57 protein-coding genes and 1 other RNA gene (2 of these 58 only partly in view) are annotated in these 54,914 nt (G+C 69.6%); 25 read left to right on the top strand and 33 right to left on the bottom strand.

The window, feature by feature from the left end; all coding sequences use genetic code 11:
- A protein-coding gene (locus AB0I12_RS22330) for a TetR/AcrR family transcriptional regulator (RefSeq protein ID WP_359932827.1) crosses the window boundary here: on the top strand, positions 1-585 show its 3' portion. It extends 9 nt beyond the left edge of the window; only the last 585 of its 594 coding nucleotides appear in the window; its start codon lies off the left edge, out of view; it ends in the stop codon at positions 583-585.
- On the opposite strand, the gene AB0I12_RS22325 is transcribed toward AB0I12_RS22330, so the two are convergent.
- From AB0I12_RS22325 to AB0I12_RS22290, 8 genes are read right to left on the bottom strand one after another with little or no spacing between them, the layout of a single operon-like run.
- Positions 573-1,259 (bottom strand): GntR family transcriptional regulator, encoded by a 687-nt coding sequence (locus AB0I12_RS22325; protein ID WP_355484395.1) that lies wholly within the window; start codon positions 1,257-1,259, stop codon positions 573-575. The two genes, AB0I12_RS22330 and AB0I12_RS22325, sit on opposite strands and share 13 nt — an antisense overlap.
- A gap of 54 nt (positions 1,260-1,313) precedes the next feature.
- Positions 1,314-2,591, bottom strand: a complete 1,278-nt coding sequence (locus AB0I12_RS22320) for an alpha/beta fold hydrolase (RefSeq protein ID WP_359932823.1) — start codon at positions 2,589-2,591, stop codon at positions 1,314-1,316.
- Entirely contained in the window at positions 2,588-3,412 is an 825-nt protein-coding gene (locus AB0I12_RS22315) for an ATP-binding cassette domain-containing protein (RefSeq protein WP_359932820.1), read from the bottom strand. Before AB0I12_RS22315 ends, AB0I12_RS22320 begins: the two co-directional genes overlap by 4 nt.
- Positions 3,409-4,212, bottom strand: coding sequence for an ABC transporter ATP-binding protein (locus tag AB0I12_RS22310; protein ID WP_359932818.1), 804 nt, complete (start codon positions 4,210-4,212; stop codon positions 3,409-3,411). The genes AB0I12_RS22315 and AB0I12_RS22310 overlap by 4 nt, the downstream gene beginning before the upstream one ends.
- The gene (locus AB0I12_RS22305) at positions 4,209-5,192 is read right to left on the bottom strand and encodes an ABC transporter permease (protein WP_359932815.1); all 984 of its coding nucleotides are present in this window, start codon (positions 5,190-5,192) and stop codon (positions 4,209-4,211) included. Before AB0I12_RS22305 ends, AB0I12_RS22310 begins: the two co-directional genes overlap by 4 nt.
- The gene (locus AB0I12_RS22300; RefSeq protein ID WP_359932812.1) at positions 5,189-6,151 is read right to left on the bottom strand and encodes an ABC transporter permease; all 963 of its coding nucleotides are present in this window, start codon (positions 6,149-6,151) and stop codon (positions 5,189-5,191) included. Before AB0I12_RS22300 ends, AB0I12_RS22305 begins: the two co-directional genes overlap by 4 nt.
- Positions 6,148-7,842 (bottom strand): ABC transporter substrate-binding protein, encoded by a 1,695-nt coding sequence (locus AB0I12_RS22295; protein WP_359932810.1) that lies wholly within the window; start codon positions 7,840-7,842, stop codon positions 6,148-6,150. Before AB0I12_RS22295 ends, AB0I12_RS22300 begins: the two co-directional genes overlap by 4 nt.
- Positions 7,842-9,713: a beta-L-arabinofuranosidase domain-containing protein gene (locus AB0I12_RS22290; protein WP_359932807.1), complete on the bottom strand. Its 1,872-nt coding sequence runs from the start codon at positions 9,711-9,713 to the stop codon at positions 7,842-7,844. The genes AB0I12_RS22295 and AB0I12_RS22290 overlap by 1 nt, the downstream gene beginning before the upstream one ends.
- 119 nt (positions 9,714-9,832) lie before the next feature.
- Here AB0I12_RS22290 and AB0I12_RS22285 point away from each other — a divergent pair, with 119 nt between their 5' ends.
- On the top strand, positions 9,833-10,462 hold the full coding sequence (locus AB0I12_RS22285; RefSeq protein ID WP_359932804.1) for a hypothetical protein: 630 nt from the start codon (positions 9,833-9,835) through the stop codon (positions 10,460-10,462).
- Positions 10,459-11,094 (top strand): hypothetical protein, encoded by a 636-nt coding sequence (locus tag AB0I12_RS22280; RefSeq protein WP_359932801.1) that lies wholly within the window; start codon positions 10,459-10,461, stop codon positions 11,092-11,094. The genes AB0I12_RS22285 and AB0I12_RS22280 overlap by 4 nt, the downstream gene beginning before the upstream one ends.
- A 1-nt stretch (position 11,095) precedes the next feature.
- Here AB0I12_RS22280 and AB0I12_RS22275 read toward each other — a convergent pair whose 3' ends face one another.
- Together AB0I12_RS22275 and AB0I12_RS22270 are read right to left on the bottom strand one after the other, a co-directional pair.
- Positions 11,096-13,618, bottom strand: a complete 2,523-nt coding sequence (locus AB0I12_RS22275) for a polynucleotide kinase-phosphatase (RefSeq protein WP_359932798.1) — start codon at positions 13,616-13,618, stop codon at positions 11,096-11,098.
- Positions 13,615-15,015, bottom strand: a complete 1,401-nt coding sequence (locus AB0I12_RS22270) for a 3' terminal RNA ribose 2'-O-methyltransferase Hen1 (protein WP_359932795.1) — start codon at positions 15,013-15,015, stop codon at positions 13,615-13,617. Before AB0I12_RS22270 ends, AB0I12_RS22275 begins: the two co-directional genes overlap by 4 nt.
- Positions 15,016-15,231: 216 nt before the next feature.
- On the opposite strand from AB0I12_RS22270, the gene AB0I12_RS22265 reads away from it, so the two are divergent.
- Positions 15,232-15,552 (top strand): hypothetical protein, encoded by a 321-nt coding sequence (locus AB0I12_RS22265; RefSeq protein WP_359932792.1) that lies wholly within the window; start codon positions 15,232-15,234, stop codon positions 15,550-15,552.
- Positions 15,553-15,561: 9 nt separating this feature from the next.
- Here AB0I12_RS22265 and folE read toward each other — a convergent pair whose 3' ends face one another.
- Complete coding sequence (gene folE, locus AB0I12_RS22260) at positions 15,562-16,173, bottom strand: GTP cyclohydrolase I FolE (protein ID WP_359932789.1); 612 nt, start codon at positions 16,171-16,173, stop codon at positions 15,562-15,564.
- Between the two features lie 81 nt (positions 16,174-16,254).
- Between folE and AB0I12_RS22255 the strand changes: the two genes are divergently transcribed.
- Together AB0I12_RS22255 and ybaK are read left to right on the top strand one after the other, a co-directional pair.
- On the top strand, positions 16,255-16,956 hold the full coding sequence (locus AB0I12_RS22255) for a helix-turn-helix domain-containing protein (RefSeq protein ID WP_359933117.1): 702 nt from the start codon (positions 16,255-16,257) through the stop codon (positions 16,954-16,956).
- Positions 16,957-17,020: 64 nt separating this feature from the next.
- Complete coding sequence (ybaK, locus tag AB0I12_RS22250) at positions 17,021-17,506, top strand: Cys-tRNA(Pro) deacylase (protein ID WP_359932786.1); 486 nt, start codon at positions 17,021-17,023, stop codon at positions 17,504-17,506.
- Here ybaK and AB0I12_RS22245 read toward each other — a convergent pair.
- Genes AB0I12_RS22245 through AB0I12_RS22235 form a run of 3 tightly spaced genes read right to left on the bottom strand, consistent with a single transcriptional unit; the run spans position 17,493 to position 22,056 of the window.
- Positions 17,493-18,797, bottom strand: a complete 1,305-nt coding sequence (locus tag AB0I12_RS22245; protein ID WP_359932783.1) for a glycoside hydrolase family 32 protein — start codon at positions 18,795-18,797, stop codon at positions 17,493-17,495. The two genes, ybaK and AB0I12_RS22245, sit on opposite strands and share 14 nt — an antisense overlap.
- A 40-nt stretch (positions 18,798-18,837) precedes the next feature.
- Positions 18,838-20,922, bottom strand: coding sequence for a phosphocholine-specific phospholipase C (locus AB0I12_RS22240; RefSeq protein WP_359932780.1), 2,085 nt, complete (start codon positions 20,920-20,922; stop codon positions 18,838-18,840).
- 54 nt (positions 20,923-20,976) lie between these two features.
- Complete coding sequence (locus AB0I12_RS22235; RefSeq protein ID WP_359932777.1) at positions 20,977-22,056, bottom strand: 3-deoxy-7-phosphoheptulonate synthase; 1,080 nt, start codon at positions 22,054-22,056, stop codon at positions 20,977-20,979.
- 287 nt (positions 22,057-22,343) lie between these two features.
- Here AB0I12_RS22235 and AB0I12_RS22230 point away from each other — a divergent pair, with 287 nt between their 5' ends.
- From AB0I12_RS22230 to AB0I12_RS22220, 3 genes are all read left to right on the top strand, one after another.
- Complete coding sequence (locus AB0I12_RS22230; protein ID WP_359932774.1) at positions 22,344-22,685, top strand: hypothetical protein; 342 nt, start codon at positions 22,344-22,346, stop codon at positions 22,683-22,685.
- A gap of 3 nt (positions 22,686-22,688) precedes the next feature.
- Entirely contained in the window at positions 22,689-23,243 is a 555-nt protein-coding gene (locus AB0I12_RS22225; RefSeq protein ID WP_359932771.1) for a histidine phosphatase family protein, read from the top strand.
- A 227-nt stretch (positions 23,244-23,470) separates the two neighbouring features.
- A complete protein-coding gene (locus AB0I12_RS22220; RefSeq protein WP_131350551.1) occupies positions 23,471-23,764 on the top strand; it encodes a WhiB family transcriptional regulator in 294 nt (97 codons plus the stop codon).
- 12 nt (positions 23,765-23,776) lie between these two features.
- Here the strand turns inward: AB0I12_RS22220 and AB0I12_RS22215 are convergent, their stop codons facing one another.
- The 6 genes from AB0I12_RS22215 to AB0I12_RS22190 are packed head-to-tail and all read right to left on the bottom strand — an operon-like array spanning position 23,777 to position 28,040.
- A complete protein-coding gene (locus AB0I12_RS22215; protein WP_359932768.1) occupies positions 23,777-24,175 on the bottom strand; it encodes a PLD nuclease N-terminal domain-containing protein in 399 nt (132 codons plus the stop codon).
- Positions 24,176-24,211: 36 nt separating this feature from the next.
- Positions 24,212-25,102 (bottom strand): ABC transporter permease, encoded by an 891-nt coding sequence (locus AB0I12_RS22210; protein ID WP_359932766.1) that lies wholly within the window; start codon positions 25,100-25,102, stop codon positions 24,212-24,214.
- On the bottom strand, positions 25,089-25,871 hold the full coding sequence (locus tag AB0I12_RS22205) for an ABC transporter ATP-binding protein (protein ID WP_359932763.1): 783 nt from the start codon (positions 25,869-25,871) through the stop codon (positions 25,089-25,091). Before AB0I12_RS22205 ends, AB0I12_RS22210 begins: the two co-directional genes overlap by 14 nt.
- Positions 25,872-25,896: 25 nt before the next feature.
- Positions 25,897-26,958 (bottom strand): ABC transporter substrate-binding protein, encoded by a 1,062-nt coding sequence (locus AB0I12_RS22200; protein WP_359932760.1) that lies wholly within the window; start codon positions 26,956-26,958, stop codon positions 25,897-25,899.
- A gap of 33 nt (positions 26,959-26,991) precedes the next feature.
- Positions 26,992-27,900 carry a sulfite exporter TauE/SafE family protein gene (locus AB0I12_RS22195; protein WP_359932757.1) on the bottom strand — a complete coding sequence of 303 codons (909 nt, stop codon included), beginning with the start codon at positions 27,898-27,900 and terminating at the stop codon, positions 26,992-26,994.
- A 41-nt stretch (positions 27,901-27,941) separates the two neighbouring features.
- On the bottom strand, positions 27,942-28,040 hold the full coding sequence (locus AB0I12_RS22190) for a putative leader peptide (protein ID WP_355688645.1): 99 nt from the start codon (positions 28,038-28,040) through the stop codon (positions 27,942-27,944).
- A gap of 155 nt (positions 28,041-28,195) precedes the next feature.
- On the opposite strand from AB0I12_RS22190, the gene AB0I12_RS22185 reads away from it, so the two are divergent.
- A complete protein-coding gene (locus AB0I12_RS22185; RefSeq protein WP_359932754.1) occupies positions 28,196-30,784 on the top strand; it encodes a family 78 glycoside hydrolase catalytic domain in 2,589 nt (862 codons plus the stop codon).
- On the opposite strand, the gene trmB is transcribed toward AB0I12_RS22185, so the two are convergent.
- Complete coding sequence (trmB, locus tag AB0I12_RS22180) at positions 30,765-31,481, bottom strand: tRNA (guanosine(46)-N7)-methyltransferase TrmB (RefSeq protein WP_359932751.1); 717 nt, start codon at positions 31,479-31,481, stop codon at positions 30,765-30,767. The two genes, AB0I12_RS22185 and trmB, sit on opposite strands and share 20 nt — an antisense overlap.
- Positions 31,482-31,570: 89 nt before the next feature.
- Entirely contained in the window at positions 31,571-34,570 is a 3,000-nt protein-coding gene (locus AB0I12_RS22175; protein WP_359932748.1) for a bifunctional [glutamine synthetase] adenylyltransferase/[glutamine synthetase]-adenylyl-L-tyrosine phosphorylase, read from the bottom strand.
- A gap of 165 nt (positions 34,571-34,735) precedes the next feature.
- Between AB0I12_RS22175 and AB0I12_RS22170 the strand changes: the two genes are divergently transcribed.
- From AB0I12_RS22170 to AB0I12_RS22155, 4 genes are all read left to right on the top strand, one after another.
- The gene (locus tag AB0I12_RS22170; protein ID WP_359932745.1) at positions 34,736-35,242 is read left to right on the top strand and encodes a hypothetical protein; all 507 of its coding nucleotides are present in this window, start codon (positions 34,736-34,738) and stop codon (positions 35,240-35,242) included.
- Between the two features lie 55 nt (positions 35,243-35,297).
- On the top strand, positions 35,298-35,795 hold the full coding sequence (locus AB0I12_RS22165; RefSeq protein WP_359932742.1) for a SigE family RNA polymerase sigma factor: 498 nt from the start codon (positions 35,298-35,300) through the stop codon (positions 35,793-35,795).
- Positions 35,792-36,337 carry a hypothetical protein gene (locus AB0I12_RS22160; protein ID WP_359932740.1) on the top strand — a complete coding sequence of 182 codons (546 nt, stop codon included), beginning with the start codon at positions 35,792-35,794 and terminating at the stop codon, positions 36,335-36,337. The genes AB0I12_RS22165 and AB0I12_RS22160 overlap by 4 nt, the downstream gene beginning before the upstream one ends.
- Positions 36,338-36,411: 74 nt before the next feature.
- The gene (locus AB0I12_RS22155) at positions 36,412-36,699 is read left to right on the top strand and encodes a YiaA/YiaB family inner membrane protein (RefSeq protein WP_359932737.1); all 288 of its coding nucleotides are present in this window, start codon (positions 36,412-36,414) and stop codon (positions 36,697-36,699) included.
- Between the two features lie 23 nt (positions 36,700-36,722).
- Here AB0I12_RS22155 and glnA read toward each other — a convergent pair whose 3' ends face one another.
- Positions 36,723-38,063 carry a type I glutamate--ammonia ligase gene (glnA, locus tag AB0I12_RS22150; RefSeq protein ID WP_359932734.1) on the bottom strand — a complete coding sequence of 447 codons (1,341 nt, stop codon included), beginning with the start codon at positions 38,061-38,063 and terminating at the stop codon, positions 36,723-36,725.
- Between the two features lie 142 nt (positions 38,064-38,205).
- Here glnA and AB0I12_RS22145 point away from each other — a divergent pair, with 142 nt between their 5' ends.
- The gene (locus tag AB0I12_RS22145; protein WP_359932731.1) at positions 38,206-38,613 is read left to right on the top strand and encodes a hypothetical protein; all 408 of its coding nucleotides are present in this window, start codon (positions 38,206-38,208) and stop codon (positions 38,611-38,613) included.
- Here the strand turns inward: AB0I12_RS22145 and AB0I12_RS22140 are convergent.
- Both AB0I12_RS22140 and AB0I12_RS22135 read right to left on the bottom strand, forming a co-directional pair.
- Positions 38,539-39,423, bottom strand: coding sequence for an HTTM domain-containing protein (locus AB0I12_RS22140; RefSeq protein ID WP_359932728.1), 885 nt, complete (start codon positions 39,421-39,423; stop codon positions 38,539-38,541). The genes AB0I12_RS22145 and AB0I12_RS22140 overlap by 75 nt on opposite strands.
- Complete coding sequence (locus tag AB0I12_RS22135; RefSeq protein ID WP_359932725.1) at positions 39,420-39,893, bottom strand: hypothetical protein; 474 nt, start codon at positions 39,891-39,893, stop codon at positions 39,420-39,422. Before AB0I12_RS22135 ends, AB0I12_RS22140 begins: the two co-directional genes overlap by 4 nt.
- 56 nt (positions 39,894-39,949) lie before the next feature.
- Here AB0I12_RS22135 and AB0I12_RS22130 point away from each other — a divergent pair, with 56 nt between their 5' ends.
- Positions 39,950-40,615 (top strand): peptidoglycan recognition family protein, encoded by a 666-nt coding sequence (locus AB0I12_RS22130; protein WP_359932722.1) that lies wholly within the window; start codon positions 39,950-39,952, stop codon positions 40,613-40,615.
- On the opposite strand, the gene AB0I12_RS22125 is transcribed toward AB0I12_RS22130, so the two are convergent.
- The gene (locus tag AB0I12_RS22125; protein ID WP_359932719.1) at positions 40,561-41,733 is read right to left on the bottom strand and encodes a DUF418 domain-containing protein; all 1,173 of its coding nucleotides are present in this window, start codon (positions 41,731-41,733) and stop codon (positions 40,561-40,563) included. The two genes, AB0I12_RS22130 and AB0I12_RS22125, sit on opposite strands and share 55 nt — an antisense overlap.
- Before the next feature lie 90 nt (positions 41,734-41,823).
- Here AB0I12_RS22125 and AB0I12_RS22120 point away from each other — a divergent pair, with 90 nt between their 5' ends.
- Entirely contained in the window at positions 41,824-43,641 is a 1,818-nt protein-coding gene (locus tag AB0I12_RS22120; protein ID WP_359932716.1) for an NAD+ synthase, read from the top strand.
- Between the two features lie 167 nt (positions 43,642-43,808).
- On the top strand, positions 43,809-46,136 hold the full coding sequence (panB, locus tag AB0I12_RS22115; protein ID WP_359932713.1) for a 3-methyl-2-oxobutanoate hydroxymethyltransferase: 2,328 nt from the start codon (positions 43,809-43,811) through the stop codon (positions 46,134-46,136).
- Here panB and AB0I12_RS22110 read toward each other — a convergent pair.
- The gene (locus tag AB0I12_RS22110; protein WP_359932711.1) at positions 46,133-47,032 is read right to left on the bottom strand and encodes an aldo/keto reductase; all 900 of its coding nucleotides are present in this window, start codon (positions 47,030-47,032) and stop codon (positions 46,133-46,135) included. The two genes, panB and AB0I12_RS22110, sit on opposite strands and share 4 nt — an antisense overlap.
- Before the next feature lie 103 nt (positions 47,033-47,135).
- Between AB0I12_RS22110 and AB0I12_RS22105 the strand changes: the two genes are divergently transcribed.
- Entirely contained in the window at positions 47,136-47,633 is a 498-nt protein-coding gene (locus AB0I12_RS22105; RefSeq protein WP_359932708.1) for an NUDIX domain-containing protein, read from the top strand.
- Here the strand turns inward: AB0I12_RS22105 and AB0I12_RS22100 are convergent, their stop codons facing one another.
- Positions 47,634-47,810 (bottom strand): hypothetical protein, encoded by a 177-nt coding sequence (locus AB0I12_RS22100; protein ID WP_359933119.1) that lies wholly within the window; start codon positions 47,808-47,810, stop codon positions 47,634-47,636.
- A gap of 63 nt (positions 47,811-47,873) precedes the next feature.
- The gene (locus AB0I12_RS22095) at positions 47,874-48,854 is read right to left on the bottom strand and encodes a helical backbone metal receptor (protein WP_359932705.1); all 981 of its coding nucleotides are present in this window, start codon (positions 48,852-48,854) and stop codon (positions 47,874-47,876) included.
- 50 nt (positions 48,855-48,904) lie between these two features.
- On the opposite strand from AB0I12_RS22095, the gene AB0I12_RS22090 reads away from it, so the two are divergent.
- Complete coding sequence (locus tag AB0I12_RS22090; RefSeq protein ID WP_359932702.1) at positions 48,905-49,510, top strand: histone H1-like repetitive region-containing protein; 606 nt, start codon at positions 48,905-48,907, stop codon at positions 49,508-49,510.
- Between the two features lie 85 nt (positions 49,511-49,595).
- On the opposite strand, the gene AB0I12_RS22085 is transcribed toward AB0I12_RS22090, so the two are convergent.
- Entirely contained in the window at positions 49,596-49,784 is a 189-nt protein-coding gene (locus AB0I12_RS22085; protein ID WP_141862919.1) for a hypothetical protein, read from the bottom strand.
- A gap of 52 nt (positions 49,785-49,836) precedes the next feature.
- On the opposite strand from AB0I12_RS22085, the gene map reads away from it, so the two are divergent.
- Positions 49,837-50,685, top strand: coding sequence for a type I methionyl aminopeptidase (gene map / locus AB0I12_RS22080; protein WP_359932699.1), 849 nt, complete (start codon positions 49,837-49,839; stop codon positions 50,683-50,685).
- On the opposite strand, the gene AB0I12_RS22075 is transcribed toward map, so the two are convergent.
- Positions 50,672-51,139 carry a GNAT family N-acetyltransferase gene (locus tag AB0I12_RS22075; protein WP_359932697.1) on the bottom strand — a complete coding sequence of 156 codons (468 nt, stop codon included), beginning with the start codon at positions 51,137-51,139 and terminating at the stop codon, positions 50,672-50,674. The two genes, map and AB0I12_RS22075, sit on opposite strands and share 14 nt — an antisense overlap.
- Positions 51,136-52,629 (bottom strand): peptidase S10, encoded by a 1,494-nt coding sequence (locus AB0I12_RS22070; protein WP_359932694.1) that lies wholly within the window; start codon positions 52,627-52,629, stop codon positions 51,136-51,138. The genes AB0I12_RS22075 and AB0I12_RS22070 overlap by 4 nt, the downstream gene beginning before the upstream one ends.
- A gap of 43 nt (positions 52,630-52,672) precedes the next feature.
- Here AB0I12_RS22070 and AB0I12_RS22065 point away from each other — a divergent pair, with 43 nt between their 5' ends.
- Together AB0I12_RS22065 and rnpB are read left to right on the top strand one after the other, a co-directional pair.
- A complete protein-coding gene (locus AB0I12_RS22065; RefSeq protein WP_359932691.1) occupies positions 52,673-53,050 on the top strand; it encodes a DUF952 domain-containing protein in 378 nt (125 codons plus the stop codon).
- 10 nt (positions 53,051-53,060) lie between these two features.
- An RNA gene (rnpB, locus tag AB0I12_RS22060) (RNase P RNA component class A) lies at positions 53,061-53,471 on the top strand.
- A gap of 14 nt (positions 53,472-53,485) precedes the next feature.
- Here rnpB and AB0I12_RS22055 read toward each other — a convergent pair.
- A complete protein-coding gene (locus AB0I12_RS22055) occupies positions 53,486-54,220 on the bottom strand; it encodes a DUF899 domain-containing protein (RefSeq protein WP_359932688.1) in 735 nt (244 codons plus the stop codon).
- 88 nt (positions 54,221-54,308) lie between these two features.
- Between AB0I12_RS22055 and AB0I12_RS22050 the strand changes: the two genes are divergently transcribed.
- Together AB0I12_RS22050 and AB0I12_RS22045 are read left to right on the top strand one after the other, a co-directional pair.
- Entirely contained in the window at positions 54,309-54,644 is a 336-nt protein-coding gene (locus AB0I12_RS22050; protein WP_359932685.1) for a hypothetical protein, read from the top strand.
- A 139-nt stretch (positions 54,645-54,783) separates the two neighbouring features.
- Positions 54,784-54,914, top strand: the 5' portion of a protein-coding gene (locus AB0I12_RS22045) for a hypothetical protein (RefSeq protein ID WP_359932682.1). Its footprint extends 1,015 nt past the window's final position; only the first 131 of its 1,146 coding nucleotides appear in the window; it begins with the start codon at positions 54,784-54,786; the stop codon falls past the right edge of the window.

Raw genomic sequence — 54,914 nt, 5'->3', positions numbered from 1 at the left:
GCTGTCAAGACCTACCGCCAGGTGCAGGCGGCGGAGACCCGGATCCGGATCGCCCGGGCCGCGCGCCGGCTGTTCGCCGCGCAGGGGTACGGCGCCACGAGCATCGACGCGATCGCCAAGGAGGCCGGCGTCGCGACCCGGACCGTGTACTCGGCGTTCGGCACCAAGCGCGAGATCCTGTCGCTGATCTGCGACCGGTGGCTCCAGGAAGCCGGCGCGATCGAGCGCGCCGAGCAGGTGTTCGCCATCGCGGACCCGGTCGACCGGCTGCGCGGTGCCGCGGGCTGGCTGACGAACCTGTACTCGGCAGGCTTCGACGTCGTCCTGATCTTCGAGGCGGCGACCGACGAGAGCCCCGAGACCAAGGCCTTGCTGCGGTCCAAACTCGCCGGGCGCAACCAGGTCATGGACGCGATGATCGCGTCCCTGACCGACGTCCTGCGGGTGCCGCTGAAGCAGGCGCAGGCCGTTTACCGCGCCCTCGCGGCGCCCGGTGTCTACCAGGAACTCGTCGACGAGTCCGGGTGGACACCGGCCGAGTTCGAGACGTTCGTCGCGGACTCGCTGCAGCGTCAGTTGCTCTGAGAGCGGGCCCACAGACCGCGGACATGGCCGATGTGGCGCCGCATCAGTTGTTCGGCGCCCTCGGCGTCGCCGGCTTCGACGAGGTCGAGCAGGTCGTGGTGCTCGGTGGCCGACGGAACCAGGCGGCCGCTCTCGACCAGCGGGGTCAGACCGAGCAGCCGGGTCTGCGAGCGCAGGTCCGACACCACATCGACGAGCTTCTGGTTGCCGGAGTACGCGAGCAGCGTCACGTGGAAGACCCGATCCGCCTCGATGTACGCGATCAGGTCGCCCGCCTCGGCCGCCACCACGATGTCGTCGGCCAGCCGGCGCAGCCGCGGGTAGTCCTTCGCCGGGATCGCCGGGACCACGTCCCGGATCGTCGGCGGCTCGATGAGCTGCCGGACCGCCGCCACGTTGTCCAGGTCCTCGTCGGACACCTCGGTGACCCGGAAGCCCTTGTTCCGCAGGGAGATCACCAGGCCCTCGCGGACCAGGTCGAGCATCGCCTCGCGGACCGGCGTCGCGGACACGCCGAACCGCGCGCCGAGGGTCGGCGCCGAGTACACCTCACCCGGCTTCAGCTCGCCCGAGATCACCGCCGCCCGGAGCGCATTGGCGACGCTGTCGCGCAGGTTCTCGCGCTGCGCCAGCCGCCGTACGCTCGGCAGCGGCCCGATCGAATCGGCAGCCATGGGTTCACCTCCTGGGTCGCCGCCTATTGTGAAGCACCGGCCGTTGTTTCGACGTCATTGGTGCGAGACGCCACCGCCGATCGACGCGACCAGCTCGGTGAGCCGCTCGAACACCCGGTCCGCGCCGAGGCCGTCGTGCTCGTACTCGTTCGTCACCCAGGCCTGCACGTTGCCGACCCGGCGTGCGGTGTCCAGCTGCAGCCCGGAGTCGACGTACATGTCGTCGAAGTACACCGCGGCCGCCACCGGTACGTCGTTGGCCGCGAGCCGGTCGAGGTCGTACAGCTCGGGCCATCGCGGCCGCTTCGCGAGCAGCTCGACCGCGCCCTGGAACGGCCGCAGGCCACGGATCTCGGCGAACATCCAGGGGTACATCATCTCGCCGGTGAACAGCAGTGGCCGGGCGTCTTCGGCGAACTCGGGGCGCCGTGCCCGCTCCGCCTCGGCCGCCCAGGCCGTCGCGCCCTCGCCGGACCCGTAGATGCTCTCCTGCAGCGCGGCGAACAGCGGGTTGCCGAGGTAGGACGAGAGGCCGAGCGCCTGCCCGAGGAACGTGTCGGACAGCTCATCGCCGTCCAGCGCCTCGTCGATCAGCCAGTGGATGCGCTCGAACCCGGGCTTCATGCCGAAGTCGATACCCAGCGACTGGAAGCGGCGTACCGTCAGGCGATCGCCGTCCGGCAGCCGGACGTCGGATTCGGCCAGCCGGTCCGCGATCCGGCCGACGCGCTCCACGTTGTGCGGGTACCGGCGGTAGAACTCCTGGTTCTTGGCCGCGACGCGCGGATAGGTCCGCCGGTACACCTCGGCCGCGGACGGGTCGATCGAGGCCAGCCCGCCGGTCACGTAGCAGGCGGTGAGGCCCTCGGGCGCCTTCGACAGGTAGGTGAGCGTCAGGAAGCCGCCGTAGCTCTGCCCGAGCGTCGACCACGGCCTGCCGCCGAACACGGTCTTCCGCAGGTGCTCCGCGTCGGCGACGATCGAGTCCGCCCGGAAGCACGCCAGGTAGTCCGCGCCCTCCTCGGCCGTCATCGACGCCATCCGCCGCGCGCTGACCGGCGTACTGCGCCCGGTGCCGCGCTGGTCCAGCAGGACCACCCGGTACTTCTTCAGCGCCTGCCCGATCCACCCGTCGGCCCCGGTCGGCCGCGGTCCCTTCCCACCGGGCCCGCCCTGCAGGAACAGCAAGCAGGGCAGGTCCTCGTCCTTCCGCGTCGGGTCGACCAGCTCCCGCGCGAACACGCTGATCGACTCGCCCGGCCGCTCCCAGTCCAGGGGGACCGAAACGGTGTGCTCCCGGACGTGCATCCGGGGAATCGTGTAGCTGGTCATCCCGCCTCTTTCTGCCTGCGCCTGGCGTCCCACTCCGGATTGATCCGCGGTACGGCGGCCAGCAGCGTCTTCGTGTACTCGTCCTGAGGATCGCCGAAGACCTGGTCCCGCGACCCGCTCTCCACGATTCTGCCCCGGCTCATCACCGCGACCCGCTGCGAGATCTGCCGGACGACGGCCAGGTCGTGCGCGATGAACACGTAGCTGAACCCGCTCTCGCGCTGCAACCGCATCAGCAACTCCAGCACCTGCGCCTGGATCGACACGTCGAGTGCCGACACCGCCTCGTCGCAGATCACCAGCTTCGGGTTCACCGCCAGCGCCCGGGCGATCCCGATCCGCTGCGCCTGGCCGCCGGAGAACTGCGCCGGGTACCGCCGGCAGTGATCCGGGTTCAGCCCGACCCGCTCCATCAGCTCCTGGGTGAACGCCCGCCGGCCGCCCTTGGGCGTGATGCCCTGATACGTCAGCGGCGCGGTGACGATCCGCTCGACCGTGTACCGCGGGTTCAGCGACGAGAACGGATCCTGGAACACCACCTGCACGTTGTTCCGGAACGCCGCGAGGTCCTTGCCGCGGGCGTTCGTCACGTCCTGCCCGTCGAACACGACACTGCCCTTGGTCGGCTCGAGCAGCCGGGCCGCGATCCGCGCGGTCGTGGACTTGCCGCTGCCCGACTCCCCCACGATCGCGAGCGTCTCACCGAGCTCGACCTCGAAGCTCACGTCGTCCACCGCGGTGAACGCCGACTTCCGCGCCATCGCGCCCTCGCCCCGGGTGACGAACTCCTTCGTCACACTCTTCACTTCAAGCAACGTCACGACGCAACCTCGTCATCTATCCGCGGTACGGCGTCCAGCAGCATCCGCGTGTACTCGTGCCGCGGGTCCGAGAACACCTGCTCCGCGGTCCCGTACTCGACCGGATCGCCCGACCGCATCACCAGCACCCGCCGGGCGATCGAGCTGATCACCGCGAGGTCGTGGGTGATGAACATCAGCCCGGCCCCGGTCGTGGCCTGCAGCTCGGCGAGCAACTCCAGGATCTGGGCCTGCACCGTGACGTCGAGCGCGGTCGTAGGCTCGTCCGCGATCAGCAGCGACGGCGAGCAGCACAACGCCATCGCGATCATCACGCGCTGCCGCATGCCGCCGGAGAACTGGTGCGGGTAGTGGTCGATCCGGCGTGCCGCGTCCGGGATGTGCACGCGCTCCAGCGCTTCGATCGCGACCTTCCGGGCCGCGCTGCGCGACCCGCCGCGGTGTGTGCGGTACATCTCGGAGATCTGCAGGCCCACCGTGTAGTACGGGTTCAGCGACGACAACGGGTCCTGGAACACCATCGAGATCGCATTGCCCCGCACGGATCGGAGCTCGCGGTCCGACCGCCCGAGCAGCTCGGCGCCGTCCAGCTTGACGCTTCCCGACGTCCGGGCGCCGCGGGGCAGCAGCCCGAGGACCGCGAGGGCGGTCATCGACTTGCCCGACCCGGACTCGCCGACGATGCCCACCGTCTCGTCCCGGTCGACCGTGAACGAGACGTTCTTCACGACGTCGACCGGTCCGCTGCTGGTCGGCAACGTGACAGTCAGATTGTCGACAACGAACAATGCGTCGCTCATGCCGACACCACCCGGACCCGCGGATCGAGTGCCGTGTACAGCAGGTCGACCACAACGTTGCCGACGACAACGAAGAAGGCGGCGAGCAGGGTCACGGCCATGATCACCGGCTGGTCGTTCTTGGCGATCGAGTCGGCGGCCAGCTTGCCGATCCCGTTCAGGCCGAACACGGTCTCGGTGATCAGCGCGCCGCCGAGCAGACCGGCGAAGTCCATTCCGAAGATCGTGGTGATCGGCGTCAGCGCCGGGCGCAGCGCGTGCCGGCGCATGATCAGCGCGCCGCTCAGCCCCTTCGCCCGCGCGGTCCGGTAGTAGTTCTCGGCCAGCGTGTCGATGACGTTGCTCCGGGTCAGTCGTGCGTACAGACAGGCGTACCCGACGGCCAGCACGACCCACGGCATCAGGTACGACTCGAACCAGACGAGCGGATTGTCCACAAACGACACCGCCGACGGGAACGGCAGCACCTGCAGCTTCACCACCAGCACGTACTGCAGCACCAGCGCGAGCACGTAGTTCGGCACGCTGACGCCGCCGAGCGCGAGGCCCATACCGGTCCGGTCCCACCACGTGCCCTGCTTGACCGCGCTGACCAGACCACCGATCACGCCGGCGAGCAGCCACAGCACCGCGGCGCCGACCGCGACCGTGATGCTCACCGGCAGCCGTGCGGTGAGCATGCTCCACACCGACTCGTTGGTCTGGAAGCTGTACCCGAGACACGGCGCCGAGCAGTGCACCGAGCCGTAGTCGCGGCCCGCGAAGATCCCGCTCAGGAACTCCCAGAACTGCGTCAGCAGCGGCTGATTCAGCCCGAGCACGTCCCGGATCGAGTCGATGCGTTCCGGCGTACACGTCTTGCCGCAGATCATCACCGCCGGATCCGGCGAGAGCTTGAAGAAGATCAGATACGTGAACAGGCAGACGGCCAGCAGGATCACCACGACACCGCCGAGCCGGCCGAGAACGTAGCGCGTCATGCCGCCGCTCCCTGGTCGACGAGGGTACGGATCTTGTCGCCGAGGACCGTCAGCGAGAGCACGGTGAGGAACAGGAACGTGCCGGGGATCGCGAAGAACATCGGGTCCACCGAGTACCAGCTCACCGAGCTCGAGATCATCTGGCCCCAGGACGCGGTCGGCGGTGCGACGCCGACGCCGAGGAAGGACAGGCCGGCCTCGGTGCCGATGAAGCCGGGGATCGCCAGCGTCGTCATCACCACGATCGAGCCGCGCAGGTTCGGCAGGATCTCGCGGAACACCACCTGCGTGTCCTTCGCGCCGGAGGCCCGGGCCGCCTCGACGAACTCGCGGTTCGCCAGCGTCATGGTCTGTCCGCGGATCACCCGCGCCAGGTACGGCCAGCCGAACGCGCTGATCACCACGACCAGCAGCACCGGCCGGTTCCCGGACGGCAGCGACGACAGGATCGCGATCATGAAGATCAGCGCCGGGAACGCCATCAGGAAGTCCATCAGCCGCGAGATCACCTGGTCGACCCAGCCGCGGTAGAACCCGGCGAGCATGCCGAGCACCACGCCGAGAACTCCGGTCAGCAAGGTTGCGGACAACGAGATGGTGATCGATACCCGCGCGCCGTAGACGATCCGGGCGAACAGGTCGCGGCCGTTCTGCGGCTCGACACCGAACCAGTGCGAGCCGCTGATCCCGCCGAGCGCACCGTGCGGCACCCCGCCGAGGTCGGAGTTGATCGCTGCCGAGTCGAACTGGTACGGCCCCCAGCCGCTGATCTTGGTGATCAACGGCGCGGCCACGGCCATCAGCACCACGATCGCCAGGAACACCACGCACGCCAGCGCGCCCTTGTCGCGCGTGATCGTGGTGAGGATCCGGCGGCCCGAGGCAGGCGGTGTCGCCGGGGCCGACGGCCCCGACGACACCGCCTCCTCGACCTCGATCAGGGCCGGGGTGGTGGTCACTTGCCGGCGTCCTTGAGGCCGACGGACACCAGGTCGATGCCGCCGGAGAAGCCGTCGTGCAGGTACGCGCCGCCGATGTTGCTGCCGACCAGCATCAGCACCTTCTCGTAGAGCAGCGGAACGATCGGCGCGAGCTCCATGATCTGCTTGTCCAGTTCGCCGTACGCCGCGTTCGCGGCCTGGACGTCGGTCAGCTTGGCGATCTCGTCGATCTTCGCGTTCACGCCCGCGTCGTTCAGCTGCGCCAGGTTCGTGTTGCCCTTCGGGGTGATGTTGCGGCCGTCGAACAGCGGCGGCAGGAACGTCTGGCCGGACGGCCAGTCCGGGCACCAGCCGGTGATCGCCGCGTCGTGCTGCTGCGACGTCGTCCCGATCACCTCGTAGTACGTCGCGGTGTCGATGGTGTTGATCTTCACGGTGATCTTCAGCGGCTCCAGCGCCTGCTGGATCGCGACGGCCATCGCCTGCATCTTCGGCTGCGCCCGGGTGTCGAGCGTCATCGTGAAGCCGTTGGCGAACCCGGCCTCGGTGAGCAGCTTGCGGGCGCCCTCGACGTCGCCCTTGTGGTCCGGGCTCGGGTACGGGTCGTAGTCCACGCGGCCGGCGATGGTCGGCGGCTGGATGGTGTTCGCGATCTCGGCCAGCGCCGAGCCGCCGTCCGCGTCCCGCACCGTCTGCTTGTTCACCGCGAGGTTGATCGCCTGCCGGACCTTGACGTTGTCCAGCGGCTTCTTCGTGGTGTTCAGGCCCATGTACGTCGTACATCCGCCGAGCCCCGTCATCGTCCGCTGCTTGAGCTGCGGCGTCTGGATCCGGGCGACCGACGCGGCCTGGATCGTACCGGCGATCGCGTCGGCGTCGGTGCCCTGGCCGGCGATCATCCGCTCGTCGATCGTCGCCGGGTCGAGGCCGAACGTCCACTGGAACGCGTCCGGGTTCGCCGTCCGCACGTCGTCGGTCTTCTTGTCCCACTTGTCGTTGCGGACCACCTTGAGCGAGGCGCCCGGCTTGTACTCGGACACCTTGTAGGGCCCCGACGCGATCGGCTTGCTGTCCAGCGCGTTGCCCGCGCCCTGGCCCTTCGGCACCGGCGTGAACGTGTTCTGCGCGACCACGCTGCCGAAGTCCGCGAACGGCTTCTTCAGGTGGAACACGACCGTCTTCGCGTCCGGGGTCTCGATCGTCGCCAGGTCACCGGACTTGTACGGGCCCTGGTACGCCGCGGGCGCCTCGATCAGCTGCTTCGCGTACGGCGAGCCGATGCCGATCTCGGGGTCCCACGCGCGCTCGACGCCCCACTTCACGTCGGCGCTGGTGATCGGCGCGCCGGTCTCGAAGAACAGGCCGTCCTTCAGCGTGAACGTCCAGGTCTTGCCGCCGTCGGACGGCTTACCGGTGTCGGTGGCGAGGTCCGCCACGATCTTGGTGCCCTCGGCACCCGGTGCCGCGCCCTGGGTGGTGAGGGTGCGGTAGATCAGCCGGTAGAAGTTGTTCACGCCGCCGTCGAAACCGCGCGCCGGGTCGAGGTGCGAGAACGCGGCGTTCGCGAGCACCTGGAGCGTCCCGCCCTGCGCGGCCTTGGCGCCGGGCCCGGCGGCCTCGTCCTTGGCACCGGACGCACCGCCGCCGCACGCGGTCAGTGCGAGCGCGGCCGACGCCACGAGCCCCACCAGCATGGAAGTTCTCTTCATCAGTATTCTCTTTCGGTTCGCAGCCATACACGCATGGCCAGGGCCTGACGGTTTCCCCAGAGGAAGTACGGCACCAACGTCACCGGCACTTCGCCGACGGCGGACTCTGCGGGCTGTTGAATGGGCTGTTGAGTGGTCTGTTCGGAGATCACGGGATAAAGCTCGGCAGCCGGCGGATGGGCGACTTTCGCGGTCAGGTCCAGCACGAGATGCTCGTCCTGCTCGCGCACTGTCGCCGCATGCACGGCCGCCGGGCTCAGCAACAGGTCGTCCACCGGTGCCGCCGCATCTTGTTGCTCAACGCAATAAACCAGCGGTCCTCGGGCCACGGCGATCGCTCCCCGAGCCGCATCCACGTACGGATGGACCCCATGCGCCCGAGGCGCCATGGGCAACGTCAACCGCACAACGTCTCCCGCCGCGAACGTCCGCCGAACAACAGCCCATCCGTCCACCTGCTCGCCGGCCGGGGTGATGTTCGCTTCCGTCGCCCACGCCGGAACGCGGAGGGCGATGGTGCGTTCCTCGGGTGGAGCGTTCTCGACGGTGAGGGTGATTTCGCCGTCCCAGGGGTAGTTGGTGCTCACCTTGACGGTGAGGTCGTTCGCGGTGATGCGGGCATCGGCGTAGATGCCGAGGTACAGGACGTTGTCGCGGGCAACTGCCAGGTGGTCCTGGAGTTCGGACATCCAGCGGATGATGTTGGGCGGGCAGCACGGGCAGCCGAACCAGGCGCGGCGGAGGAGTTCGCCGCCGTCCTCGGCGCCGGAGCGCTGCTCGTGGTCCGGCCGGCGCTGCAGCGGGTTGTCGTAGAAGAACGCCGTACCGTCGGCCGAAAGCCCCACGGCGTAGGCGTTGTAGAGCACCGTCTCGTACACGTCCAGGTACTTCGCCCGGCCGGTCGCGCGGAACATCCGCCATGCCCACTGCATCGTCGCGATCGCCGCGCACGTCTCGGCGTACGCCCGCTCGGACGGCAGCTCGTAGCGGTCGCCGATCGCCTCGTCGGAATGCCGGCTGCCGAGCCCGCCGGTGAGGTACAGCTTGGTCGCGACCATGTCGTCCCACAGCCGCTCGAGCGCCGCGAGCAGCGTCGGATCACCCGTCTCCAGGTGCACGTCGGCGGCACCGGCCGCGAGGTACGCCATCCGTACGGCGTGACCGGTGACGGACGGCAGCTCGCGGAACGGCACGTGATCCTGGAAGTACTCCCCCGGGAAGATCGTGTGCTCGAGCTTCCCGCGACCACGCCGGTCGACGAACAGCCGCGCCTGGGTGAGGTAGTCCTCGTCGCCGGTTTCTCGATAAAGCTCGACGAGCGCCATCTCCACCTCGGGATGCCCGTCGACGACCTCCTCCCCGTCGGCGCCGTACGTGCGGACGACGAGATCCGCGAACCGCCGGGCGATTGTCAACAATCGGCCGTCCGACAATCTGCGGTTCGCCGCGACCGCCGCCTGGATCAGGTGGCCGAGGTTGTACAGCTCATGCCCCCAGCCGAGGTCCGACCACGGCTGTTTGGGCTGGTCCGGGTCCTGGAAGTACGAGTTGAGGTAGCCGTCCTCGGCCTGCGCCTGCTCGAGCAGCTCGACGACCTCGTCGTAGAACGCGCGCGCTCCCGCCGGCGCGTCGTCGCGGCCGACTTCGTAGGCGAGCCCTTCGAGGGTCTTGTAGAGATCCGTGTCCAGGAACGGATACCGCCCGCGGTAGGGCCCGACCGAGGGATCGGCCAGCCGGCGCAGATTCTCCAGGTTCCCGGCCTTGCGCAGCTCGGCGATCGCATGCGGGATCGTCGCGCGCCGGTTCCGCTCCTGCCAGCCGTGCAGCAGTCCACCCGTCAGCTGCGCGTCCAGCTCTGTACCGTGTGACATTGCACAGACCTTAAGTGCAATGTCACACCTTGCCAACCCCTCCCGGAAGACGTTTACACGCCGGAAACGAATCACGCCGTCGTCGCCCAGTGGCCCCGTGTAGCGCGATCGTGGTCTCCGTGACCGCCCCGCAGCTCGATCTCCACCGCCAGCCACCCCAGCGCGCCGGCAACCTGTTGCGCGTCACCGCGGCGGTCGCGGCCCTGTCGGTGCCGCTGGCCATTGCGTCGTACGTGCTACAGGTCGCGACCGGCGCCGGTCGATGCAGGCCCTGGCCGGAATGTGAGGAACTCATCCTTCCCGAGGTCCGGACCGCGTTCGTCCTCAGCACGACAGCCGCCGCCGAGTTCGTGCTGATCGGCTGCTTCCTCGGACTGGCGATGGCACGCGGCGGCGTCAAGCGGGACGCTGCGCGGCACACATTCCGCACCGCGATCGGCGTCGTCGTCCTCGCCGTCGCCGGCCTCACAGGCTGGCTCGAAGCGCCCACCAACCACCCCGGCGAGACTTCAGTAGGACCCTGCTACCTGATCCTGCTCAGCCTGTGGCTGCTCGCTCCGCTCGTTCTGTACGGCGTCCATCGCGGCGACCGAGGTGCGCCGATACCGGTAGCACTCGCGCTGCTCCCAACTGCGTTCGTCAGCATCGGCGGTCTCCCGAAGGTCCCGCTCGCCGGACTACCGCCTGCCATGCTCCTGATCACCGCCATCACCGTCACGATCGTCCGACGCCGGGAGGCGCTCCAGTGACCACCACGCGCCTCAATCTTCGCCGCCCGGCATCCAAACGCGCGGGCAACCTGTTCCGTGTCACCGCCGCGGTGAGCTTCCTGTCGCTTCCACTCCTCTGGGTCGTGTACCTGTTGTATCCGCTGCCACAGCTGGACTCCTGCCGACGCGTCGAAGGCGGTGAGCCGTGTCCGCCCAGTATCGACCGCGTCGGACGATCCTTCGACGAACTGGACCTCTTCCTGGCGACCGTGGGCGTGGAGCTCATAGCCATCGGCTGCTACCTCGCGCTCGCCGCAGCCCGCGGGTCCCTCGGGTGGCGCACCGGCCTCCGCTGGTCACCGGTCGCGGTCGCCGTCGTCGCTCTCGCGGTCGGCGGCTTCGGCTGGCTGATGGACGACGGCGATCTGAACGGCGTCGAATCCGTCAGGCTCGGCTTCCTGCTCCTCCTCGCACTGTGGCTCCTCACCCCGCTGGTCCTGTACTGCGTGTACCGGGGCGACCGGCATGCGGCGGTTCCCGTAGCGGTCGGCCTTGCGCCGACCGCGGCGACCAATGCGCTGGTGATCCCGGACGATCCAGTGGCCGCGCTGCCGGCCGTCATGCTCGCCGCCGGCGTTCTCACCCTCCTGGTCGTGCGCAGACGCCAGTAGCTCAGAGGCGCGGATCCACCGGTTCCGATTCGAGGGCGAGGACGGCGAAGACGCACTCGTGGACGCGCCACAGCGGTTCGCCGCGGGCGGCACGGTCCAGTGCCTCCAGGCCGAGGGCGTATTCGCGAAGCGCCAGGGACCGTTTGTGGCCGAGGTTGCGGTCGCGGAGCCGGGCGAAGTTCGCCGGCTCGGTGTAGTCGGGCCCGTAGATGAGCCGCAGGTACTCCTGCCCGCGCACCTTCAGCCCCGGCTGGGCAAGCCCCTTCGCAGTGCGGGTCAGATTCGCCGCAGGCTTCACAACCATGCCCTCTCCCCCGGCACCGGTCAGTTCCTCCCACCACCTGATCCCGGCGTCCCAGGCGCCGCTGTCCACGAACAGCCGGCGCGTCGGCGTGATCAGCTCCGGGCCGGCGGCAACCATCCGGTCCGCGATCCCGAGGTGCCACACATGCGGCCGGTCCTGGTACGTCGCGCCGTCGGACGCGAGCACCTGGAACGGCGCCAGCCGGACGCCGTCGAGCCCGTCGGTCGGCCAACAATACCGCCGGTACGCCGCGGTGAACCGCTCCGCGTTCGCCGTCCGCCGCTCGGCCGACGCCAGCAGCTCGTCGACGTCGAGCCCGGCCGCCTGAGCGGAGCGCAGCGCAGCAGTTGCGGCCGGCAACGACGTACGAGCGGCCGCGCCGACGGCGGCGTACTGGTTCCGGAGCAGGTCCTCGGCCTTCGCGCTCCACGGGAGCAGCTCGGCGTCGAGCAGCAGCCACGACGTGTCCAGCTCGTCGAACAGCCCGGCCCGCGCGGCGACCGCGCGCAGGCGCAGCAGCAGCTCGTCGGTCAGCGAGGAGTCGAAGAACGATCGCCCGGTGCGCGTGTGGATCGCGCCCCGACCGGAGAGGCCGAATCGTTTCCCGGCCACGTCGTCGTCCCTCGTGAGCAGCACGACCGCTCGCGAACCCATGTGCTTCTCCTCGCACACCAGTTCGGTGACGCCCTGCGCCTGGTAGGTCTCGAACGCCTGCCGCGGATGTTCCAGCAGCCCCGGCTCCGGCGACGTCGCGACCGGGCTCATCGTCGGCGGCAGGTACAGCAGGAACCGCGGGTCGATCGCGAACCGGCTCATCACCTCCAGCGCCGCGCCGGCCTGCTCGGCCCGGATGCTCAGTCGCCCGTGCGACGCGGTCTCGATCACCCGGCGACCCGTGACGTCGGTCAGCTCGAGGACATCGGGTTCGCGTGACGGTGCCGTTGCCACGTGCAACGGTTTCGCCGGGGCGTAGTACTCCTGGGCTGCCCGCACCGACACCAGCTCCCGCTCCGGGTAGCGCAGCGCGGTCAGCGAGCCGCCGAACACGCAGCCGGTGTCGAGACAGATCGTGTTGTTGATCCACTCCGGCTCCGGCGTCGGGGTGTGGCCGTAGACGACCGTCGCCCGACCGCGGTAGTCGTTCGCCCACGGGTAGCGCACCGGCAGCCCGAACTCGTCGGTCTCGCCGGTCGTCTCGCCGTACAGGCAGAACGAGCGGACGCGACCGCTTGTCCGGCCGTGCATCCGCTCGACCAGGCCGGCGTGCGACACGACCAGCTTGCCGCCGTCGAACACGTAGTGCGAGATCAGCCCGTCGATGAACGTCGCCACCTCGTCGCGGAACTCCTGAGACTCCAAGGCGAGCTGCTCGAGCGTTGTCTCCAGGCCGTGGCTGATCTTCACGTTCTTGCCCCGCAGTGCCCGCAGCAGCTTGTCCTCGTGGTTGCCGGGAACGCAGTACGCGTTGCCGCTGGCAACCATCCCCATGACGAGCCGCAGCACGCCGGGGCTGTCCGGGCCGCGGTCGACGAGGTCGCCGACGAAGACCGCTCGGCGGTCCGGGTGGACGGCGTCGACCGGGCGGCCGGCGTCGTCGCGGGTGAGCGTGTAGCCCAGGTCGGTGAGCAGCTGCTCGAGCTCGGGGAGACAGCCGTGCACGTCACCGATGACGTCGAACGGGCCGGTCCGATCCGTGAGGTCGTTGTACAGCCGGGTGCGTTCGATGCTGACGGCATCGATCTCCTCGACGCTGTTCAGCACGTGGACGGTACGAAATCCCTCGCGCTTGAGGCTGCGCAGCCCGCGCTTCAGCTGCGACCGCTGCCGGGTGATCACCTTGGACCCGAACTGCCGGTCCGGCCGCTGCTCGTTGCGCTCCACGCACACGCGCTCCGGCGGGTCCAGCACGATCGCGACCGGGAGTACGTCGTACTCGCGGGCCAGGTTCACCAGCTCCTTGCGGGCGTCCGGCTGGACGTTGGTGGCGTCGATGACCGTCAGCCGCCCGGCCGCGAGCCGCTTGCCCGCGATGAAGTTGAGCACCTCGAAGGCGTCCTTCGTCGCGGCCTGGTCGTTCTCGTCGTCGGACACCAGACCGCGGCAGAAGTCGCTCGAGATCACCTCGGTCGGCAGGAAGTGCTTGCGTGCGAACGTCGACTTGCCGGAGCCGCTCGCGCCGACAAGAACCACGAGGGACAGCGCAGGTACGTCGATGGTCATCGCGCCTCCTCCCGCCGGAACAGTGCGAGCTGCGTGGGCGGACCCACCTCAGGGTCCACCGCACCGACGGGGCGGAACTCGACTGTGTAGCCGTACCGGTCAGCCACCTCGCCGGCCCACGCGCCGAACTCCGGGCGGGTCCATTCGAAGCGGTGGTCGGGGTGGCGGAAGATACCTGCCGGCAGGGACGGGAAGCGCACGTTGTACTCGCTGTTCGGGGTGGTGACGACGACTGCGGCGGGACAGGCGGTCCGGAAGACCGCATGGGCCAGAGCGGGCAGCCGCGGCGGGTCGACATGTTCGACCACCTCCATCAGCACGACCGCGTCGAGCCCGGCGAGTCGCTCGTCGGCGTACGTCACCGACGACTGCAGGAACGTCAGCCGGTCCCGCTGGCGGTCGGGCAGGTCGTCGTAGTGCAACCGCCGCTTCGCCGCGACCAGCGCCCGCGCCGACACGTCGGTCGCGATCACCTCGCCGATCATCGGATCCTTCAGCAGCTCGCCGGCGAGCGCGCCCTCGCCGCAGCCGATGTCGGCGATCCGGCGGGCGCCGAGTTCGCGCAGGACGCCGGCCACCGTCGTCCGCCGTTCGACGGCCAGCGACACCGAGCCCTCGTCCGTCGTTTCGTCGGCCAACTCGAGGCCGTCCGCCTCGGCGAGCCGCTCCAGCGCGGCATCGGCCAGGTACCGGCGGTGCGCGAGGTAGCGATGCGAGATCAGGTCCTTGTCCGGATGTGCGGCCAGCCAGCCCTCGCCGGCGCGGACGAGCTTGTCGACCTCGTCCGATCCGACCCAGTAGTGCTTGGCGTCGTCGAGCACCGGCAGCATCACGTACAGGTGATTGAGCGCGTCGGCCAGCCGCAGTACGCCGGTCAGCCGCAGGTCGACGTACCGCGAATCACCCCAGGCCGGGATCTCCGGGTCGAGCGGCACCGGGCGCGCGTCGACGGTCCAGCCGAGCGGCGCGAACAGGCGCTCGGCGAGCTCGGCGCCGCCGTTGCAGGGCAGTGCGGGGACGTGGACGTCCAGCGGGATCGGCCGCGTGGCGAGCTCCGGGCGGGCGTCGCAGCGGCCGTTCATCGCTGTCCGGAAGAGCTTCCCGAGCGCGACGGCGAGCAGGCTCGAGGCGGCGTACGGCCGGTCGTTCACGTACTGGCCGAGCGTGAATCCTTCGGCGGCCTTGCCGCGGCCGGACCTCACCAGGCCGATCGGGTCGATCTCGAGCAGCACCGCCGCCGTGCACCGCTCGTCGGTCGCCTCGGGGTAGAAGACATGCGCCGAGCCGCCGGTGACGTCGATCGCCTGCGGGCGTGCGGGGTTCTTGTGCAACAGGAACCCGAAATCGCTCGCGGGCGCGCCTGCTCCGGCCAGATCGGTGCCAAGTGTCAGGAACACCTGAGGTATTCGATCACGTGTCGCAGTTCGAGACACGCGGATTAGGGGCTGGCGTGTTCGCTGGAATGGTTCTAGCTTGTGGTGAGAAGATGAGTCGCTACAGACCGTCCTTCCCCGCTGACAGTCGGTAATTGTCCCCGGTTTGTGGCGAGAATTCACTGCGCCTGACGGGGAAAGGATCATGGCAACTTTGTCACGCCACACGGGGTGTCGCCGGTGAAACCCCAGACGTTCGAACTCGTCCGTTACACCGACATCAGCGGGGTTTCCGGAACCGGCGTCGTCGCCGAAGGCTGCGTGTTCACCGACGGCTCGGTGGCACTGCGCTGGCACGGCGCGAACCCCTCGACCGCCGTCTGGCCGGACCTCGACTCGATCCTCGCGGTCCACGGCCACAGCGGCGCCACCGTCGTGCGCTGGCTGGACGTCTCCGAGATGGAGCCCGTCCCCGGCACGGACCTGCTGCCCGGCGAACTCACGCACATCCTTGCCACCGGCCGCCGGTCCCACCAGCCGCCGGCGGTCGCCTCCGCCTGACGCTTCGCCCTACGGCGTGAGGCCGGTGAGGGCGAAGAACTCGGCACGGGAGCTGGGGTTGTTCCGGAGAGTGCCGTGGAGCGCCGAGGTGACAGTGCGCGAGCCGGCCGCCCGGACGCCGCGCAGCGACATGCACTGGTGCTCGGCCTCGATCACGACACCGACGCCCTTCGGCGACAGGTGGTCCTGCAGCCAGTCCGCGACCTGCTTGGTGAGGCGCTCCTGCACCTGGAAGTCGCGCGCGAACAGCTCCACCACCCGGGCCAGCTTGGACAGCCCGAGGATCCGGTCGCCGGGCAGGTACCCGACGTGGGCGACGCCTTGGAACGGCAGCAGGTGGTGCTCGCACAGCGACTGCACCGGGATGTCCTTGGCCAGGACGAGCTCGTCGTACCCCTCGTCGTTCGGGAACGTGGTGAGCTCGAACTCCCGCGGCGTCAGCATCTCCGCATACGCGTTCGCGACCCGGCGCGGGGTGTCCGCGAGGTGCGCGCTGTGCGGGTCCCGCCCGAGCGCGGTCAGCAGGTCCGCCACGGCACGCTGCGCGGCGGGAAGGTCGATCTCCTCCCGGCGCGCGACGATATGGAGGGGGACGGACTCGAGGTCGGCCGAGATCGCCATCTGCACACTCCCTGAAGTATCAGCGAACTGACATCATACTGTTACGCCAACCAGAGTTGTCGATAGAATCATCCCGTGGACATGTCCTGGGACGCCTCGGTGCAGGCGGTCGCCGTCCTGGAGGAGCCGACCCGCCGCCGGCTCTACGAGTACGTCGTCGGCCGGCCGGAGCCGGTGAGCCGGGACGACGCCGCGAGCGCGCTCGGCATCCCGCGGACCACGGCCGCGTTCCACCTCGACCGGCTCACCGAGGAGGGTCTGCTCGACACCTGCTACGAACGCCGCACCGGTCGCACCGGCCCGGGGGCCGGCCGCCCCGCGAAGCTGTACCACCGCTCGGACCGCGAGATCGAGATCAGCCTCCCCGAGCGCCAGTACGCCGTGGCCGGCCAGCTTCTCGCCGCGGCCATCCAGGACGCCGAGTCCACCGGCGTGACACCCCGCGAGGCGGTCAACCGCCGCGCCCACGAGTACGGCGAGACGCTCGGCCGGGCCGTCCGCGACCGCGACGGCTTACTGCAGGTGCTCGAGACCTACGGTTTCGAGCCCCGGCCCGACGCCGACGGGATCGCACTGGCGAACTGCCCGTTCCGCCGGCTGGCGAAGGACCACCCGCAACTTGTCTGCGGCATGAATCTGCACCTGGTCGCGGGCCTGTTGACCACTGTGGATGCCCCGCTCCAGGCGGAGCTCGCCCCGCGCGCCGGCCACTGCTGCGTGCGGATCGCCGGACCTCCGCCACTCACCAACTCCGCCGACGACACGGTTTCGAGCGACAGCTGAGCGTGCCGCGCCCTCGCGGTGGACGGTTGGTGGGTGATGGACGTCCGCAAACTAAGCTCACGGCGTGGCAAAGAAGCAGAGTCAAGGCACGCCGACGACGGTGGCGCTGACCAAGGCGAAGGTCGAGTTCACGACGCATGCCTACGAGCACGACCCGGCCGCGAAGTCGTACGGGCTGGAGGCCGCCGAAGCACTCGGGCTGGCGCCGGAGCAGGTGTTCAAGACGCTGCTCGTCGAGGTCGACGGGAAACTCACCGTCGGCGTCGTCCCGGTCGCCAAGCAGCTCGACCTGAAGGCGATCGCGGCCGCGGCGGGCGGCAAGAAGGCGGTGATGGCCGACCCGGCCGCCGCCGAGCGCACCACCGGCTACGTCGTCGGCGGGATCAGCCCGATCGGCCAGAAGCGCGCCCTGCCCACGGTCGTCGACAGCACCGCCACCGACCACCCGACGGTCTACGTGTCGGGTGGCCGGCGCGGCCTCGACATCGGCCTGTCCCCTGCCGACCTGATCACCGTGACCAAGGCGCGGACGGCGGCTATCGCCAGATAGAGCCGAGCCGGCAGATGGTGACTCGCTCGACGACCGCGCGCCCTTCGGCGATCAGCTCCAACTCCGAGGGGCGAACGTTGTAGCTCTGGTAGACCGCCCCGTCGTTCCCGAAGACGTCCAGCTGGTCACGGTCGACCAGCAGGTGCAGCGTGATCCTGCCGTCGACCGGCCGCAGTTTTGCCCCGTCGAGCGTCTGCTGCTCGCCGTCGTACACGATGTCCCGACCGGTCTTGACGATCAACCTGCGTGCGTCCCGGACATCGATTGTTGCCTCGAGCTCGTAGGTGTCCGTCGCCGGAAGCTGGTGTGTGCCGTCCTCGACCGTGAGGTTCTCAAAGGTCTGCGCCTCGCCGCGGAGGAGTGCGAGTTCGGGGATCGGCGTGCTGAACACGCGCAGACCGTCGTCGGTACGGCGGAGCGTGAGGTCGACCGGGAAGGACGCGTTGCCGGTCCAGATCGAGCCCTTGTTCTCGCCCTGCCACGCCATCGAGACGATCCGGTCGTCCGGCAGGTTCTCGAACGTCAGCCCGGCGTAGTACCCGCCGCCGGCGTAGGTCTCGGTCTGGTTGATCTTCTGCGGAGCCGTCCAGTCGGTGTGGAACGCCGTACCGTCCCAGTCCCCGACCAAGTAGTTGCCGCCGCCGTCGTGCAGGACCCAGCGGTGGCCGCCGTCGATCGGCATCCGGATCATGTTCGGGCACTCGAACAGCCACTCGGCCGGGTACCGGGAGCCGAATGTCCAGTCGAGCAGGTTCGCCGAGGTGTAGAAGTCGGCGCCGTTGCCGCCCTCGTCCGACCACACGACCATGCCCCAGTGTCCGGACACCGGATCCCGGAACACTTTCGGGTCGCGGCTGGTGCCGCCCGGTGTCACGACTCTCTTGCCGTCGGCGTACGCCGTGAACGTAGCGCCGCCGTCCAGGCTGTAGAACACCGTGACGCCGTTCGTTCCGGAGTAGACGACGATCGGGTCGTCGTCGCCGGCCTTCAGGCCGCTCGCGTTGCCGGTGTCGACGACGCCGCCGCCGGACCACAGGTCGCCGGGGTGGGTCTTCGGGTCGAGCGCGATCGGCTGCTGCGTCCAGTGCACGAGGTCGGTGCTCGTCGCATGCCCCCAGTGCATCGTGTCCCACACCAGGCTGAACGGATTGTGCTGGTAGTAGAGGTGGTACGCGCCGCGGTAGTACAGCGGCGCGTTCACGTCGTTCATCCAGCCGGCGCGGGTGCTGAAATGGAACTGCCCGCGGGCGTCTTCCTGGTAGTTCGTCTCCGGGTACGGAAAGTCCGTCATGAGTCAATGAGATCATCTGGCTCATCGACTCAGATGTCCGCTACCCCGTGATGCTGGGCCGGCCGGTTTCGAGGTGACCGGACAGCCGGCGGCGGCAGGCCGGGTCCTCGGGGGTCGTGACCTCGACGTCGTACCAGCCGCTGTCGGTCGGCCAGAACAGCGGGCGGGACTGCTTGCCTCTGAGCTCGATCGCCGTGGTCTTGCTGGTGTAGCCGCGCGCCTTCAGCTTGACGGTCAACGGCTTCCTCGAGCCGTTCACCAGCAGGAGCTGGAGAGCGCCGGCGCGGTTCTCGATCCGTACGTCGAGGGCTGCCGCCGCGCCGGCGGACGTCCCGGCGACCTCGGCCCAGAAGCGGTTCGGTCCCTGGACGGCGAGTTCGAACGGGCCGTCCACGGGGATCGTGACCACGGCCGGCGTCTCGCCGTGGCGGACGTCCAGGTGGGAGGGAGCCGGGAGCTCACCGCCGTACGGGTAGATCGCGAAGTGCGCGGACTGCGAGCCGTTGTTGCTCAAGGCCAGCATCAATTTGCCATCGGCAACAGAGCCCGAAACCGACGGCCCGTAAGGCAGCGCGCGAGCCGGACGGCGGCCGGGTTCCTGCACCGGGAGGGCCTGATCGGCGGGCGGCGTCGGGTGCCAGCGATTGATCGGCGCCGGGACCGGACCGGGCCGGTCGACCGACGGCTGCCGGTACGTCCGGTCGAAGTCGAACGCCGACGTCAGGTCACCGCAGACCGTCCGCCGCCAGGAGCTGATGTTCGGCTCCCGGACACCGGTCCACAGTTCGAGGAACCGCAGGACCGAAGTGTGGTCGAAGACCTGCGAGTTCACGTGACCGCCGACCGTCCACGGCGACACCACGGTCATCGGGACCCGCGGGCCGAGCCCGATCGGCTTCCCGGCGTACCAGTCGTCGCCGGCCCCGGACGGCGGCTGCGGCGCGACCGGCGGCGGGACGTGGTCGAAGTACCCGTCGTTCTCGTCGAAGTTGATCAGCAGCACGGTCTTCGACCAGGTCTCCGGGTCCGACGCGATCGCGTCGAGGACGTCGTAGATCAGGTTCGCGCTGCCGACCGGCGTGGACGATCCGGGGTGTTCGGAGTCGACCGCCGACGGCACCAGCCAGCTCACCTTCGGCAACGTCCCGGCCTTGATGTCGGCGCGCAGCCGCGGCACCAGTGACTCCGGCTCGGAGCGGTACATCGCCTTGCGGAACAGCTTCTGGTCCGCGGCCGGAAGCTTCCCGACGGCCGCGTCGAGCTGCTGCAGCGCGACGGCCCGCTCGGCCTCGCTCTTCGCGAACAGCTTGTCGTAGAACTCCTCGGTCGTCCGGTAGCCGCCCGGCACGTTCGCGAGGATCCGGTGCCCGATGTCCTTGAAGGTCTTGAAGTACTCGACCGCGTTGTCGGTGAAGTTGTCCCACTCCTGGTAGATCTGCCAGGACACACCGGCCGCTTCCAGCCGTTCCGGGTACGCCGTCCAGTCGTAGCCCTTGTGGTCGTACGAGTACGCCGCGTTCGTCACCGCGCGCTGCGCCGTCCCGGGCTCGTAGCCGGTCGTGCCGGACCACAGGTAGTTGCGGTTCGGGTTGGTCGAGCCGTTGACCGAACAGTGGTACGCGTCGCAGATCGTGAACGTCTCGGCGAGCTCGTACTGCAACGGGATGTCGCGGCGGTCGTAGTGGGTCATCGTGGCCGCCGTCTTGGCCTGTACCCAGTCGTCGTTCCAACCGCCCGCCCAGGCCTGGGTGGCGTCGCTGTACCCGTGGGCCAGCGCACCGAGGTACTGGATGTCGCCCGGGGCGCGGCCCGCGTCGGCGGCGGCCTTCCGGAGCGAGAACGGCAGCACCTCGCCGCCGCCCGTCTTCGGCTGGTGGAAGACGCTCTTGCCGTTGCGCAGCCGCAGCGGCTGGCGGTCGCCGTACCCACGGACACCGCGCAGCGTGCCGTAGTAGTGGTCGAACGAGCGGTTCTCCTGCATCAGCACGATCACGTGCTCGATCGCGCGCAGACCACCACGCCTCACAGGTTGCGCCATCGCGGTGTGCAGCGACGGTGGGAGCAGCGAAGCCGCTGCCCCACCCGCCACCGAACCGAGCACCAGGCGCCGGGAGATCTCAGTCATGGTCCCGGACCTTAGGTGGCTCCTGTAGCCGCTGCGCGGCCTGCAGATGAACAGCTATCCGCGGCGGGCGACCGCCGCGTCCCGGAGCTGCTGCAGCACCTCTTCGGTCGTGTCCCAGCCCAGGCAGGCGTCGGTGATCGACTGGCCGTAGGTCAGCTCCCGGGTCGGGTCGAGGTCCTGGCGACCCTCCTGCAGGAACGACTCCAGCATCACACCGACGATCGCCCGGTCGCCGGCCGCGACCTGCGCGCCGATCTCCGCGGCCACGACCGGCTGCCGGCGGTGGTCCTTGCGGCTGTTGCCGTGGCTCGCGTCGATCACGACCCGCTCGGGGAGGCCGGCCTTGCGGAGCAGCTCGACGGCGCCGGCCACGGACTCCGCGTCGTAGTTCGGGCCGCTGTCCGAGCCGCGCAGCACCAGGTGGCAGTCCGGGTTGCCGCGGGTGTGCAGGATGGCGGGCGCGCCGTCGTGGTCGATACCGGTGAACACGTGCGGGACGGCGGCCGCCTTGATCGCGTCGACCGCGGTGCCGATCGAGCCGTCCGGGCGGTTCTTCATCCCGATCGGCATCGACAGGCCGGACGACAACTGCCGGTGCACCTGGCTCTCCACGGTCCGGGCGCCGATCGCGCCCCAGCCCACGGTGTCCGCGATGTACTGCGGGGTGATCGGGTCGAGGAACTCGCAGCCGACCGGGAGGCCGAGCTCGCTGACCTGGACGAGCAGCCGCCGGGCGATCCGCAGGCCGCGGTTCACGTCACCGGAGCCGTCCAGGCCCGGGTCGTTGATCAGGCCCTTCCAGCCGAGGGTCGAGCGCGGCTTCTCGAAGTACACCCGCATCACGACGAGCAGGCCGTCGGACAGCCGCTCCGCGACCGGCCGGAGCCGCTCGGCGTACTCGAGGGCCGCGTCGGCGTCGTGGACCGAGCACGGGCCGACGACAACCATCAGCCGGTCGTCGACCCCGTTCAGTACATCGGCCACCGCCTGCCGGCCGTCGGCGATCGTGCGGGCCAGGTCGTCGTCGAGCGGGTACTCGTCGTGCAGGGCCTGCGGGGTGACCAACGGGACGGTCTTCTCGATACGTCGGTCGACGACGCGGGACTGTTCGCCCGACTTCGGGAGGGTGTTCATGACTGGGGACCTTTCCGCCGGTCCGCATGCGATGTCGCAGTCAGCCGGCTGGGAACGAGAAAAGGCAAGGACGGATGTCCTTGCCTTCGTGCCGGCTCTGGTGTCTGCGATGGGCGTCAGCGATCGGCTGAGTCGCCCGGCACCGGGGCCGGCCACTCAAAAAATCGCCAATAGCTGCGCTTCACACCACCGACAATAGCAGTAACCATCCTTGGGGTGGCGTCGTTGGATCCAATGCAGCGTTGGATGCTGCAAGACCGGGTCGAGACATCGGGGAGTGCAGCAAGGTGGTGAGGCCGCGAACCTTCGAGTTGGTTCGGTACCGGGATCCCAGTGGCGTGTCCGGGACCGGCGTGGTGGCGGAAGGGTGTGAGTTCACCGACGGCTCGGTGGCCCTGCGCTGGCGCGGCGACAACCCCGCGACGGCCGTCTGGCCCGACGTCGAGTCCATCCTGGCCGTGCACGGCCACCAGGGCGCGACGGAGATCCGCTGGATCGACTCCCCCAGGACACCTGGCAACCTCTTCGAGGAGCTGCACCAGGTGCGGCCCGCGTCCGCAGTCACCGATCCGCTCCAGCCGCCGCCCGGCCACCAGCGTGGATGGGCAGGGGCCAGACACCTCAGGTAGGCCATGTCCGTCACGCAGATCTATCTGGTCCGGCACGGTGAGCCGGACTACGGGCCGATCGACTCCCAGGCCTGGCCGGGTGTCACGGCCGACTCCGCTCCGCTCACCGCCCTCGGGATGAAACAGGCCGAGGAGCTCGCCGACCTGCTCGGCGGCATCCGCGCGACGTATTTGGTCAGCTCACCGTTCACCCGCGCCCTGCACAGCGCCGCGATCATCGGCCACCGGCTGGCCCTCGGCGTCAAGGTCGACCACGACCTGCGCGACTGGCTGCCGGACGATACCGGCCGCCGCCGGGGCGCCGCCGACGTCCGCGCGGCCCGCGCCGAGTTCGAGGCGTACGACGGCGAGTGGCCGGACGGCATCCAGCGCCCCTGGGAGCCGCTGTCCCGGGTCCGCGAGCGCGCTCACGCCGCACTCGCCCGGCACACCGCGAGCACCGACGGACCGGTTCTGGCGATCACCCACGCCACCGTCATCCGCGCCCTGACCGGCGAGCGAGACACCGCCCACGGCGCCCACGAGCACTACCGATTCGACCCCGCGATCGGTGCCTGAGGCATCTGCACGTGCAGACGAACTTGCACCGTTGAAGTGACTCATGTCACATCAGATGCAGACGTGAACACGCCTCCCGCCTGAAAACCGCCGATCGCGGCACGCGGGCGCCTGCGGCGATAACGAATGGCTCGAACTTCGAGACAACAAGGGTTGAACTACGTAAGAGATGAGCATAGTTTTCACCGAGCGCCCGTCCGCGCTCACGGTGAGTCAAGGAGGTTGCCATGTCGAGAGGGATGCCTCGCCTGCCCCGCCCGCTCATGGATCTGTGGGACTGGCAGTCGCAAGCCGCATGCCGGGACGTCAACCCGGAGCTCTTCTTCTCGCCCGAATCGGAGCGTGGCGTTCGCAAACGCGCCCGCGAGATGGTGGCCAAGTCGCTGTGCGGAACCTGCCCGGTCCAGCCCGAATGCCGGCAGCACGCCCTGTCCGTCGGTGAGCCCTACGGCGTGTGGGGCGGCACCACGGAGTCCGAGCGCGACAACACCCTCCTGCCCGAGCACCGCAAGTCCGCGTAGGAGCCGCCGGTCCTACCGCTCAGGATTTCCGTCGTCGGTCTCGGAGGACGACTCGTCGGAGCCCTTGGAATCCTTGGGTTCCGGCGTGTCCTCCGGATCCGGCGGCTTCACCGTCGTGCGCGGGTCCCGGTAGCGGTCCAGTGACTTGAGAAAGTCCGGATCGTCGTCGGGCGCCACCGGCCGCGCGGTGGGCCGCGGCGGCTGTCGCCGTACGACGGTGTCCTGGCGGTTGGCGTGCGCGCGCGACATCAGCAGCCAGACGATCGGCCCCGCGAAGGGGACGAACACGATCAGGACGATCCACAGCAGCTTCGGCAGGTGCGGCACATCCTCGTCGGGTGTCTGGATGCACGAGAACAGCGCATACACGGTGAGCACCAGGCTGATCAGGAACGGCAGAAATCGGACCACGCTCCAACAGTACGGCGCGCAGTGTGTCAGCGGGGATCAGCGGGCGGACGCGGTGAGTCCCCGCGCCCGCAGCACGCTGTTCTCCAGCGGCCGGAACACCAGCAGCTCGATGCCGACGCCGACCACGAAGATCAGCACGATGCCGGCGAACACCATCGAGATGTCGGACAGCGACATGCCGTTGTGCAGGTACTGCCCGAGGCCCTCGCCGAGCTCCGGTGAGGTCGCGATCAGCTCCGCGGCCATCAGCGACCGCCACGAGAACGCCCAGCCCTGCTTGAGCCCGCCGAGGAACCCGGGCAGCGCGGCCGGCAGCAGGATGTACCGGATCCCGCCGAGCCTCCCGGCGCCGAGCGCCTGGCCGACCCGCGGCAGGATCGGCGGCACCTGGTCGAGACCGGACACCAGCCCGTTCGCGATCGACGGCACCGCGCCGAGCAGCACGACCCAGTAGATCGCGCGGTCGTTCAGCCCGAACCACAAGATCGCGGCCGGCACCCACGCCACCGACGGCAGGCTCTGCAGCCCCGACACCAGCGGCCCGATCCCGCGCCGGACGACGCGCAGGTTCGCGATCGCGAGGCCCAGCGGTACGGCGATCAGCAGCGAGATCGCGAACCCGATGACGGCACGGTGCACCGACACCCAGAACAGCTCGGCGATCTCGCCGCTCGTCACGAGCTGCCAGATCTGGCCCCACACGTCGACCGGCGCGGGCAGCTTGAACTCGGGCCAGAACGCGGCCGCCCACAACGCCTGCCAGATCGCCACCAGGACGACGACCGCGCCGACCGGCGGCAGCACCCGGGCCGCGATCCGGCGCAGGCGGGAGCCGTCCGGCGCGACGACCGGCGTGTCCAGGGCGTCGAGCCCGGCCTCGACCGACCCCGCCGTCGAACCGTCGTCGCGGACGTCAAGCTGCGGCATGGCTGCTGATCACCTTGCGCAGTGCGGTGTTGATCTCGTCGACCGCATCGGGCGACTCGCCGACGGTCCACTGCTGCACCACACGCCCGGGCCGCGACGACAGCAGGACGACGCGCTGCCCGAGCCGCACGGCCTCGCGGACGTCGTGCGTGACGAAGAGGATCGCCGTACCGGTGGCGCGCCAGATCCGCAACAGCTCACCCTGGAGGACGTCCCGGGTGATCGCGTCCAGCGCGGAGAACGGCTCGTCCATCAGCAGCAGGGACGGCTTGCCCGCGTCCGAGCCGCCGGTGCTGTCGGTGGTCGACGCCAGCGCACGAGCCAGCGCGACTCGTTGCCGCATGCCACCGGACAGCTCGTGCGGCCGCTTGTCACCGAGACCGGCAAGCCGGACCAGCTCGAGCAACTCGGCGGCTCTGGCCCGCCGTTGCGCCTTCGGTACGCCGGCCATCCGCAGCGGGAGCTCCACGTTCCCGGCCGCGGTCAGCCACGGCATCAGCGCGGCCTCCTGGAAGACCACGGCCGGGCGCGACGAGTTCAGTTCGATCCGTCCGGCGGTCGGGCGGTCGAGGCCGGCGACCAGGTTGAGCAGGGTCGTCTTGCCGCACCCGGACGCGCCGAGCAGGCAGACGAACTCCCTGGCCCGCACCTCGAGATCGACGCCGTCCAGCGCGACCACCGACCTCCGGCCGCTGCCGAACGCCTTGCCTACGTGGTGGAACCGCACCGGGCTGAGCTGATCCGGCGGCGCGTCGAGAGTTGCGGTCACGGCTGTCCTCCTCCTGCTCTGCGTCCTACTTCGCGTCCAGGCCCGCGGCGTCGACCGCCGGCTTGCCTGCCTTCGCGAGTACCTCGTTGAGCGGCCCCAGGTCCGCGAAGCCGGCCACGGCCGGCGCCTCCTTTGCAATGCCCGCAGTGACCTGATCCTTGGCCAGCTGCGGGAAGGTGCCGGCGATCGGGTCCGCGGTGATCGTGATGTGCTCGAACGCCCGGTCGATGACGGCCGGCTTCAGCGCCTTGCCGGTCGCCTCCTTGAGCTGCTCGTTCACCACGGTCTTCGCCTGCGCGGCGTTCGCCGTACTGAAGTCGATGGCCGCGACCAGGCCGGACAGCAAGGCCTTCACGGTCTCCGGGTGCTCCTGCAGGAACTGGGTGCGGACGATCAGCACGGTCGTCGGGAACTTGCCGTCAGGCCACAGCGACGCCTCGTCGAGCAGGACCTTCGCGCCGGCGTCCAGGACCAGCCGTGACGACCAGGGCTCGGGCAGCCAGGCGGCGTCGACGTCACCCTTCTTGAAGGCGTCCAGGGTCTGCGCGTTCTCGAGGTTGGTGACCTTGACCTTGCCGGTCAGCTTCTGCTCGGCGAGCCACTTCTTCAGCGACACGTCCTGGGTGTTGCCGAGCTGCGGCGTGACGACGGTCTTGCCGACCAGGTCGGCAGGCTTGGTGATGGTCGGCTTGACGACGAGCTGCGCGCCGCCGGACGTCGCGCCGGCGATCAGCCGGACCGCTTCGCCGTTCGACTTTGCGTAGGCGTTGATCGCCGGCCCGGAGCCGATGAACGACGCGTCCAGCGAGCCGCCGAGCAATGCGCCAACGGCCTCCGGCCCGGCGTTGAACTTGGTCGGCACCAGCTTCGTGCTGCCGAGCTCCTTGGTGAACAGGCCCTGGCCGAGACCGACCAGGGCGGCGGCGTGGGTGACGTTCGGGAAGTAGCCGAGCCGCAGTTCGGCGGCGGGGCCTTTGTCGTTCGCGGCCGGGGCCGTCTCGTTGCCGTCGGCACGGGAACAGCCCGCGGCGGCAACGGTCAGGGCGAGAGCGCCGGCGAGCAGGCGGAACGGACGGAAGATGCTCACAGGGGGAACCTCTGTCTTGGCGGAGGAGAAAGCTCAGGAAGCGGGCTCGAGCTCGGTCTCGTCGAGGAGACGCTCGGCCTCGCGGACGGTACGGCGGGCCTGGGCGCGGACGCCGTACGCGACGATGGCGGCCCAGCCGAGCACGAGCGCCGCGTAGACGGCGTACCGCGGGCCGGTGGCGACGTCGAGGCCGTTCAGCACGGTGCGGGCGTTGGTCAGGATCAGCACCAGGCCGACGCCGACGCCGAGCCAGCGGGTGGCCAGGCGGGAGACGAGCCACGCGGCCAGCGGCGCCGCGAGCACGCCGCCGATCAGCAGCGCGGCGACGATGCCGAACGGCAGGTTCTTCCCGCCCAGGCCGAACAGGAACCCGATGCTGGCGGCGACCGAGACCAGGAACTCGGCCGCGTTCACCGACCCGACGGCACGCCGCGGCGCGAGTTTGCCGCTGGACAGCAGCGCGGAGTTCGCGACCGGCCCCCAGCCGCCGCCACCGGTGGCGTCGATGAAGCCCGCGACCAGACCGAGCGGCCCGAGGAACCGCCCGGCCGGACGGCCCTCGATCACGGCCCGGACCTTCCCGGTGCCGAACCGGACCAGGATGTAGACGCCGAGCAGGAGCAGCAGGCCGGCCACCCACAGCGACGCGGACTCGGTCGACAGGCTGGACAGGAACGTCGCGCCGGCGAACGCGCCGGCCGCGCCCGGGACGCCGATCAGCGCGACCACGCGCCAGTCGACGTTGCCGAATCGCCAGTGCGACAGACCGGAGGCGAGCGTGGTGCCGACCTCGGCCAGATGCACCGAGGCGGAGGCGACGGCCGGGGTGATCCCGGTGATCAGCAGGGCGGTGCTGGCGGTGACCCCGTAGGCCATGCCGAGGGTGCCGTCGACGAGCTGGGCGATCGAGCCGAGCAACGCGATCAGGATGAGACGACGCACGGAGCTACTCCTGCGGACGGGGAGGGAGACGGACGGAAGAGTTACGCCGTCGCCCGACAACCCGCGGAGTTCACGCGCAGCAGATCGACGTGCCGGCGCCGGGTGAGGGCGTCCCCGGGCGCGTTCGCGATGATCTGCATGGCTCTATGAAAGCGGACAAAGTCGAGCAAGATGCTCAGGTTTCAGGATGTGGACCTACGAATCACGAACCGAGACGAACGATCATTTCCGATCATCCGGCCGGATCTGGTCACACGGTTGAAAGCCGGGCGCCCCGCTGCCTACGGTCCTCAGCGTGCTGACTCCTCGATCGCTCAAGACCGAGTACGCCGATCGGCCGCTCGGGCTCGACGTAGCGCGCCCACGGTTCAGCTGGGTCGCCGTCGCCCCCGGCTACGGCGCCGCGCAGACGGCGTACCAGGTCCTGGTCGGCTCCGCGCCCGAACTGCTGACGCCGGAGCGCGCCGACGTGTGGGACTCGGGCAAGGTCGGGTCGGCGCAGACCTTCGGGATCGAGTACGACGGCCCGGCGGCCGCGCGGACCCGGTACCACTGGACCGTCCGGCTGTGGGACCACAACGACCGGGCCGGCGAATGGGCCGAGCCGTCGTGGTTCGAGACCGGTCTGCTCGACCAGGGGTTCGGGACCGCGCAGTGGATCGGCGGCGCGACGCAGAGCGCACCGCTCCTGCGGCGGAGCTTCGCGGTCGACGGCGCCGTACGGCGGGCCCGGCTCTACACCAGCGGCCTCGGCTACGCGGACCTCCGGCTGAACGGACAGGCGGTCAGCGACGCGGTCCTGGATCCGGGGTTCACCGCCTACGACCGCACGGTTCTGTATGTCACGCACGACGTGACCGAGCTGCTGCGGTCCGGCGACAACGTGGTCGGCGCCGAACTGGGCCGCGGCTTCTTCGGCATGACCTCGGTGAACGTCTGGCGCTGGCACGACACCCCGTGGACCGCCGAGCCGCGGCTGCTCGCGCGGCTGGTCGTCGAGTACGACGACGGCCGCGTGGACGAGGTGGTGACGGACGGGACGTGGCGGATCACCGGTGGGCCGACGCTGTCCGACTCGCTGTACACCGGTGAGACGTACGACGCCCGGCGGGCACTGCCCGGCTGGGACACGGCCGGATTCGACGACGCGTCCTGGTCTGCTGCCGCCGTCGTCGAGGCGCCGGGCGGCACGCTGACCGCGCAGGCCCACGAGCCGATCCGAGTGATCGAGACCGTCGACCCGGTCGAGGTGACCGAGGTCCGGCCGGGCGTGTGGATCGCCGACTTCGGCCGGACCGTGGCGGGCTGGACCAGACTGTCGACCACGGCGCCGGCCGGTACCACGATCACCCTCACGCACGGCGAGACGGTTGCCGATGGCAACGTGGCGGCCTGGAACGTGCACGTCGACGGCGACCGGATCCAGCGCGACGAGTACGTCGCCGCCGGCACCGGGGTCGAGACGTGGGAGCCGCGGTTCTCGTACAAGGGCTTCCGCTACGTGCAGATCGAGGGCGCGGCGGCCGAGGTGCAGATGCGGGTGGTGAACTCCGACGTCGCGTCGGCGACGCGGTTCGCCTCGACGCAGTCGGCGTACGAGGTGTTCGAGCGGGCCATGCGCCGCACGATCCTCGGCAACCTGCACGGGATCCCGACCGATACGCCGTACTTCGAGAAGAACGGCTGGACCGGCGACGCGCAGGTCGGTGCGCCGACGATGCTCGCGACGCTCGACCTGGCGCGGTTCTTCACCAAGTGGCTCGGCGACATCCGTGACAGCCAGGCGGACACCGGGCAGCTGCCGGTGATCGTGCCGTCGAGCGGCTGGGGATTCACCGACCTCTCCCCCGCGACCGAATGGCCGACCGTCTACCCGTTCCTGCTGCGCGAGATGTACCGCTGGTACGGCGACGAGCGGCTGCTCCGTGAACACTGGGACTCGCTGACGCGCTACCTCGGGTGGGAGCTGGACCGGGTCGAGGACGGCTTGTCGGTCAGCGTGCTCGGCGACTGGCTCCCGCCCGGCTTCGGCAGCGGCCCGGCGCCGGAGGACCGGCGACTGACGGGGACGGCGTACCTCTACCGGGCGCTCGTCGTCGCGGCGGAGATCGGGGATGTCATTGGGCAGCCCAACCACTTCCGGAAGGCCGCCGCCGAGCTCGCGGACGGGCTGAACCGGACGTTCCTGGACCGCGCGGCAGGTCGGTACCGGTCGGCGGAGGACCCCGACTACCGCCAGACGTCGAACGCCGTGCCGCTGGCATTCGGGATCGTCCCGGAGGACATGGTCGCGCGGGTCGCCGAGGGTCTCGCGGCGGACGTCGAGGCGCGCGGCTTCCACCTCAACACGGGCTGCCTGGGCGTCGGCGTACTGCTCCCGGTGCTGACCGCGCACGGGTACGCCGACGTGGCGACGAAGGTCGCGCTGCAGCGGAGCTACCCGAGCTGGGGCTACTGGTTCGACCTCGGCGCGGACACCATGTGGGAGAAGTGGGAAGAGGACTCGCGGTCGCGGAACCACTACTTCCAGGGCACGGTCGTGCAATGGATCTTCGAGAACGTCGCTGGGCTGCGCGTCGTCGACGCGGGCGGCGAGCGGATCGTCGTTCGGCCGGACGCGCGCGACGAGACCGAGTCGGCGAGCATCCGGACCGATACGATCCGCGGACGGGTGTCGGTGTCGTGGAAGAAGTGCGGACGGGTGCTGTCGCTGGACGTCCAGGTGCCGGTCGGCAGCACGGCCGAGATCCACGTGCCGTCGGCGCGAGCGTCGGACGTCGACGCTGTGCCGCAGTCGTTCGCGGGCACTGCGACGTACGACGCGGGCTACACGGTCTATACGGTCGGCGCCGGGAAGTGGGCGTTCACGAGCCGGTCTGCTTGACGTAGATGAGGTCGCGGACGTCGCGTCCCTCGGCCTGCGCGCGGGACTCGAACTTGGTCACCGGCCGCCACTCGGGACGCGGCGCCCAGCCGTCGGACTCACTGCCGTACTGGTTGCGCAGCGTCGGCTCGGCCTCGCACACCGCGAGCATGCTGTCGGCGTAGTCCGCCCAGTCCGTTGCCAGGTGCAACGTCCCGCCCGGCCGCAGGCGGTCCGCGATCAGCGCGACGAACGGCGCCGTGACGAGCCGCCGCTTGTGGTGCCGCTTCTTCGGCCACGGGTCAGGGAAGAAGATCCGTACGCCGGCCAGCGCGCCGGGCGCGACGTGATCACGCAGGAAGTCCAGCGCGTCGCCCTGCAGCAGGCGGACGTTGTCCAGGTCGTACTTCTCCACCCAGAGCATCAACTGACCGAGACCGGCCGGGTAGACCTCCGCGGCCAGGTGGTTGACCTCCGGCATCGCGACGGCGAGCTGCGCGGTCGCCTCGCCCATCCCGGAGCCGATCTCCAGCACGGTAGGCGCTTCCCGCCCGAACCACTCGGCCAGGTCGAGGACGCCGGGCGGCAGATCCTCCTGGGTCCGGCCCAGGTCAGGCCAGTGGGACTGCCAGACGCGCTTCTGCCCGACCGTCATCCGCACACTGCGCCGGACGGTGCTGAACACACCGGCTTGCCTGACCTGATCCACTGCCTCCACCAGCCGGAGTCTAGCGTTGACGAGACATCCCCCGGAGTCAGGGAACAGGTAATAGCTTGTTCCCAGACCCCGGGAGGTATCGTCACGTTTCAGTCGTCCCAGAACAGGTGCGCCACGGTGTTGTGGGCGCGGCGGGTGGTGCGCAGGTAGTCGTCGGAGAACCGGCCCGACTCCCCCGGCGGGTAGCCGCAGATCTGGGCCACGGCGGCCAGGTCCCGCGGGTCGCGGGGCAGGGAGTCGCCCGGGCGGGCGCGGACCAGCATGATCGCGTTGCGGATCCGGGTGGCCAGCTCCCAGGCAGCCTGCAGCGTGTCGGCCTCGGACGCGTCGACGAGGCCGGCCTCCACACCGGCCCGGAGCGCGGCGAGCGTGCGCGTCGTCCGCAGACTGGGCACGCGGTGTGCCTCGCGGAGCTGCAGCAGCTGGACGGTCCACTCGATGTCGGCCAGACCGCCGCGACCGAGCTTGGTGTGGGTGGCCGGATCCGCGCCACGCGGCAGCCGCTCGGCGTCGACGCGCGCCTTGATCCGGCGGATCTCCATCACGTCGCGCTCGCGGATGCCGTTCTCCGGGTAGCGCAGCGGGTCGATCAGCTCCCGGAACGACCGGCACAGGTCGGCGTCGCCGCACAACGGGTCGGCCCGCAGCAGCGCCTGCGCCTCCCAGACGGCCGACCAGCGCGCGTAGTACGAGGCGTACGACGCGAGCGTCCGGACCAGCGGCCCCTGCCGGCCCTCCGGGCGCAGGTCCGCGTCGATCGCGACCGCCGGGTCGGCGCCGGGCAGCGACAGCATCCGGCGGAGCTCGGTCGCGGCCTGCGTCGCGAAGTCCGTCGCCTTCTTCTCGTCCGCGCCGGGGAGCGGGTCGTGCACGAACATCACGTCGGCGTCGCTGCCGTACCCGAGCTCGTGCCCGCCGAAGCGGCCCATCGCGACGATCGACATCCGGGTCGGCTCCGGCTCCCCCGCTCTCAAGATGCGCTGTGCGACCGCCTTCCGGACGACCTCGAGCGCGGTCGTCAAGGTGCCGACCGAGACGTTCGTCAGGGCGTCGCCGACGGCCTCCACGTCGAGCAGTCCGGACAGGTCCGCGGCCGCGATCCGGAACAGTTCCCGGCGCCGGACCGCGCGGATCGCCGCGACCGCGGCCTCCGGGGCGTCCTGCCGCCGGGCGGCCGCGGACATCTCGGCGAGCAACGCCTCCTGGGTGCGCGGCGTCAGCTCGCGTTCGTCGGCGAGCATCGCGGTCGCTTCCGGCGCGCGTTGCAGCAGGTCGACGGCGTACCGGCCGCTGGCCAGCAGGTGCGCCAACCGCTCGGCCGACGCGCCTTCGTCACGCAGCTGGCGCAGGTACCAGGGGGTGGAGCCGAGGGCGTCGGAGATGGTGCGGAACGCCAGCAGGCCGGCGTCCGGATCGGGTGACTCGGCGAACCAGCCGAGCATCGCGGGCAGCAGTGCCTTCTGGATCGACGATCGCCGCGAGACGCCTTCGGACAGGGCTTCGATGTGCCGCAGCGCCGACGCGGGATCGGCGTACCCGAGCGCGGTCAGGCGTTGCTTGGCTGCCTCGGGTGTCAGCCGGACCTCGCCGCCGGGGATCCGCGCGACGGCCGCGAGCAGCGGGCGGTAGAACAGCTTCTCGTGCAGGCGCCGTACCTCGAGGGCGTGCTTCTTCCACGCCGCGGTCAGGTCGGCGACCGGGTTCTTCGTGAAGCCGAGCGACCGGCCGAGCCGCCGCAGGTCGGCCTCGTCGTCCGGGACGTGATGTGTACGGCGCAGGCGGTACAGCTGGATGCGGTGCTCCATCGACCGCAGGAACCGGTACGCGTCGGCGAGGACGGCGCCGTCCGTGCGGCCGACGTACCCGCTGCTCGTCAGACTCTCCAGCGCGACCAGCGTCGTACCGCTGCGCACCGACTCGTCGCTGCGGCCGTGCACGAGTTGCAGCAGCTGGACGGCGAACTCGACGTCGCGCAGTCCACCGGGGCCGAGCTTCAGCTGGCGATCGACGTCGGCCGCCGGGATGTGGTCGATCACGCGCCGGCGCATCGCCTGGACGTCGGCGACGAAGCCTTCGCGGTCGGCGGCCGACCAGGTGAGCCGGCCGATCTGCTCCATGTACTGACGGCCCAGCTCACGATCGCCCGCGACCGGGCGGGCCTTGAGGAGCGCCTGGAACTCCCAGGTCTTCGCCCAGCGCTGGTAGTACGCGAGGTGGCTGTCGAGGGTGCGGACGAGCGGACCGGACTTGCCTTCCGGGCGGAGCGCCGCGTCGACCGGCCAGAGCGTGCCCTCGCCGGTGTGCGCCGAGCAGATCCGCATCGCGGCCGCGGCGAGCTGGGTCGCGGTCTTCAGGGCGGGCAGCTCCGGTTCGCCGTCGTGCGGCTCGGCGACGAACAGCACGTCGACATCGCTGACGTAGTTGAGCTCCCGGCCGCCGCACTTGCCCATGGCAATGATCGCCAGCCGGCAGTCGGCGGCGCCGGGATGCGCGGCGAAGTACTCGTTGCGCGCGATGTGCAAGGCGGTCTCGAGTGCTCCCCCGGCGAGATCCGCGAGGACGGCGGCGACCTCGTCGACGAGCAGCCCCTCGGCGAGGTCCCGCGCGGCCAGCCGGATCAGCAGCCGGCGGTACTCGATCCGGAGCGCGTCGACCGGGTTGTCGGCGTCGACCGCCGTAGCCAGCTTGGCGGCGACGTCGTCGGCCGACGGCCGGGACCCCGCGAGCGCCGGGTCCGCGAGGTCGTACCAATGCCGCGGATGGACGCCGAGATGCCGCCCCAGCGCTTCGCTCGCGCCGAGCACGTAGACGAGCCGCCGGCGGAAGTCCGCGTCCATCTCGAGCGTGCGGGCGAACGCGGCGAGGTCGTGCCCGTGCCGGTGCAGCGATTCGGCCATCGCACACAAGCTCCGCAGCGCGAGGTCGGGATCGGCCGACTCCGAGAGCGTGGTGATCAGCTGCTCGGTGGCCAGCGGGCTGTGCGAGTCCAGCGCGTCCAGCTCCTCGAGCATCCCCGCCGCCCGCCCCGGATCCTCGAACCCCAACCGGACCAGCCGGCCCTCCCACGACGATCTCCGACCCTCAGCCACCCCCGCAGGCTATCCAATCCCCCTCTTTGAGCACGCACCAACCGTTTCCGGCAGCTCGAAACGGTTGGTGGGTACACAAGGTCGCGGCTGAGTTGCGGCGAGATTGCGGTGAATACACGGTGTCGTGTAGCGAACTCGCTCAGTAGTCGGGCATGATGACTGTCCATGGTCATGATGACGGGGTCACTCGCCGTGCGCGGCACGGTGATGTGGTTGACACCCCAGCAGGGCGGACGCGTCTCCGGACCGCCTGAGCCGGACTACGACTACGACTACACGGCGACCGCGTACCTGCCGCCGCGCACCGCCGACGACGGGCAGGCCGGGCTCGCGCTCCGCCGGTTCGCGCCGGGCGCCTGGCGGACGCCCGCCGAGGGGATTCTCGTTCCTGCGAAGGGGAATCGGGCCCAGCAGGTGATCCCTGGCTGCATCGTCGTCATCACCGAAGGCGTCCGTCCGGTGGGGCTGCTGACCGTCGAAGAGGTCGAGGCCCTCGCCCCCGACGGCACACCGGTTGTCGTAGCGGCGCCGGCCACCCCGATCACGCGGCTCGCGCCGCTCGACGAGCCGCCGCCGGCCGAGCCGCTGTACCGTCACTCCACCGCGGCCGCTCGCTGGACCTCCAAGCACGCCTCCGACGACGCCCCCGCCTCGGAAACTGCCGGCGTCTGACCCCCAACGTCGCGAGCCGGTTGTTCGTCTGAATCGGTGAGAGGACGGTGGTGTGGTGGCCGACTGGGAGCAGGCGTTCCGCGCGTTGCTGGCGACGCGCGGGGGTGCGCTGCGCAGCTACGCCTATCTGCTGACCGGCGACGCCGCGAGTGCCGGCGATCTGGTGCAGGAAGCACTCACGCGTGTCTTCGGGCGGCACCGGGTCGGCGGGGACATCGATCAGCTCGAGGCGTACGTCCGGCGCGCCATGCTGAACCAGTACGTCGACAGCCGCCGCCGGCTCGCCCGGTGGAACGCCACCCGCCACCTGCTGGTCGATCCACCCCACCACGACGACGACCGGTTCGCGGTCGCCGACGAGGTCCGCCGGGCGCTGAGCACACTGTCGCCGAAGCAGCGCGCCTGCGTCGTCCTGCGCTACTACGAGGACCTGACCGTGCCCGAGATCGCCGACGAGCTGGGCTGCGCCGAAGGCACCGTCAAACGCCACCTCTCCGACGCCCGCACCAAGCTCGCCACGCAGCTCGCCATCACCGAGGAGAGCACCCCATGACCGACCTGCGCGAACTGCTCCGCACCACAGCCGCCGAGGGCGCCGAAGCCGTCGACCTCGCCGAGGACGTCGTTGCCGACCGCATCCGTCGCCGCCGGACCCACACCAAGCACTTGACGGTCGGCGGTGTTGCCGTCGCGGCGGCGGCAGCGATCGCCGGTACCACATGGCTCGTCCGGCCGGCCGGCGAAACCCCAGCGCCCGCGAGCGGGCCGGTCCCTCGGATCGTGAGGTCCGATGTGGACACTCCCGCAGTGATGGAGGCACTGCTCGGCACCACGTTGAGCGCCGACGCGAACGGCTGCGTCCAGGCCGGCTCGGACCCCACCGCGGTCACGCTCGTGTGGCCACGCGGGTACACCGTCCATGGCAATGCGCAGTCCTTCGAAATCCTCGACCAGGCGAACAACGTCGTCGCTCGCTCCGGCGTACCCCTCGACATCGGCGGCGGTGGCGTCGACCACTTCCAGCCCACCTGGACCGGCAAAGACTGCGCAACCGCCACCCGGTTCTGGTGGGTAGGCCACATCTCCCAGCGCTAGCCGGCCGGGTAGGCCAAAGGCGTCTGAGTGTTTCTGCTCATGCCGCGACTCTCCAGATGGCAGACGATCCTGGTATGACGAAGAGCATCCAGCCCCGGCAGACCGCAGCCTTCTACGCCCAGGCGGTCGCCTCCTTCGCCGTCTCGGTTTCGGCGATGGTGATGGCCCTGGCGTATCTCCCGGCCCAGCCCTGGGTACGAGCGTTCCTCGCCCTCGGCCTGCTGTACGTCGTGACGTCGACGGTCGTCCTGTGCAAGGTCGTCCGGGACCGGCAGGAAATCTCCGAGGTGACGAACCGCGTCGACCAGGCCCGCCTGGACAAACTCCTCACCGAACACGACCCGTTCAAAGTCAATTCGTGACCGCCCGGCAGTCCCCCGGCGTACTACAGAACCGGCAGGAGCTTGTTGAGTTCGAAGGGGGTTACCTGGCGGCGGTAGTCCTGCCATTCGGCGCGCTTGTTGCGGAGGAAGAAGTCGAAGACGTGTTCGCCGAGGGTTTCGGCGACGAGTTCGCTGTCCTCCATCGCGCTGATGGCTTCGGCGAGGCTGCCGGGCAGCGGCTTGATGCCGAGCGCCTTGCGTTCGCGGGGCGTGAGGGACCAGATGTCCTCCTCGACCTCGGCCGGCAGCTCGTACCCCTCCTCGATCCCCTTCAGACCCGCGGCGAGCATCAACGCGAAAGCCAGGTACGGGTTCGCCGCCGAGTCCAGCGACCGGAACTCGACGCGCGACGACTGCCCCTTGTGCGGCTTGTACATCGGCACCCGCACGAGCGCGGACCGGTTGTTGTGACCCCACGAGATGAACGACGGCGCCTCGTCCCCGACCGCGAGCCGCTTGTACGAGTTGACCCACTGGTTGGTGACCGCGGTGATCTCGGCCGCGTGCTGCAGCAGGCCGGCGATGAACGCCCGCCCGGTCTTCGACAGCTGGTACTGCGCGCCGCCCTCGAAGAACGCGTTCCGGTCTCCTTCGAACAGCGACATGTGGGTGTGCATTCCGGAGCCGGGCTGGTCGGACAGCGGTTTCGGCATGAACGACGCGTAGATGCCCTGCGACAGCGCCACCTCCTTCACCACGACGCGGAACGTCATGATGTTGTCGGCGGTCGACAGCGCGTCGGCGTACCGCAGGTCGATCTCCTGCTGGCCGGGACCGCCCTCGTGGTGACTGAACTCGACCGAGATGCCCATCGACTCGAGCATCGTGATCGCCTCGCGGCGGAAGTCGTTGCCGATGCCCTGCGGGGTGTGGTCGAAGTACCCGGAGGAGTCGACCGGCTCCGGCGTCGTGCCGGGCGCGCCGACGAGCGACTTGAACAGGTAGAACTCGATCTCCGGGTGCGTGTAGAACGTGAACCCGAGGTCGGCGGCCTTCGACAGCGTCCGCTTCAGCACGTGCCGCGGGTCGGCGAACGACGAGGACCCGTCGGGCATGTTGATGTCGCAGAACATCCGCGCGGTGCCCATGGTCTCGCCCCGCCAGGGCAGGATCTGGAACGTCGACGGGTCCGGCTTGGCGAGCATGTCGGCCTCGGTCACCCGGGCGAATCCCTCGATCGCCGACCCGTCGAACCCGAGGCCCTCGGCGAACGCGCTCTCCAGCTCGGCCGGCGCCACCGCGACCGACTTGAGGAACCCGAGCACGTCGGTGAACCAGAGCCGCACGAAACGTACGTCGCGCTCCTCCAGCGCGCGCAGCACGAACTCCTGCTGCTTGTCCATCAGTCCACCTCTCACCAACACATCTCAGGGCCACATCTCGAAGCCGCGTCGCGGGGTCTCTCACAGTGTGCCCCGCGCTTGTTAAGCAGACGTTACGTGGCGGGGGGGACAGTGCCACGATCAGGGCCTAGCGTGTCCCCTTGTGCAGACGATCTTCCACGCGGCGCTCATCGTCGCAGCGGTGCTCTGCGTCAGCGACCTGATCGTCAGCACCGCCCGGTTCGTGCAGTCGCTGCGGCGTGAACGGCCCGCCGAACGGGACGTGCTCGGCCGCCGCTGGCTGCCGGTCCCGGAGTTGGGGTTCGGCATGTGCGCGTTCTGCTGCCCGGGCCTGGTCACGCTCGGGCTGACGCATCACGACGCCGACAACCTGCCGACCCGGCAGATCCTGCTCGCCGCTCTCGTCTTCGGGTACGCCGGGGCGGTTCTCTCCCGCGTCGTCCGGACCCCGGGGCCGGGCGGCCGCCGGTTCAAGCTACGCGCCGGCCTGCTGCTCGGCTTGCCGGCCGTGTTCGGCCTGGTCTTCGGCCTCTCGGGCATCGCGGTCTGAGCGTCTCGACCGCAACCACGGCACGATCCGTTCGAGCGGCGCGAACGCCAGCCAGCAGACGACCGTCGGCAGGAAATGGATCAGCAGGATCGCCGTGTTCGCCGCGTGGAAGCCGATGAAGAACAGCGCCCCGAACAGCTGCCAGCGGCCGCGCAGCCAGAGGATGACCGGCGACAGGAACTCGCCGATGATGCCGACCCACTGCATCACGTGCAGGATCCACGGGTAATGCAGCAACCACTCCCCGACCGGGTGCGGCCGTCGCACGATCGCCCAGGTCAGGACGGCGCTGCCGGGCCAGGTCAGCGCCCATCCGGCACTGCGCAGTTTCGCCACGGCGGACAGGAAGTACGTCGCGATCACGCAGATCTGGATGCACCGGATCGCCCACCCGGCCGCCTCGGACCGGGTCTGGTCGCCGTACCTCGCCCGGCCCACGGTCGGCAGCACCCAGAGCGCGATCACGAGCGCGAGGTGGTCGTGGTCGACCTTGCCGTCGCTCATCCCGATCAGCACCCACCACGTGAACGCCGCGGCGACGACCCACCCGGCGATCCGCGGGAAGTGGTTCGTCGCGCCGATCAGGCAGGCGACGATCAGCACGACGTACAGCACCGTCGTGTTCGCCACCGACGGCCGGGGCAGGTCGAGGAGGCGGGCCAGCAGCAGCGGTTCGTACAGCCCGGGGTGCTCGCCCTTGTCGCGGGTGTCGCGGACGAAGGCGTGCATGTCGAGGATGACGAACAGGTACAGGATCGTCCGCAGCCACGCGATCCGCGCCATCGCGATCGCCGGCGTGAACCAGCTCATCGGGTCACCGTCCAGGTCGCGAGCACCTGGGAGGCCGGGGGTCCTTCGACCCGGCCCTTCACCAGCTGGGTGGTGTCCCGGATCAGCTCGAGCTTCACGTACTTCGGCTGGTCGGGGTGCTTGCGCGCCCAGCCGTCCGCGACCTGCTGCAGCAGCGACGGGTCCTTGACGATCTCGCCGGACCGCGCCTCGATCTCGGCCCGCGCGACGCCGGCGCCCTCGATGTTCAGCGGTACGTCGACCGTCGTACCGGCGTCCGTCTGCGCACTGATCCGGGTGTAGTCGATCTTGGCGTCGTCGGGCACCGACATCGCGTACTGCGACATCGGCCCGAACGGCCAGGCGTCGTCGGTGGCCCGCACCGATCCGTTGATCAGCAGACCGATGCCGGCGACGGCGACCAGCACCCGCACCGTCTTGCCGAGCCGCCCCAGCCGCACCACGTCCGGTGCCTCCTGACCCTGTGTCACCACGTCATTAGACCATTCCGGTTTGGCGGCCCGATTCGTAGGGAATTTTCTATATCATGACCGCCCCAGAAAATATCCAACGTGCCCGGGTCACCCGGCGCACCCTGCTCGGCGCCACCGCCGGCGGAGTGCTGCTGGCCGGCGCGACCATGCCCACAGCAGCGCACGCCGCCCCGGCGCCGCGCTGCTACACGCGCACCGAGTGGTCGGCGCGCCCGCCCAAGTCCCCGACCCAGGTGATCGGCAAGCCCGACCACATCGTCATCCACCACACCGCGAGCCCGAACGTCACCGACTACTCGCTCGCGGCGGCGTACAAGGTCCAGCACTGGATCCAGGACCTGCACATGGACACCAACGGCTGGATCGACATCGGCAACCAGCTGACGATCAGCCGCGGCGGCTACCTGATGGAGGGCCGCAGCAAGTCGCTGTCGTCGATCAACAACGGGCAGAACGTGCTCGGCGCGCAGACCGCGAACAACAACAGCCACACGATCGGCATCGAGCACGAAGGCATCTACGTGAGCGAGAACGTGCCGGTCGCGCTGTTCGACATGTCGGTGCTGACGTGCGCGTGGTTGTGCACGAAGTACAACCTGGACCCGCATGTCGCGATCGTCGGCCACCGCGACTACAACTCGACGCAGTGCCCGGGTGACGTGTTCTACGCGAGGCTCCCGGAGTTGCGGGACCGCGTGGCCGCGGTTGTCCTCGGCTGATAGGTGATCCGCCTGATCAGGAGTTCGAACGGGCCGCGGTAGCCGGTCCGGCGCATCCGGTCGGCGAGCAGGACGGTCGCCAGCCAGGTCGCGACGGCGAGCAGTGCCGTCGTGGTCGTGGTGAGGGTGTCCGACAGGTCGAGCAGGTACGGCGTGAACACGACGGCCCAGACGACGGACTGGGACAGGTAACACGTCAACGATCGTTGTCCGACGGCGGCGATTGCCCGCGTCACCGGGCGATCGCCCGATCGGTGGGCGATCAGGACCATCAGCGCGGCGTACCCGAGTCCGCCGAGGACGCCGGTGGCGTCGTGCAGCGGGCCGAGGATCGTGACCGCGTGGTCGCTCGGCCGGGCGAGGACGCCGCCGACGACGAGCGAGATCGGGAGCGCGCCGAGAATCGCGATCGTCAGGCCGAGCAGCGCCGTCGTACGCAAGAGCACGATGTGCTCGGCCGGCCGTTCGAGGATGCGCCGGCGTCCTGCCCACAGGCCGATCAGGAATGGCGTGACGAAGCCGATCCAGCCGAGGCCGGCGATGAACGGCTGTACGGTCAGCCGGTCGGCGAACTGACCGAGGAAGGTCGCCGGAACCATCGACGGGTCGGGACCTTCGGCGGAACCCGCGAGCGTGTCACCGCTGGGCAATGCGGTGAGGAGCAGGACCAGCGCGGCGACGACGAACAGCCAGCGGTCCTTCCACCGCAGCGCCCAGACGCCGAGGAACAGCAGTAGGCCGTACGCGGCGAGGATGTCACCGATGTAGAGCAGCATCGCGTGCAGGAAGCCGAGCACGACCAGGACCAGGCTGCGGCGCCACAGCAGCTTGCGGATCGACCACCAGTCGTTGCCCGTCTCGCGCTGCCGGCGGACGATCTGCGCGACGCCGTACCCGAAGAGCACGCCGAACATCGGGAACGCGCGCCCGTCGACCAGGGTCGAGATCAGCAGCCCGGCACCGCGGTCGACGGCCGATCCCGTGGTCGGGAAACCGCTGAAGTACGCGGGGCCGGCGATGAAGTAGTGCGAGTTGGCCAGCGCGATGAACAGCAACATGAACCCACGCGCGAGGTCCGGCCCCAGCGCGCGCTCGCTCAGTCCGGTCGGTCCACTCATACCCCCGAGTCAAGCCGTGACCGACCCACATTTCGTCCGACGAAAGTCCCTGCCCGGTGAACCTTCGTCGCTGAGCTTGGTAAGAGGTTGGTGACGGGCGTGGGGTCGGGCCGGGGGAACCAGTACTGTGCTCTCGTGCCTCAGCTTCGGGTAGCGCTCGCTCAACTCAATGTGACCGTGGGTGACATCGACGGGAACGCGGACAGGATCGTCGCGTGGACCCGGAACGCGGTCGAGCGTGGCGCGCACGTGGTGGCGTTCCCGGAGCTCGGGCTGACCGGTTACCCGGTGGAGGACCTGGCGTTGCGCGCGTCGTTCGTGGACGCCTCCCAGGCAGGGATCAAGAAGCTCGCGCAGCGGCTCGCCGACGAAGGTCTCGGCGACATCGTGGTGATCTGCGGCTACCTCGACCGGGCGAGCGGTACGGCGATGGGCATCGACCGGCTCGGCCGCCCGAAGGGCTCGCCGACCAACGCCGCCGCGGTGATCCACCAGGGCCGTGTGGTGACGAGCGCCGTCAAGCACCACCTGCCGAACTACGGCGTCTTCGACGAGTTCCGGCACTTCGTACCCGGCAGCACTCTGCAGGTCGTGCGCATCCACGGCATCGACGTCGCACTGGTGATCTGCGAGGACCTCTGGCAGGACGGCGGACCGGTCGCGGTCACCCGTGCGGCCGGCGCCGGCCTGCTGCTCGTCGTGAACAGCTCGCCGTACGAGGCCAACAAGGACGACGTCCGCGGTGATCTCGTCCGGCGCCGCGCCCGCGAGGCCGGCTGCGCACTCGCCTACGTCAACCTCGTCGGCGGCCAGGACGAGCTGGTCTTCGACGGCGACTCGCTGATCGCCGACGCCGAGGGCACGATCTTCGCGCGGGCGCCGCAGTTCGAGCAGGGCAGCATGGTCGTCGACCTCGACCTGCCCGCCGCGTCGGGCACTCCGCACGGCACCCACGAGGGCATCGAGATCGTCCACAGCGTCCTCCAGGCCGACGCACTCGCGCCGTACGAGGCGATCCCCGCGAACATCGCGCCGCGGCTGTCCGACGAGGCCGAGATGTACGGCGCGATCGTCACCGGCCTGCGCGACTACGTGCAGAAGAACGGCTTCAAGTCGGTGCTGCTCGGCCTGTCCGGCGGCATCGACTCGTCGCTGGTCGCGGCGATCGCCTGTGACGCGATCGGCGCCGAGAACGTGTTCGGCATCTCGAACCCGAGCGTGTACTCCAGCGACCACTCCAAGGACGATGCCGCCGAGCTCGCCGCGCGGACCGGGCTGAACTACCGCGTCGTCCCGATCCAGCCGATGGTGCAGCCGTTCCTGGACACCCTCGGCCTGACCGGGCTGGCCGAGGAGAACCTGCAGGCCCGGGTCCGCGCGGTGATCTGGATGGGCCTGTCGAACGCCGATGGCCACCTGGTGCTTGCCTGCGGCAACAAATCGGAGCTGTCCGTCGGTTACTCGACGATCTACGGCGACGCGGTCGGCGGGTACGCACCGCTGAAGGACGTGCCGAAGACCGTCGTCTGGCGGCTCGCGAAGTGGCGGAACGCGGACGCGAAGGAGAAGGGGCAGCAGCCCCCGATCCCGCAGAACTCGATCGCCAAGCCACCGTCCGCCGAGCTGCGCCCGGGGCAGCAGGACACCGACTCGCTGCCGCCGTACGACCTGCTCGACGACATGCTCGACGACTACGTCGAGCAGGACCGCGGCAGTGCGGAACTCGTCGCCGCCGGGTTCGACACCGAGTTGGTGACCAAGACGATCCAGCTCGTCGACAAAGCCGAGTACAAGCGCCGGCAGTACCCACCGGGCCCGAAGATCACCCACAAGGCCTTCGGCCGGGACCGCCGGTTGCCGATCACCAACGCATGGCGTGAGGACGCACGAAAGGCGGCCGAGCACTGAGTGACTCCTGGCGGTACCGCTCATCCACAGACACCCCGTGGAGCTCGCCCGACGAGCTCCACGACCGCTCCGGCCTGCCCCGGCAGGACCTGCCCCGACGCGATGTGAGCGATCGCTCACCCACAGGCGGTGGCGCTCACCCTCCGCAACGGTGGGACGATGAGGGCATGGTTGACAACTTCCTGTCGGCCGGTACCCAGGGCGACGACGAGGAGTTGCCTTCGCCGTACGGGACCGGACCGAAGAACCGGGCAACCGAGGAACACCGCCGCTCGGACTACGACAACGACCCGTGGCAGGAGCGCGGCTCCGGCCTCGACCCGGCACCGTCGCTTCCGAACGCCCCGCGCACGTACGAGCGTGGGCCGGTCCCACAGCAGCCGTACGTTCCGAAACCGCCGTACCTCCCGAGCGCACCCCCGCCGCCGCAGCAGGCCCCGCGGACCGAGCGCCCCGAGTACTACGGGGAGTCGCGCGAGGAGTCGTACGGACGGGAGTACCAGGAGCAGAACCCGTTCCGCCCGCAGCCGCCGGCGCAGCAGCCTCCGCAGTCACCGCCGCCGGGACGGCCCAGCCCGTTCGGGCCCGGGTCGGGCAGCAACGGTGCGGCCGGAGCGCAGCAGCCGCCGCGGCCTCAAGGACAGAGCGGAAACGGTACGCCGCCGCGCCCCGCGCCGTCGTCGAACGGCAGCACGAACTGGACCACTCCGGCCGCGCCGCCGAGTCCGTTCGGTGCGCAACCGCAGCCGCCGGCCGCGAGTAACGGGTTGAGCAGTTACAGCTCGAGCAACGGCCACAGCAGCAACGGGTCGAGCCCTGCGTCGAGCAATGGGTCGAGCAATGGGTCGAGCAATGGGTCGAGCAATGGGTCGAGCAGCAACGGACTGAGCTCGCAGCAGCCACCGCGGCCGCCGCAGCGTCCGGAAGCACCGCGAGCGCAGGAAGGTCGCGCGCAGGAGCCGGCCCGCCGCTACGAGCCAGGCCCCGGGCCGGAGCCGGTGTGGAGTCATGAGCCGGTTCGCCCGCCGGAGCCCGTGCATGAGACGAGGCATGAGCCCGCACATGAGCCCAGGCGTGAGCCGGCGCGTCCGCCGGAGCCGGCCCGCCCGCGCGAGGAGGAGACCCGCCCGCAGGAGATCCGGCTTCGGCCGCGCGGGCAGTCGCACAACGGGTACCTGTCGGACCCGAGTGCCGAGTACGAGAGCAATGCGCCGGTGAGCGACGACGCGGTCGGCACTCCGGTGCCCGAGCAGCCACGCGTACCGGGAGCGGCCCGGCCGATCGGGGCGCGGCGACGGGCGGACGTGCAGCAGGACGCCCCGAGCCAGGTCCCCGCGGAGCAGGTCAGCTCGCCCCGCGGCGCTCGCCGCGCCCAGGCCACCCCGGTCCAGCAGGCCGCCCCGGCGCAGCAGGTAACTCCGGCCCAGCAAGCCACTCCGGTCCAGCAGGCCGCGGCTCAGCAAGCCACCCCGGCCCAGCAGACGTCGCTGGCCCAACAGGCGTCGCTGGCCCAGCAGGCCGCGCCGGTCCAGCAGGCTGCGCCCGTGAGCAACGCCGCAGAGCCGTCCGCGAGCAACGCACCTGAGGCTGCCGCAGCGACGCCCGCTTCCGAGGCGTCCGAGGTCTCGCCGTACGGCGGTGGCGCGTCCGCTGCCAAGCGGTCCGGCGACGGTGCACCCGCCGCCGACGCGCCGAAGCGGCCCCGGCGGTACCGCGTGCACCACCTGCGGGACTTCAAGAGCCGCGGCGAGAAGTGGGCGATGCTGACGGCGTACGACCAGTACACCGCCGAGATCTTCGACCAGGCCGGCATCCCGGTGCTGCTCGTCGGCGACTCCGCCGCGAACAACGTGTTCGGCTACGACACGACGCTGCGGGTCACGGTCGACGAGCTGATCCCGCTGGCGCGTGCGGTCGCCGGTGCGGTCGAGCGGGCGCTGGTCGTCGCGGACCTGCCGTTCGGTTCGTACCAGGCGTCGCCGGAGCAGGCGTTCCACACGGCCGTGCGGTTCATGAAGGAGGCCGGCGTCCACGCGGTGAAGCTCGAGGGCGGGCGGACCGTCGTACCGATGGTCGAGAAGCTCACCCAGTCGGGCATCCCGGTGATGGCGCACATCGGCTTCACGCCGCAGAGCGAGCACAGCATCGGCGGGTACCGCGTGCAGGGCCGGGGCGATCAGGCGGCCGGCCTGATCGACGACGCCGTCGCGCTCGCCGCGGCCGGTGCGTTCTCGCTCGTGCTCGAGATGGTGCCGGGCGACGTGGCCGCGGAGATCACCAAGCGGGTGCCGATCCCGACCATCGGCATCGGCGCCGGCCGCGACACCGACGCGCAGGTGCTGGTGTGGCAGGACATGGCCGGGCTGCGCTCCGGCACCATGCCGCGCTTCGTGAAGCAGTACGCCGACCTGCGCGGCATCCTCGTCAACGCCGCAGCAACCTACGCGTCCGAGGTCGCCTCAGGCGCCTTCCCCGGAGAAGAACACACCTTCTAGATCCACGGAAGGCCTGAACGTTCGGTCCAGTACTCCTCGGGTTGCTGGACGAACTCGGTGAGTGGGCCGTCGGTGCGGTACGTGAGGTTGCTGGTCAGCTGTGCCGTCGTGGTGGCTCCGCTGAGCACCACGTCGGCCCAGGGCTGGGCAACGGCCGCACCGATGGCCAGCGCGTCGGGCGCGACGCCGTGCTGGTGAGCGAACTCGTTGAACGGCGTCTCGCCGGCGCGCGCCGTCAGGCGGCCGTTGGCGACCGCTTCCTTGATCACGACGAACCAGCCCGCGTCGTGAGCCTCGGCGAGCGCGTCGCCGGCTGAGGTCTCCAGTACATTCCAGGTGGCCTGGACCGCGCTGAACGGCGTACCGGAGGACAACGCCTTGTGCAGGGTCTCGGCCTGTCGCGGACCGCTCGTGGACAGACCGACGCGGACACCCGAGTCCGTCAGCTCCCGCAGCCGATCGAGCAAGCGCTTGTCCTCCAGTGCGGGACTGTCCGACGTGAGGCTGTGGACGAGGTAGAAGTCCGGCGGTCCGCCGAGCGCCCGAAGAGTCTCCGGCCACTGCCGCTCGAACGTCGCCAGACTGTGGTCCTTCACCTCATGCGTGTCCACGTCGTGCCGCCAGTCGGCGACGTACGTGTAACCCCATTTCGAGCCGACGGTCAGCTGACTGCGGCGTTCCGGCGTCAACCATTCGCCGAGGAACTCCTCGGCAAGACCGTACGAACGCGCGGCGTCGAAGTACCGAACACCTGCCAGCCAGGCCTGCTCCAGCAGCTCGTGCGTCCGGATCCGCAGGTCCTCGACCGCCCGTCGCGGCGGCAGGTCCTCGTCGTGCCCGAGATTGATGTACCCAGGACGCCCCAGCGCCGCCAGTCCGAGACCGATGCTTGCCATGCCAAAATGATCCGCACAGTGATCGTAGGTGTCCACAGCAACCATGTGAGACGCGCCGCACGACCCGGCACGGAGCAGGCGTCGTCCCTTAGCGTTTTGTGGTGTGAGTGAATCCCAGCTGCCACCACCAGGGACGGTCCGGCACCGTACGACGGCCCGCGTGCTGCCGGTGCGACCGGACGGCAAGGTGCTGCTGCTGCACGGCTGGGACCCGCTGAAGCCGCAGACGCCGTACTGGTTCACGATCGGCGGCGGTGTCGAAGCAGGCGAGACGGTCGCGGAAGCGGCCGGCCGGGAGTTGCGCGAAGAGGTCGGCATAGTGCTGCCGATCGACGCGCTCGGCGCACCGGTGACGACCAACACGATCGAGTTCGAGTGGGGCGGGTGCCGGATCGTCCAGCACCAGACCTTCTTCGCGGTCGCGGTGGACCGCGTCGACGTGACGTTCGCGAACCAGGAGGAGCTCGAGCTGCAGACCATCAGCGCGCACGGCTGGTGGTACGGCGACGACCTCGAGGCGACCGGCCAGGCCGCGCATGTGACGATCCCGGGTCTGCTCCGTCAGGCGGCCGACGTCATCACCTTGCACCGCGCGTCCTGATCAGCGCTTGCGCGCTTGTTTGAGGACCTTCTTCGGGACCTTCTTGTCCACCTCGTAGTGCACGCGGTCGATCCGCTCGGCGCAGCCCGCCTTCGACAGGCGCAGCAGGACGACCGGGCACTTCTTGCACCTCGGCTTGTCCTTGCAGCACTTCTTCTTCGCGGTCATCGACGGCACGCAGGGAGCGTAGGTGAGGCATGCCTAACCCGTCCAGGCGTCGCACGGTGATCGTGGCGGATGTCACGCCAGTTGCCCGGTGAGCAATTCGCGCGCCTCGACGAGTGACGGTCCGTACCAGGTCAGATGCCTTCCGGATACACAGCGCGCGGGTTTGCCGAACGCCTCGGGACCGTCGTCGGGTGAAAACGCATAAGGCTCGTCCGGCAGCACCACGACGTCGTACTCCGGTAACGCGTCCGGATCGATCCGCGGATAACGCTCACCGGATTCGCTCAGCACGTTGTCGATACCGAGCCGGGACAGCAGATCGCCCGCGAACGTGTCCCGCCCCAACGCCATCCATGGTCTACGCCAGATCGGTATCACCGCACGCCGGCGCATTCCGTCGTACGGCATGCGCCATACCGCGCGTGCGTCGTGCAGCCATTGCGGCTCGTCGCCGACGACCGCGGAGAGCATGCGGCCGAGTGAATCGAGTGCATCGGGCACCGTCGTCGGCGTGGTCACCCAGACCGCGATTCCACTGGCGCGCAACGCGTCCAGATCGGCCGCGCGATTCTCTTCCGCGTTCGCCAGGACGACGTCCGGAGCGAGTTCGCGGATGCGCTCCAGATCGGGATTCTTGGTGCCGCGGACACGCACCACGTCGAGGTCCGCGGGATGCGTGCACCAGTCGGTCGCACCAACGATCAGGTCCGCGCGGGTGGCCGCGATCGACTCCGTCAACGACGGCACGATGCTGACCACGCGACGTACCTCGCGGGGTAGTTCGACGACGGTGTCGAGGTCGTCGTGCACGTGCTTCAACTCCTCGGTTCGCAGGACGTTGCCGAGGACAACACTCGCCGAACGGGGCGGTTTCGGCGACAAACTGCCGCGTGTCGCCAAGAAAATATTCCGGGCATCCGGCATGCTCGGGGCGCGGCGGAATCCCTTCTGCACAAGGATTTTCAGCATTTGCGCGCACATCCGCCGCCAGTTCTCCTTAACCTGCGGATGTTTCCGGTGCTTTACGTAGCGCACAAGTGTTGTCATCATCATGACGACGAGGAATCCACCGTGGTTTTCCTCAGCCGCACCAAGGAGGCAGAGTGCCAGCCAAGAAGGCAGCCGCAGGGAAGGCGACAGCCAAAAAGGCTTCTCCCGCCAAGAAGACTGTCGCGAAGAAGGCCAGCGCCGCGAAGACGACGACCGCGCGCAAGGTCAGCGCAGCAAAGAAGACAGCGACGAAGAAGGTGAGTGCGGCCAAGAAGACCGCCGCCAAGAAGACGGTGGCGAAGAAGGCGCCGGCCCGGAAGACCACCGCCACGAAGGCTCCGGCGAAGAAGGTCACGGCCGCGAAGAAGACCGTCGCGAAGAAGGCGCCGGCCAAGCGCGCGACCGCCGCCAAGAAGACCACGGCGGCGGCGAAGAAGACGACGGCCCGCAAGACGACGGCCGCGAAGAAGACGGTCGCCACGAAGACCGCCGCGAAGAAGACCGTGGCGAAGAAGGCGCCGGCCAAGAAGGTCGCCGCCAAGAAGGCGCCGGCCCGCAAGGTCGCCGCGAAGAAGACCCCCGCGAAGCGCGTCGCCGCGAAGAAGGCGCCGGCTCGGACCGCCGCGAAGAAGTCCGCGGTGAAGAAGACCGTCGCCAAGAAGGCGCCGGCCCGCAAGGCTCCGGCCCGCAAGACCGCGGCCAAGCGCGTCGCCCGCTGATCGCGGGATCAGACAGCGGTAACTGCCGAGGGGCACCACCGAAGTTGATCGGTGGTGCCCCTCGGCATGTCGCCGGCGCCGGACGTCAGTCGTCGTCCCACTTCGGGTCGTTGTCCCAGTTCTCGTTGCGTTCCTGGACCTTCTCCAGCGCGCGGGCGGCCTCCTCCGGCGAGCTGTACGGCCCGAGCCGGTCGCCGGACTTCGCGCCCTGGTACGGCTCGACCTTGCCGGTCTTGGTGTTGTAGTACCACTCGTTGCTGTGATCGTCGCTCATCTGGATGACCACCTCCTGGGAGTCTTGTCGCGCTCTCTAGAATGATCTCACCATGTCGATCCTCACTCCTGGCGTCATTTCGCCGCGCCGCGACGTACCTGCTTCCATTCCGCGTCCGGAATACGTCGACAAGCCGGCGCCGACGCCGTTCGACGGTTCCTACGTGACGTCTCCCGAGCTGGTCGACAGGATGCGGGTCGCGAGCAAGCTGGCCGCGCAGGCGTTACAGGCGGTCGGCGCGGCCGCGAGGCCGGGCGTGACCACGGACGAGCTGGACGCGGTCGGCCACGAGTACCTGGTCGAGCGCGGCGCGTACCCGTCGACGCTCGGCTACCGCGGCTACCCGAAGTCGTTGTGCACGTCGGTCAACGAGGTGATCTGCCACGGCATCCCCGACGACCGCCCGCTCGAGAACGGCGACATCGTCAACGTCGACATCACCGCGTACCTCGACGGTGTGCACGGCGACACCAACGCGACGTTCCTGGTCGGCGACGTCGACGAGGAGAGCCGGCTGCTCGTCGAGCGCACCCTCGAGGCGCTGAACCGCGGCATCAAGGCGGTCAGGCCCGGGCGCCGGGTGAGCATCATCGGCCGGGTGATCGAGTCGTACGCGAAACGCTTCGGGTACGGCGTGGTGCGCGACTTCACCGGCCACGGGATCTCGACGTCGTTCCACTCCGGGCTGATCATCCCGCACTACGACGACGAGCGGTTCGACGACATCATCGAGCCCGGCATGACGTTCACGATCGAGCCGATGCTGACGCTCGGCACGTACGAGTACGACCTGTGGGACGACGGCTGGACCGCCACCACGAAGGACAAGTCACGCACAGCGCAGTTCGAGCACACCCTGGTAGTCACCGACACCGGAGCCGAAGTCCTCACCCTGCCGTGAGCCCCGGCTGGAACCCCACGGACCGGTAGAGCGCGAGAGCCGGTGTGTTGGTCTCCTGGACGCGCAAGGCGACCTCCACAGCCGAGCATTCGGCCAGCAGCAGCTTCGCGATCCCGGACCGCCGCTGGCTGCGTGCGGTGAAGAGCTCGATGACGAACCGGCAGTCGGGCGTGTCCGGCCACGGTGCGCGTTCAACGACGAGCAGGGCACCGACGAGTTCATCCCGCATCCATGCCAGCCGGCTGAGGGTGGTGTCGAGTACGCCGTACTCGCCGTCGAAGGTGCGGTGGATGTCCTCCAGGGCTTCCGCTTCGGTTGCCGAGGCGACGCCGGGGTCGTATGCCTCGAAGTACAGGCGGCCCAGGGACGCCGCATCGTCCGCCGACAGCGGACGCAGTTCGACGTCGGGTACGGGCGACGCCGAGACTACGCCCGCAGGGCGGGTCAGGATCATCGGTTGGCGGAGTTGGTGATGAAGGAGCCGAGGTCTGCGGCCTGCTGGATGCGGGATTGTTCGTGGACGTACATCATGTGGCCGGCGGGGTAGTACTTGGTTTCGATGTTCGTGGCGAGTTCGGCGGGGATCTGCAGGCGGGCGAGGGTGTGTTCGGTGGCGAAGTACGGCGTGGCGCCGTCGTAGTAGCCGGAGGCGACGTGCACCTTCAGGTGCGGGTTGACGCGCATCGCCTCGGCGAGCTTGTCGGCGACCATGATCTGCTTGCCCTCGAACTCCTTGAACGACCAGTTGCTCGCCGCGTCCCAGTGGAGAACCTCGTACGGCAGGTCGTTCTCGTAGCCGAGCTCGACGCGGACGTAGTGGTTCAGCGCCGCGGCGTACGGTCCGGTGATCGCGTTCATCGACGGGTCGCGGTCCGGCGTCTCCGAACCGTAGTCGGCACCCCATCCGGTGAATCGGCCGTCGAGCCGCCCGACCGTCTGCCGCCGCGACCGCAGCAGCTCCCCGAAGAACCGCATGTGCTCGATCCGCAGGTTGACCCGGTCGATGTAGTCCTCGCTCAGCCCGGTCAGCGCGGCCAGCCGGCTGACCACCTCGGCCCGGTAGTCCGCCGGGATTCGGTTGCCCTGGGCAAGCGCATTCGGGTACCGGCCGGCCGCGAACCGCTCGGCGTCGGCGAGCACCTCCTCCAGCGACCGGTCCGGGACCAGGCCGTGGTAGTGCGCGATCGCGGCGTACGACGGCAGGAACAATGTGTACGGCAGGTCGTTGCCCGGTGAGAAGTCGAGCGTGCCGAACTCCAGCACTGCCGAGATCAGCATGACGCCGTTGAGGTACATCCCGTACCGCTGCTGCAGATGCGCCGCGAGCCCCGCCGCGCGCGTCGTACCGTACGACTCGCCGGCCAGGAACTTCGGCGACATCCAGCGGCCGTTGCGCGACGTCCACAGCCGGATCACTTCGCCGACCGACTCCAGGTCGCGCGTGAACCCGTGGTAGTCCCCCGGCTTCTCCCCCTCCGCGGCGCGCGAGAACCCGGTCGACACCGGGTCGACGAACACCACGTCGCTGTACTTCAGCAACGTCTCGGCGTTGTCGACGATCGAGTACGGCGGCGGCGCGAGCTCGCCGGCGTCACCGGACACGACGCGGCGCGGACCGAGCAGGCCGAGATGCAGCCAGATGCTCGACGACCCCGGCCCGCCGTTGAACGCGAACGTCACCGGGCGGGAGCCGGCGTCCGCGTCGTCCAGCGTGTACGCCGTGAGGAACACCTCGGCCTTCGGCTTCAGCCCGTCGAACGTGCCGTCGGTCAGTACCTCCTCGCGCAGCACGATCCGCCCGGTGGTCGCCGTGTACCGCAACTCCTGCCCGTCGACCGTCACCGCGTGCCGGGTCGCGACGAGATCGTCGACGGGCTCCGCGGGCTTGGTCTTGGTGCCGGTCTTGGTCTCGGGCTCCGTCTCGCTGTGCTCCTCGTTCGCCATGTCGAGCACCTTAATCGACGGCCGCAGCGGCTAGCGTTGGATCATGGCGACGATTCTGCACATCGCGTTCGTGGACCAGTGGGAGGCCGCGCTCCGGGCCGGGAGCTACCGGTGGTCGACCCGCGGCAAGAGCCTCGACGACGGCGCGACCTTCATCCACGCGTCCCGCCCCGAGCAGGTCGCGATGGTGGCGAACTTCGCGTACGACGACGTCGACGGCACTGCAGAGCCGCTGTGCCTGCTGGTGATCGACACCGCCCGGCTGGTGTCGGCGCTGTGCGACGAGGACCTGGACGGGACCGGGATGAGTTTCCCGCACATCTACGGCCCGCTGAACCTGGACGCGGTGGTCGGGGTCCGCCCGTACCACCGGGGTCCCGACGGCCTGTGGCCGGAGGTGGCCGCCGAGGCCGTATCCTGAGGGGACGGAACGGGTCGGTCGGGCGATCGCGTCGCCCTTTGCAGCTCAGCTGGAAGGGGCGCCGAGGAAAGTCCGGACTCCACAGGGCAGCGTGGTGGGTAACGCCCACCCGGGGCAACCCGCGGGACAGTGCCACAGAGAACAGACCGCCAGCGGCTCCGATGAACCCCGTGGTTCACCGGAGTGCGGGTGAGGGTGAAACGGTGGTGTAAGAGACCACCAGCTCCGCAGGTGACTGCGGAGGCTAGGTAAACCCCACGTGGAGCAAGGCCAAGAAGGGCGGTGGGCAACCACCGTCCGCGCGAGCGACCGAGGGCTGCCCGCCCGAGCTCGCGGGTAGGCTGCTGGAGGTGCCCGGCAACGGTCACCGTAGATGGATGATCGCACTCGACAGAATCCGGCTTACAGACCGGCCCGTTCCCTTCTCGGCCCCAGTCAGTGGCAGTGGTCCTCGTGCGGCGGCGGGACGGCGCGGCCGGCCGGTTTTTCCCAGGGTTCCTGGCGGCCGAGGGCGGTGAGGTCGAGAGCGGTTGCGGTGAAGGTCATCGCGTCGGGGCCGCGGCCGTACGTCGAGTACGTGTGGTAGACCTGCTCGTCGACGCGAAGGAAGCAGCTCAGGCCGTGCAGGTCGAAGGGCTGCTGCATCTGGGTGTGGTCGTTGTTCGGCAGCACGTCCCACTCGGCCTTGCTGCGGTAGTTGTACTCGAACGGCACGACGGACTCGTCCAGCGTCACGTGGTAGTCGTAGTTGAAGTCGCTGCCGTACGACGAGTACCACGGGTAGTCCCAGCCGCGCGCGTTGCGGTACGCCGCGAGCTTCTCGTACGACGCCCTCGACACCAGCGCGAAGGTCGTGTTCGCGTCGTTGAGCAGCCGCGTCGACCCGATGTCGTCGACGAACCCGGTGCAGTTCGGGCACCCCGCATCCCACTCCGGCTGGAACATGAAGTGGTACACGACCAACTGGTCACGCCCCTCGAACAACTCCAGCAGACCGCTCGAGCCGCCCGCGCCGGTGAACCCATAAGCCTTGTCGACGAGCACCATCGGCAGCTCCCGCCGCCGCGTGTTCAACGCATCCCGCTCCTTCGTGAACGCCTTCTCCGCCGCCAACAGCTCACGCCGAGCGGCCACCCACACGTCCCGCGACACCACATCCGGCAAACTCATTCCCGCTCCTCCATCCGATTTCCTGCAACGTCGGAGCCGCCCCCTCACCTTCGACATGCCCGGCCGGGACCGGCGTACGATCGAAGACGTGGTCGACCTGCCGTACCTGACCGTCCAGCAACACCCCGCGCGCAACATGGCCGCGCGGCGCGAGGGGATCCTCGCCGTGGACGAAGCGACGAACTGCGTCGTCGTGCTGGAGTACGGCCACAGGTTCGAGGTCGCGTGGCCGCCGGGATGCTCGATGGGAGTTCGCGACGGCGTGCCGGCGATCCTGGATCCGGACGGCGAGGTCATCGCCAAGCTCGGCGACCCGGTCGTGCTGGGCGGCGGATTCGTAGCACCTGACGTCGCGCACGTCACGTCGCGCACGGGTAGCGCTCGAGTCTTCGCCATCGCCGGCCGCTTCGGACTGCCGACCTAGGCCACAGCCGTCGAGTCGTGCCGAATGGTCCGGGTACTTGTCGGCGAGTCGTGGATCTTGGTTGGTTGCGGCAGCCGAATCTCACGACTCGGCGGGTGAAGGTGGGGGCTGGGCGCGGTGGTGGTGAGAGGCTTGGGGTATGAGGCGACGGGTGCGGACCGGGATCGTGATCGTGCTTCTGGTCGTGCTGGTTGGCGGGGCCGGGTATGTGGGTTGGGTGCTGGTGCAGCGGTCCGAGCCGGTGGCTTTGCCGGAGACGAGCGGGAGTTT

Source organism: Kribbella sp. NPDC050459, from assembly GCF_040655315.1.
Taxonomy (GTDB): domain Bacteria; phylum Actinomycetota; class Actinomycetes; order Propionibacteriales; family Kribbellaceae; genus Kribbella.
The sequence above is the reverse complement of the archived record's forward strand: the minus strand, read 5'-3'. Positions and strand labels throughout refer to the sequence as shown.

Bases quoted from the DNA above. Each gene is read 5' to 3' on its own strand.
- AB0I12_RS22170 (WP_359932745.1), top strand. From the start codon at position 34,736: ATGGTCATGATGACGGGGTCACTCGCCGTGCGCGGCACGGTGATGTGG.
- AB0I12_RS22305 (WP_359932815.1), bottom strand. From the start codon at position 5,192: ATGACGCGCTACGTTCTCGGCCGGCTCGGCGGTGTCGTGGTGATCCTG.
- AB0I12_RS22085 (WP_141862919.1), bottom strand. From the start codon at position 49,784: ATGAGCGACGATCACAGCAACGAGTGGTACTACAACACCAAGACCGGC.
- AB0I12_RS22125 (WP_359932719.1), bottom strand. From the start codon at position 41,733: ATGAGTGGACCGACCGGACTGAGCGAGCGCGCGCTGGGGCCGGACCTC.
- map (WP_359932699.1), top strand. From the start codon at position 49,837: ATGTCGATCCTCACTCCTGGCGTCATTTCGCCGCGCCGCGACGTACCT.
- folE (WP_359932789.1), bottom strand. From the start codon at position 16,173: ATGGCGATCTCGGCCGACCTCGAGTCCGTCCCCCTCCATATCGTCGCG.
- AB0I12_RS22310 (WP_359932818.1), bottom strand. From the start codon at position 4,212: ATGAGCGACGCATTGTTCGTTGTCGACAATCTGACTGTCACGTTGCCG.
- AB0I12_RS22190 (WP_355688645.1), bottom strand. From the start codon at position 28,040: ATGCAGATCATCGCGAACGCGCCCGGGGACGCCCTCACCCGGCGCCGG.
- AB0I12_RS22110 (WP_359932711.1), bottom strand. From the start codon at position 47,032: ATGGCAAGCATCGGTCTCGGACTGGCGGCGCTGGGGCGTCCTGGGTAC.
- AB0I12_RS22225 (WP_359932771.1), top strand. From the start codon at position 22,689: ATGTCCGTCACGCAGATCTATCTGGTCCGGCACGGTGAGCCGGACTAC.
- AB0I12_RS22275 (WP_359932798.1), bottom strand. From the start codon at position 13,618: ATGACCATCGACGTACCTGCGCTGTCCCTCGTGGTTCTTGTCGGCGCG.
- AB0I12_RS22140 (WP_359932728.1), bottom strand. From the start codon at position 39,423: ATGAGCTGGTTCACGCCGGCGATCGCGATGGCGCGGATCGCGTGGCTG.
- AB0I12_RS22130 (WP_359932722.1), top strand. From the start codon at position 39,950: ATGACCGCCCCAGAAAATATCCAACGTGCCCGGGTCACCCGGCGCACC.
- AB0I12_RS22160 (WP_359932740.1), top strand. From the start codon at position 35,792: ATGACCGACCTGCGCGAACTGCTCCGCACCACAGCCGCCGAGGGCGCC.
- AB0I12_RS22155 (WP_359932737.1), top strand. From the start codon at position 36,412: ATGACGAAGAGCATCCAGCCCCGGCAGACCGCAGCCTTCTACGCCCAG.
- AB0I12_RS22065 (WP_359932691.1), top strand. From the start codon at position 52,673: ATGGCGACGATTCTGCACATCGCGTTCGTGGACCAGTGGGAGGCCGCG.
- AB0I12_RS22320 (WP_359932823.1), bottom strand. From the start codon at position 2,591: ATGACCAGCTACACGATTCCCCGGATGCACGTCCGGGAGCACACCGTT.
- AB0I12_RS22075 (WP_359932697.1), bottom strand. From the start codon at position 51,139: ATGATCCTGACCCGCCCTGCGGGCGTAGTCTCGGCGTCGCCCGTACCC.
- AB0I12_RS22235 (WP_359932777.1), bottom strand. From the start codon at position 22,056: ATGAACACCCTCCCGAAGTCGGGCGAACAGTCCCGCGTCGTCGACCGA.
- AB0I12_RS22210 (WP_359932766.1), bottom strand. From the start codon at position 25,102: ATGCCGCAGCTTGACGTCCGCGACGACGGTTCGACGGCGGGGTCGGTC.
- glnA (WP_359932734.1), bottom strand. From the start codon at position 38,063: ATGGACAAGCAGCAGGAGTTCGTGCTGCGCGCGCTGGAGGAGCGCGAC.
- panB (WP_359932713.1), top strand. From the start codon at position 43,809: ATGGTTGACAACTTCCTGTCGGCCGGTACCCAGGGCGACGACGAGGAG.
- AB0I12_RS22070 (WP_359932694.1), bottom strand. From the start codon at position 52,629: ATGGCGAACGAGGAGCACAGCGAGACGGAGCCCGAGACCAAGACCGGC.
- AB0I12_RS22325 (WP_355484395.1), bottom strand. From the start codon at position 1,259: ATGGCTGCCGATTCGATCGGGCCGCTGCCGAGCGTACGGCGGCTGGCG.
- AB0I12_RS22290 (WP_359932807.1), bottom strand. From the start codon at position 9,713: ATGTCACACGGTACAGAGCTGGACGCGCAGCTGACGGGTGGACTGCTG.
- AB0I12_RS22255 (WP_359933117.1), top strand. From the start codon at position 16,255: ATGTCCTGGGACGCCTCGGTGCAGGCGGTCGCCGTCCTGGAGGAGCCG.
- AB0I12_RS22095 (WP_359932705.1), bottom strand. From the start codon at position 48,854: ATGATGATGACAACACTTGTGCGCTACGTAAAGCACCGGAAACATCCG.
- AB0I12_RS22240 (WP_359932780.1), bottom strand. From the start codon at position 20,922: ATGACTGAGATCTCCCGGCGCCTGGTGCTCGGTTCGGTGGCGGGTGGG.
- AB0I12_RS22245 (WP_359932783.1), bottom strand. From the start codon at position 18,797: ATGACGGACTTTCCGTACCCGGAGACGAACTACCAGGAAGACGCCCGC.
- AB0I12_RS22055 (WP_359932688.1), bottom strand. From the start codon at position 54,220: ATGAGTTTGCCGGATGTGGTGTCGCGGGACGTGTGGGTGGCCGCTCGG.
- AB0I12_RS22220 (WP_131350551.1), top strand. From the start codon at position 23,471: ATGTCGAGAGGGATGCCTCGCCTGCCCCGCCCGCTCATGGATCTGTGG.
- AB0I12_RS22295 (WP_359932810.1), bottom strand. From the start codon at position 7,842: ATGAAGAGAACTTCCATGCTGGTGGGGCTCGTGGCGTCGGCCGCGCTC.